General features: G+C 41.5%; 34 protein-coding genes, 1 tRNA gene and 2 pseudogenes. 17 read left to right on the top strand and 20 right to left on the bottom strand.

Annotation, left to right across the window (positions count from 1 at the left end; genetic code table 11):
• The 3 genes from V7K25_RS14335 to V7K25_RS14325 all read left to right on the top strand — a co-directional run.
• A partial coding sequence (locus V7K25_RS14335) for a hybrid sensor histidine kinase/response regulator (protein WP_335158948.1) occupies positions 1-2,728 on the top strand: 2,728 nt, incomplete at its 5' end.
• An 847-nt stretch (positions 2,729-3,575) separates the two neighbouring features.
• The gene (locus tag V7K25_RS14330) at positions 3,576-3,920 is read left to right on the top strand and encodes a DUF1815 family protein (RefSeq protein WP_229468708.1); all 345 of its coding nucleotides are present in this window, start codon (positions 3,576-3,578) and stop codon (positions 3,918-3,920) included.
• Positions 3,921-4,492: 572 nt separating this feature from the next.
• Complete coding sequence (locus V7K25_RS14325; RefSeq protein ID WP_335158946.1) at positions 4,493-4,993, top strand: acyl-CoA thioesterase; 501 nt, start codon at positions 4,493-4,495, stop codon at positions 4,991-4,993.
• Positions 4,994-5,091: 98 nt separating this feature from the next.
• On the opposite strand, the gene V7K25_RS14320 is transcribed toward V7K25_RS14325, so the two are convergent.
• Positions 5,092-5,289, bottom strand: a complete 198-nt coding sequence (locus V7K25_RS14320) for a hypothetical protein (protein ID WP_335158944.1) — start codon at positions 5,287-5,289, stop codon at positions 5,092-5,094.
• A gap of 440 nt (positions 5,290-5,729) precedes the next feature.
• On the opposite strand from V7K25_RS14320, the gene V7K25_RS14315 reads away from it, so the two are divergent.
• Entirely contained in the window at positions 5,730-6,044 is a 315-nt protein-coding gene (locus tag V7K25_RS14315; protein ID WP_335158942.1) for a hypothetical protein, read from the top strand.
• 153 nt (positions 6,045-6,197) lie between these two features.
• Here the strand turns inward: V7K25_RS14315 and dxr are convergent, their stop codons facing one another.
• Positions 6,198-7,394, bottom strand: a complete 1,197-nt coding sequence (gene dxr / locus V7K25_RS14310; protein ID WP_335158940.1) for a 1-deoxy-D-xylulose-5-phosphate reductoisomerase — start codon at positions 7,392-7,394, stop codon at positions 6,198-6,200.
• An 860-nt stretch (positions 7,395-8,254) separates the two neighbouring features.
• Here dxr and leuC point away from each other — a divergent pair.
• From leuC to V7K25_RS14295, 3 genes are all read left to right on the top strand, one after another.
• Complete coding sequence (gene leuC, locus V7K25_RS14305; protein ID WP_335158938.1) at positions 8,255-9,658, top strand: 3-isopropylmalate dehydratase large subunit; 1,404 nt, start codon at positions 8,255-8,257, stop codon at positions 9,656-9,658.
• 143 nt (positions 9,659-9,801) lie between these two features.
• Positions 9,802-10,410, top strand: coding sequence for a 3-isopropylmalate dehydratase small subunit (gene leuD / locus V7K25_RS14300; RefSeq protein WP_229552139.1), 609 nt, complete (start codon positions 9,802-9,804; stop codon positions 10,408-10,410).
• 40 nt (positions 10,411-10,450) lie between these two features.
• Positions 10,451-10,609, top strand: a complete 159-nt coding sequence (locus V7K25_RS14295) for a hypothetical protein (RefSeq protein ID WP_335158936.1) — start codon at positions 10,451-10,453, stop codon at positions 10,607-10,609.
• Between the two features lie 325 nt (positions 10,610-10,934).
• On the opposite strand, the gene V7K25_RS14290 is transcribed toward V7K25_RS14295, so the two are convergent.
• Together V7K25_RS14290 and V7K25_RS14285 are read right to left on the bottom strand one after the other, a co-directional pair.
• Entirely contained in the window at positions 10,935-11,360 is a 426-nt protein-coding gene (locus tag V7K25_RS14290; RefSeq protein WP_335158934.1) for a tetratricopeptide repeat protein, read from the bottom strand.
• Between the two features lie 765 nt (positions 11,361-12,125).
• On the bottom strand, positions 12,126-12,269 hold the full coding sequence (locus V7K25_RS14285; protein WP_335158932.1) for a hypothetical protein: 144 nt from the start codon (positions 12,267-12,269) through the stop codon (positions 12,126-12,128).
• Between the two features lie 101 nt (positions 12,270-12,370).
• Between V7K25_RS14285 and V7K25_RS14280 the strand changes: the two genes are divergently transcribed.
• Together V7K25_RS14280 and V7K25_RS14275 are read left to right on the top strand one after the other, a co-directional pair.
• On the top strand, positions 12,371-12,583 hold the full coding sequence (locus V7K25_RS14280; protein ID WP_335158930.1) for a hypothetical protein: 213 nt from the start codon (positions 12,371-12,373) through the stop codon (positions 12,581-12,583).
• 259 nt (positions 12,584-12,842) lie between these two features.
• A pseudogene (locus V7K25_RS14275) lies at positions 12,843-14,036 on the top strand (sulfate ABC transporter substrate-binding protein).
• A gap of 8 nt (positions 14,037-14,044) precedes the next feature.
• Here V7K25_RS14275 and V7K25_RS14270 read toward each other — a convergent pair.
• The 3 genes from V7K25_RS14270 to V7K25_RS14260 all read right to left on the bottom strand — a co-directional run bounded on the left by V7K25_RS14270 (position 14,045) and on the right by V7K25_RS14260 (position 16,642).
• Positions 14,045-15,451, bottom strand: coding sequence for a lysophospholipid acyltransferase family protein (locus V7K25_RS14270; RefSeq protein ID WP_335158928.1), 1,407 nt, complete (start codon positions 15,449-15,451; stop codon positions 14,045-14,047).
• A gap of 439 nt (positions 15,452-15,890) precedes the next feature.
• Positions 15,891-16,337, bottom strand: a complete 447-nt coding sequence (locus V7K25_RS14265; protein ID WP_335158926.1) for a DUF2127 domain-containing protein — start codon at positions 16,335-16,337, stop codon at positions 15,891-15,893.
• 232 nt (positions 16,338-16,569) lie between these two features.
• Positions 16,570-16,642: transfer RNA gene (locus V7K25_RS14260), tRNA-Ala, on the bottom strand.
• Positions 16,643-16,712: 70 nt separating this feature from the next.
• Between V7K25_RS14260 and trhO the strand changes: the two genes are divergently transcribed.
• Positions 16,713-17,630, top strand: a complete 918-nt coding sequence (trhO, locus tag V7K25_RS14255) for an oxygen-dependent tRNA uridine(34) hydroxylase TrhO (RefSeq protein ID WP_335158924.1) — start codon at positions 16,713-16,715, stop codon at positions 17,628-17,630.
• Between the two features lie 8 nt (positions 17,631-17,638).
• Here trhO and V7K25_RS14250 read toward each other — a convergent pair whose 3' ends face one another.
• The 4 genes from V7K25_RS14250 to V7K25_RS14235 all read right to left on the bottom strand — a co-directional run bounded on the left by V7K25_RS14250 (position 17,639) and on the right by V7K25_RS14235 (position 24,954).
• Complete coding sequence (locus V7K25_RS14250; protein ID WP_335158922.1) at positions 17,639-19,162, bottom strand: hybrid sensor histidine kinase/response regulator; 1,524 nt, start codon at positions 19,160-19,162, stop codon at positions 17,639-17,641.
• Positions 19,163-19,169: 7 nt separating this feature from the next.
• Positions 19,170-21,968, bottom strand: coding sequence for a PAS domain S-box protein (locus V7K25_RS14245; protein ID WP_335158920.1), 2,799 nt, complete (start codon positions 21,966-21,968; stop codon positions 19,170-19,172).
• Positions 21,969-22,340: 372 nt separating this feature from the next.
• Positions 22,341-23,873, bottom strand: coding sequence for a SagB/ThcOx family dehydrogenase (locus V7K25_RS14240; RefSeq protein ID WP_335158952.1), 1,533 nt, complete (start codon positions 23,871-23,873; stop codon positions 22,341-22,343).
• A 232-nt stretch (positions 23,874-24,105) separates the two neighbouring features.
• Complete coding sequence (locus V7K25_RS14235) at positions 24,106-24,954, bottom strand: M28 family peptidase (protein ID WP_335158918.1); 849 nt, start codon at positions 24,952-24,954, stop codon at positions 24,106-24,108.
• A 312-nt stretch (positions 24,955-25,266) separates the two neighbouring features.
• Between V7K25_RS14235 and dnaK the strand changes: the two genes are divergently transcribed.
• Both dnaK and V7K25_RS14225 read left to right on the top strand, forming a co-directional pair.
• Positions 25,267-27,363: a molecular chaperone DnaK gene (dnaK, locus tag V7K25_RS14230; protein WP_335158916.1), complete on the top strand. Its 2,097-nt coding sequence runs from the start codon at positions 25,267-25,269 to the stop codon at positions 27,361-27,363.
• Positions 27,364-27,512: 149 nt separating this feature from the next.
• Complete coding sequence (locus tag V7K25_RS14225; protein ID WP_335158914.1) at positions 27,513-28,508, top strand: J domain-containing protein; 996 nt, start codon at positions 27,513-27,515, stop codon at positions 28,506-28,508.
• A 160-nt stretch (positions 28,509-28,668) separates the two neighbouring features.
• Here V7K25_RS14225 and V7K25_RS14220 read toward each other — a convergent pair.
• Both V7K25_RS14220 and V7K25_RS14215 read right to left on the bottom strand, forming a co-directional pair.
• A pseudogene (locus tag V7K25_RS14220) lies at positions 28,669-28,967 on the bottom strand (type II toxin-antitoxin system RelE/ParE family toxin).
• Positions 28,964-29,323, bottom strand: a complete 360-nt coding sequence (locus V7K25_RS14215; protein ID WP_335158912.1) for a type II toxin-antitoxin system Phd/YefM family antitoxin — start codon at positions 29,321-29,323, stop codon at positions 28,964-28,966. Before V7K25_RS14215 ends, V7K25_RS14220 begins: the two are co-directional and overlap by 4 nt.
• 147 nt (positions 29,324-29,470) lie before the next feature.
• On the opposite strand from V7K25_RS14215, the gene V7K25_RS14210 reads away from it, so the two are divergent.
• The 3 genes from V7K25_RS14210 (at position 29,471) to V7K25_RS14200 (ending at position 30,860) form a co-directional block, all read left to right on the top strand.
• A complete protein-coding gene (locus V7K25_RS14210; RefSeq protein WP_335158950.1) occupies positions 29,471-29,992 on the top strand; it encodes a J domain-containing protein in 522 nt (173 codons plus the stop codon).
• A 38-nt stretch (positions 29,993-30,030) separates the two neighbouring features.
• Complete coding sequence (locus tag V7K25_RS14205) at positions 30,031-30,303, top strand: DUF3143 domain-containing protein (RefSeq protein WP_100898769.1); 273 nt, start codon at positions 30,031-30,033, stop codon at positions 30,301-30,303.
• Positions 30,304-30,614: 311 nt separating this feature from the next.
• A complete protein-coding gene (locus tag V7K25_RS14200; RefSeq protein ID WP_229492248.1) occupies positions 30,615-30,860 on the top strand; it encodes a DUF2283 domain-containing protein in 246 nt (81 codons plus the stop codon).
• Between the two features lie 28 nt (positions 30,861-30,888).
• On the opposite strand, the gene V7K25_RS14195 is transcribed toward V7K25_RS14200, so the two are convergent.
• The 5 genes from V7K25_RS14195 to lysA all read right to left on the bottom strand — a co-directional run bounded on the left by V7K25_RS14195 (position 30,889) and on the right by lysA (position 34,917).
• Positions 30,889-31,167, bottom strand: a complete 279-nt coding sequence (locus V7K25_RS14195; RefSeq protein ID WP_335158909.1) for a DUF2442 domain-containing protein — start codon at positions 31,165-31,167, stop codon at positions 30,889-30,891.
• Between the two features lie 162 nt (positions 31,168-31,329).
• On the bottom strand, positions 31,330-31,479 hold the full coding sequence (locus tag V7K25_RS14190; protein ID WP_335158907.1) for a hypothetical protein: 150 nt from the start codon (positions 31,477-31,479) through the stop codon (positions 31,330-31,332).
• 79 nt (positions 31,480-31,558) lie between these two features.
• The gene (locus V7K25_RS14185) at positions 31,559-32,308 is read right to left on the bottom strand and encodes an isoprenyl transferase (RefSeq protein WP_335158905.1); all 750 of its coding nucleotides are present in this window, start codon (positions 32,306-32,308) and stop codon (positions 31,559-31,561) included.
• The gene (gene cdaA, locus V7K25_RS14180; RefSeq protein WP_335158903.1) at positions 32,305-33,228 is read right to left on the bottom strand and encodes a diadenylate cyclase CdaA; all 924 of its coding nucleotides are present in this window, start codon (positions 33,226-33,228) and stop codon (positions 32,305-32,307) included. The genes V7K25_RS14185 and cdaA overlap by 4 nt, the downstream gene beginning before the upstream one ends.
• A gap of 285 nt (positions 33,229-33,513) precedes the next feature.
• A complete protein-coding gene (gene lysA / locus V7K25_RS14175) occupies positions 33,514-34,917 on the bottom strand; it encodes a diaminopimelate decarboxylase (RefSeq protein ID WP_335158901.1) in 1,404 nt (467 codons plus the stop codon).
• Positions 34,918-35,009: 92 nt separating this feature from the next.
• Between lysA and rimI the strand changes: the two genes are divergently transcribed.
• Both rimI and V7K25_RS14165 read left to right on the top strand, forming a co-directional pair.
• Positions 35,010-35,561 (top strand): ribosomal protein S18-alanine N-acetyltransferase, encoded by a 552-nt coding sequence (rimI, locus tag V7K25_RS14170; RefSeq protein WP_335158899.1) that lies wholly within the window; start codon positions 35,010-35,012, stop codon positions 35,559-35,561.
• 542 nt (positions 35,562-36,103) lie between these two features.
• Complete coding sequence (locus V7K25_RS14165) at positions 36,104-38,572, top strand: ATP-dependent Clp protease ATP-binding subunit (RefSeq protein ID WP_335158897.1); 2,469 nt, start codon at positions 36,104-36,106, stop codon at positions 38,570-38,572.
• Positions 38,573-38,676: 104 nt separating this feature from the next.
• Here V7K25_RS14165 and V7K25_RS14160 read toward each other — a convergent pair whose 3' ends face one another.
• Entirely contained in the window at positions 38,677-39,585 is a 909-nt protein-coding gene (locus V7K25_RS14160) for a hypothetical protein (protein ID WP_335158895.1), read from the bottom strand.
• Between the two features lie 30 nt (positions 39,586-39,615).
• Positions 39,616-40,680 (bottom strand): reverse transcriptase domain-containing protein, encoded by a 1,065-nt coding sequence (locus tag V7K25_RS14155; protein WP_335158893.1) that lies wholly within the window; start codon positions 40,678-40,680, stop codon positions 39,616-39,618.
• Positions 40,681-41,058: the final 378 nt, after the last annotated feature.

Below are 41,058 nucleotides of genomic sequence, written 5' to 3'. Positions count from 1 at the left end.
GCTGTTTGAGAATGTCGCTACATCCACCTATATTCAGATAGAAACCATAGATAATACTGTGGATGAACTATCGGCTATAGAAAATATCAGTTTTGAAGAAAGTTCAGAAGATTTAGAATTACTTTCAGCACAGCCAGATGATTTGTTCGGCTCTTTCGATGAAAATCCGCAATTGCTGTTTGAGAATGTCGCTACATCCACCTATATTCAGATAGAAACCATAGATAATACTGTGGATGAACTATCGGCTATAGAAAATATCAGTTTTGCAGAAAGTTCAGAAGATTTAGAATTACTTTCAGCACAGCCAATTGATACGCAAACGGTTATTCAGGAAGGTGTAGAAACCGATTTGTGGAATCTAGCAGAGACATCTGAATCTGTACCAGTGTCAGAGGGCAAAAACGCTATTGTTACCTCAATCGAAAAATTGGTAACGACAGAAAACGTTGAAGTAGTTACTCCAGAAGATGATTTTGCCGACTTGGAAGCATTACTAGCAGAGGAAGTACCACTTAACCCCAAAGCTAGGGAGATACCAGAAGTAGATTTTGCAGCGCTGGAAGAATTGCTAGGTACAGATAACGCCAGCGATGTTAATGATGGGTTACGCCAACGCCAGCCCTTCAACACTCAACCAGTCTTAGCAAAAAATGTCATTCCATTACCATCTATAGATGAATTTGGTGACTTGGAGAAGTTGCTGGCAGAAGCGGATCAAACAATATCCCATTCACCATCAGTAAAATCTAACACTAACAAAACTACCCGTCCCTCTACTCGTCGGGCTGCGAGATTTGAAGAAACGATGAAGGTTCCAGTTAAGCAACTGGACGATATGAGTAATTTAGTTGGGGAGTTGGTCGTAAATCGTAATACCTTAGAGCAGGATCATGAACGACTACGACAGTCATTAGATAACTTGCTGATTCAGGTACAACAACTCTCGGATGTGGGCGCAAGAATGCAGGAGTTGTACGAGCGATCGCTACTAGAAGCTTCTCTATTAGCTGGACGCAAAAAGAAAGACTCCGGCTTACAAGCGTCTGATTCCAATACCGATAGGGGTTTTAGCGAGTTAGAAATGGATCGTTTTACTCCCTTCCATACACTCTCACAGCAGATGATTGAGCGCATTGTGCGAGTGCGTGAGTCGGCAAGTGACATTGATTTCGTTACCGAAGAAACCGAGCGCGTAGCAAGGCAGTTCCGCCAAGTAACCACCCAGCTACAAGAGGGATTAACAAGAGCGCGAATGGTTCCTTTCGCCCAAACTATCGATCGCTGGCGGCGAGGAGTGCGCGACAATGCCATCAAGTGTGGCAAACAAGTGGAGTTGGTAATTGAAGGTGGCGATACCTTAATTGACAAGATGATTTTGGATCATCTCACCGATCCGTTAACTCACATGCTGAATAATGCGATCGCTCACGGTATTGAAACGCCAGATGAAAGGCAAGCTGCTGGAAAACCACCCATAGGAATTATTACTATCCGCGCCTTCCATCAAGGCAACCAAACAATCATTTCTGTAGGTGATGATGGTGCAGGCATCGATTCAGCAAGGGTTAAGGCTAAGGCAGTGAAGATTGGCATGATTACAGAAGCGCAGGCAAAAGCCATGTCTCGCCTAGAAGTCTACGATCTGCTGTTCCAGTCTGGTTTTACAATCAAAGACCAAGCAGATGAAATTTCTGGTCGTGGTGTGGGTATGGACGTAGTACGCTCCGAGATTAGCGAAATTCGGGGGACAGTGAACACTGATTCTGCGATCGGTAAGGGAACCACCTTTACTATTCGTCTGCCACTGACTCTGAGTATTTGTAAAGCTCTCTGCTGCGTCTCCGATCGAGCCAGAATCGCTTTCCCGATGGACGGTGTAGAAGATACGCTAGATATACCAGTCAAAAATATCCAGCACGATGCCAATGGAGAATCATTTATTTCCTGGCGCGATACGGTGCTGCCATTCCGACCCCTGAAGGAACTTTTAACCTTCAATCGCCAAATCAGTCGTGGTAATGTTTATGGCGGCACTAGAGATGATGATATGGTTTCTGTGGTCGTGGTGCGATCGGCAAATACCTTAATTGCTCTGCAAATTGACCTAGTGTTGAGCGAACAAGAAATTGTAATTAAGCAATTTGAGGGGCCAGCGCCTAAACCCATTGGCGTAGCTGGTGCTACAGTCCTGGGTGATGGTCGGATTATGCCCATTGCTGACGTACTAGAAATAATTGACATCTTCCAAGGACGGATTTCTACACAAATTGGTGGCAATTCTTGGCAACAGAAAGGAATTCCTGTAGACACCTCTCCTGCGAAGATTGACCCGACAGTGCTAATCGTCGATGACTCGATTACAGTCCGAGAGTTGCTCTCCCTAACCTTTAATAAGGCAGGTTATCGTGTAGAACAGGCGCGTGATGGCCAAGAAGCTTGGGATAAACTCCGCTCTGGTCTGCCTTGCGATATCGTATTTTGCGACATCGAAATGCCCCGTTGCGACGGTCTGGAGTTACTCTCTCGCATTCAGAAAGACTCTAACCTCAACCACTTACCGATCGCCATGCTCACCTCACGAGGTGCAGACAAGCACAGACAAATTGCAGCTCAACTCGGTGCTAGTGGCTATTTTACCAAGCCTTATCTCGAAGAAGCTCTACTTGAAGCTGCGACACGGATGTTGAAAGGGGAGAAACTTGTTAGCACTACAGGTAATGTTTAGTAAGTAATAAAAGACCTTGGCAGTAAACCTGTCAAGGTCTTTTACTTAAACGAGATAAAAATATTGCAACCGCCACAGCACTTAGACAATAGTACACTGTGGCGGAAGTTTGCCTTTTCCAAATTGCTGTGCTTTGGTTCGTATAACTTTTTGAAGATAATCCCAAAATAGCTGAAAATATTGCCTAAATGGCAACATTGCTCTGCTGAGTTTAGGTATTGTCAGTGTTAAGTTTATCCATTCTGGATTCTCTACTCAGACTTATCTATTAATTACGGAAATTTTGTATAAAGAACCACAGCTAATCTGGTTTTAGTACTGGATAGCAAATTTGCACTATTATCTGCTCAAATTTATATATACAGGAGGAGCAAATTTGGTATACTAAATTCCTTGTATATACCAAAATCTACGTTGCAAGGAGAACAGAGTAAACATCTAAGCAAAAGAGAGTATAACGATGTAAAACTACGTTATGACCTCTAATAACACTTATTTAGGCTGTAACTCGCCTTCTACAGCGAAATATGTAGTTTTTCTGTAGTTGACTAGTGCAAGATTTAAGTTACTCTTAAAGCGGATCGCTTCTTGTAAGAATCTACCCTGACAGAAGTGTATAAAGATATAGTTAAATTTAGAAATTCTGTCCGAGATTTTTAATTTACAAACTGAATAGTTTGATACGGCGCTCAAAAACCTGATCCACTACCCTAAACAAGGTAGTCAATTAACGACTCAATATCATCTGTCTGGTAATTGTATTGAATAGTTTACAATACCAGTGGATGAGAAAATCTAAAGAAAATATAAAAGAAACTCAAATTACTGTGGTGTCTGGAGGACAAAAGTGTTTCTGAGACTAGCACATCAACATCGACAATTCGTCCAAGACTTGGTAATGAACCTGCAAGCTTTGGCGGTTGTATTAGAGCGGCGCGGGTATCTTGCATCCTGCTATACCTGTGGCGATCAAATGAATAGTGCATCCTTTATGGTTAGCCTGGGTGATAATCACCTGATTCGGTTTTTGGTGTCCGATTACGGCATTACTTGGACAGAAATGCGAGATGACCGCGAATTAATGAAGCTAGAAGGTGCAGAGGCGATTAGCCAATTAGACGATCTGGCTGATCTTGTCAAGCAATCTATGCAAACCGATACAGGCTCTAAAACTCTCGCCAAGAAGTATTAAGGTTCCAAAGGTCGATGGCAAATTAGAAATTGATTATCGGTAATTGGTAATGGTGGCTTAGTTAGCGATCGCTCTTAACCTATTCTCCATTACCATTAAGTGATTGGCCCGTGGCTAGCCCATCGCATATTTTTTTGTATCTGCCAAAACCTCACGAGCCGGATTCTGAGCCTTTAGATAGAAAGTTGGTAAAACGCACAAGATAATTAGTAGTTACTAATTCATAATTCATAATTAAAAGCCAGGTTCAAAAAACCTGCAACTATCAAGCAAGCAACTCCGTTTTGCTTGGATTTAAATCTACTTATATAACGCAATTATGAATTATCAATTATGAATTATGAATTTTTAATGAATTTTCTCGCTGACACATCAGCCAATGCCATCCCAAAACCTAACAAACTAAGTATAGTCAAAGTAACAACGCCTATATACCGAAGATTAGGCTGCATAACAAAACACTCCCTATACTCGGAAGGTAAATATTAAATCAATAAGTCCGGCAGTGCAATTAATTTTTATGCTATTCAATAATTTGGAAAATTTATTTATAGGTGCTGAGGAATTTGAAGATGTCAGAAGAAAAACTTAGCCAACCAAAACTACCACCAACCAGCGCCCTTGACAATCCATCAAGTCCTGAATTTGAGAATTGGTTTGAATATCCTGTCAGAGTGCAACCTCACCAAACTGATTATGCCGGTGTTGTCTGGCACGGTTCCTATATAGCTTGGATGGAAGAAGCACGGATTGAATGCTTGCGATCTATAGGGATTGAATTTGCTGATTTAGTCGCTATAGGTTGCGATTTACCAGTAGTAGAACTGTCGGTGCGCTATCACCGTTCAATTAAATTGGGTATGGCAGTGTTAGTAAAAACGCGCATGGCTGAGGTGACTGGTGTGCGAATCAATTGGGATTATGCCATTGTCTCAACTGATGGGCAACAATTGTACGCCAGTGCTAAGGTGACTTTAGTAGCTTTAGATAGCGAAAGAGGTAAAATTATGCGTCAGTTGCCGGCGAGTGTTAAGGATGCACTGGCTAAGATTTCAGCATTAAATAAAAATTGACCAACAAAAGTTGCAGACACGATTTGCTTCAATTTTGAAACTTTTATCTATTCCTTTTTTGTAATTCATCTTTGTTAAGAAAGGTGAATTATTAATTTTTACTTGCCGTTTTGAAACTGTGATAAAGTTTGCGTAAACTGCATTATATGATGCCAAATATCTTGTGGGGTAATGCCAAAACTAATGTTTAATAAAATCAAGATTGCGGCAATAGTTAATGCACTACTCACGGTTGCTTTCAACAACTTCCACAATATTATGAAGATAATCCAAGCTACAATTAACGTAGCAATCATAATGTAGAAATTCCTTAAGAATAGCCCTTATCTGAGAAGGTGTTTATTCAGAAAGGGGAAGTTTTTATCTGAAGTAAAAATTATTAGTACTAAAGCTATTAGACCTAATTTGGAATAGATACTAAAGCTAATATTTTTTAACTGTACTAATGATATATTACCTGAAAATGAGACAATGATTCAGATAATAAGCAATTGATTTGGCAATTTGGCAGAATTCCTAAAAAGATGTTTTTATGAAAAAATGTATCAATAATGACAATATACAGAAGTTATATTTTTGTAAGGATATATGAGTAATCCTATTGATTAGTGAGAATAAAAAGTCCTAAAGTAGAATGTATGGTAACAAGGTTTATACCAAAATTGGAAAGTTATACAGCATAGCATATTTAGGGTTGGTTGTCCTAGGTTGTACAGCTACTGCAATAATTTGGGTTATGATAGCTCGAAGTAATACTGCTGGTAGTGAGATATCTTTGACAGCAATATTTTTTCTAGCGATCGCTGTTTTAGCGGCAGTTTCCACAATAGTTGGAATATGTCAAGAAAAGATGTGGGCAAAATGGATTACAATTGCGATCTATAGTTGGTATATTTTTGGTATTATTCGGGTAATTATCAACGCATATTTTTCACAAGATATTGTAATAAATATAACATTGTTTAAAGTGATACATTTAATCGCTTTAATTCTTCCGGTTTTAGGAATTATTTTGTTATTACAAAAGCCAAAGACAAATGTCTCTAGTTAATCAATAGCTCTTTCAGAGAAAGAAGCTAACAACGCATAGCCAAAAATGGACAAAAATGAATTTAGCCGTTAGCCTTCAGCCCAATGCTGAAGGCTAAACAAGAATTAATCAAGAGCCAGAAAATCTGCCTTTTGGGTCTCTGGGTAAAGGTTTTTATCTCAGAGAAATTATCCGTGAGTGAGTTTCTAACTTTTCAGTTGCTGTTAAAACTTCTTGTCTTGCCCATTTATCTGCTGTCAAAATGTCATCTAAAGAGGGATTAGAACGGTTATCATTTTGATGGCGATCGCACACCCATTCGATACACCGAGGAATATCTAAAAAGCGAATTTTTTCATCTAAAAATAAAGCTACAGCTTGCTCATTGGCGGCATTCAACACAGCTGGCATCGAACCACCAGCTTTACCCACAGCATAAGCTAACTGCATACAAGGATACTTTTGGTGATCTGGTTCACGGAAGGTTAAGTTTCCAGCTTTGACTAAATCTAGTCGTTCCCAGTTGGTGTAAATGCGATCGGGCCAAGATAGCGCATACAGCAAAGGTAAGCGCATATCCGGCCAACCGAGTTGGGCTAAAACTGAAGTATCTTGCAGTTCAATCAGCGAGTGAATAATGCTCTGGGGATGAATGACAATTTCGATATTGTCATAATCCAACCCAAACAGGAAGTGAGCCTCAATTACTTCCAGTCCTTTATTCATCAAAGTAGCAGAGTCTACAGTGATTTTACGCCCCATTGACCAATTAGGATGCTTGAGAGCGTCAGCAACGGTTACATCTGCTAACTTTTCTACATCCCAGTCTCGGAAAGCCCCACCAGATGCAGTCAGCAAAATTTTCCGCAAGCCTGCTTTTGGCACACCTTGGAGGCATTGAAAGATTGCGGAATGTTCGGAATCGGCAGGGAGTAATTTTACACCATGTTTTTCGACTAGGGGTAGAACCACAGGTGCGCCAGCAATCAGGGTTTCTTTGTTCGCTAAGGCAATATCTTTACCAGCTTCAATAGCTGCGATTGTGGGTAGCAAACCAGCACAACCAACGATCCCAGTGACAACGGTTTGAGCATCGCCGTAGCGAGCTACTTCTATCACTCCCGCCTCACCAGCCAGTAAAATCGGTTGGGGATCGAGGTCAATGATAGCTTCTTTGAGCGCTGGTAATTTATCTTCTGAGCAAATGGCTGCTATTTCCGGTCGAAACTGCCGAATTTGAGCAGCCAACATCTCTACATTGTTCCCAGCTGCCAATCCCACAATCCGAAACTGATCTGGGTACTGAGTGACAATATCTAAAGTCTGAGTACCAATAGAACCAGTGGAACCAACAAGAGTAATCGCTTTCACAATTGCTTAAGGATTTACAGACAACTCCCACTATAAATTGCCGGGGACTCTTTAATAACAGGAATCACTATAATCGATACACTGATGACGATGCGGGAAGAGAAAGAAGGAAAATTTCCCCATGTCTCCTTGTCTTCGTGCCTGCGCCAGCCCAAATTCGTTAATTTAAAGATTTTCTAACAGATAAATCTAAAAAAATGGATGAATATTTGCCATGACAAATAAACAAGAAGATATGATGAACCTCCTAACTCAAATATCCGAAGATTAACTCTACTTTAGTCCGCTAAATTACTTTAATTAATCTATCAATGAATTAAGAAAATATGCGAGCATTCCAATGTTACCAAAGGTATAGGACTGACACAATAACCCTGTACAAAGCTCTTCCTTGGCGCTCTTGGCGTCCTTCTCTAACGAGACGCTGCGCGTTCGCGTAGCGTTCCGTTGGCGCAGCCTCTCGAAGAGAAGGAAAGGCGGTTCGTTATTTTATTATTGTTCTAAGCTAAAATTCCGTATAAAAATAAACTTGCACATTTGTGATGCTCCCGAAAATATGACCTTGCAGAAATATTAGCTTACCAAGCTAAATTTCCTTCTCAAAAAGATGTCAAATGGGTTCTATGGGAAAATTTCGCTCTCTGCGATCTATGCGTCTCTGCGATTGGTTAAGAAAGAATAAAACCACAGAGGCGCAGATAAGCCACTGCGTTGCAGGGGTTCCCCCCGTTGTAGCAACTGGCTGGCGCGGCACAGAGAAATAAGAGTGCAAAGATGTAAGTAATATTTAAGTGAGCTGCAAAAACCTAGACTTTTTTTGATACTATTTAAGACCAGACTCTTGAAATATTAATTGACGTATGAGCAAAGGTACCCTGTTTGATAAAGTTTGGGACTTACACACCGTTGGTACACTTCCCTCAGGACTGACGCAACTATTTATCGGGCTTCACCTAATTCATGAAGTCACTAGTCCCCAAGCCTTTGCTATGTTACGCGAGAGGGGTCTAAAAGTACTGTTTCCAGAACGGACTGTTGCCACAGTCGATCATATTGTGCCTACAGAAAACCAGGCGCGTCCCTTTGCCGATAACTTGGCAGAGGAAATGATCCAGGCGCTCGAAAATAACTGTCAAGAAAATAACATAACTTTTTACAACATCGGTTCTGGTAGCCAAGGTATAGTTCACGTAATCGCTCCAGAACTTGGGCTGACCCAACCAGGAATGACGATCGCTTGTGGAGATAGTCACACTTCGAGTCATGGAGCATTTGGTGCGATCGCATTTGGTATTGGAACTAGTCAAGTCCGGGATGTTCTCGCTTCCCAAACCCTTGCTCTTTCCAAACTGAAAGTCCGCAAAATCGAAGTTAACGGCACTCTCAACCCTGGAGTTTACGCCAAAGATGTCATCCTGCATATCATTCGCACCCTTGGTGTTAAAGGTGGCGTAGGCTATGCTTACGAATTTGCCGGTACGACATTTGAACAAATGAATATGGAAGAGAGGATGACTGTCTGCAATATGGCGATCGAAGGCGGTGCTAGATGCGGCTACGTTAATCCCGATCAAGTCACTTACGATTACCTCAAAGGCAGAGATTTTGCTCCCATTGATGCAGATTGGGATAAAGCAGTGGCTTGGTGGGATTCCATCAAGAGCGATGCTGATGCCCAGTACGATGATGTAGTCATATTTGACGCTGCGGAAATTTCTCCTACCGTCACCTGGGGTATTACTCCCGGTCAAGGTATCGGTGTCAACCAGTCAGTGCCTCAACCGGAAGAACTGCTAGAAGAAGACCGATTTATTGCCGAAGAAGCTTACCGCTACATGGATTTATATCCTGGTCAACCGATCAAGGGCACTAAAATAGATGTCTGCTTTATTGGTAGTTGCACCAATGGCAGAATTACTGATTTGCGAGAAGCGGCAAAAATCGCCAAAGGTCGCCATGTTGCAGAGGGAATCAAAGCCTTTGTTGTCCCAGGTTCTGAAAGGGTGAAGGAAGAGGCGGAAACTGAAGGACTGGATAAAATCTTTCAGGAAGCCGGATTTGAATGGCGTGAACCAGGATGTTCTATGTGTCTGGCCATGAATCCCGATAAGCTACAAGGAAGACAAATCAGTGCTTCTTCCTCCAACCGCAACTTTAAAGGAAGACAGGGTTCCTCTTCCGGTCGGACATTGTTAATGAGTCCGGCGATGGTCGCCACAGCTGCGATTAAAGGTGAAGTCTCTGATGTACGCGAGTTGCTGTAATTTTGGGGACTGGGGACTAGGGACTGAGAATTGGGGATTAGTAATTGAAAGTTTACTTATTCCCGACTCCTTCATCTTCCCTAGTTCCTAGTCCTCAGTCCCTTTTTCAACAGGCTGTCATTGAAAGAATAGATATAACAATTATGGTGAGTGAAGTTAAAACAGTTTCAGGGCGCGGTATACCTTTAGTGGGTAATGATATAGATACCGATCGCATCATTCCCGCGCGATATTTGAAAGCCGTTACCTTTGATGGGTTAGGCGAAGGCGCGTTTATTGATGACCGGACAGCACTTAAAGGTGAACATCCCTTTGACCAACCCCAGTATCAAGGGGCGAATATTTTAATAGTCAACCGTAACTTTGGCTGTGGTTCATCACGGGAACATGCACCCCAAGCGATCGCAAAATGGGGAATCCAAGCTTTAATCGGTGAAAGCTTTGCCGAAATCTTTTTCGGTAACTGTGTGGCAATGGGCATACCTTGTCTGACAGCCGATGCTGTTACTGTTAAACAAGTACAAGATTTAGTCGCTGCTAATCCCCAAGCCACCGTGACAGTGAATCTGGAAACTTTGCAAGTACAAATTGGTGATTACACTGCCCCAGTTGCGATCGGTGAAGGGACAAGAAGCACATTTATTTCTGGAACTTGGGACGCTTGCGGTCAGTTGGTAGCCAATGCTGACCAAGTTCGGGTAACGGCAGCAAAATTACCTTACGTAGGTTGGGGCAATTTTGCTGCAAGTTAGGATTTCCTTATTCTCTGGTTCTCAGCCAGGGAATAAGAAAATGCCTTACAGTCTTGGAACTGGTAATTTGTTCTTCAACCAAAACTTGAGTTCATCAGGCTTTGGGACAGGTGGGCTGTTTGCCAACATTGATAACGATAACAATCCATTCACAACATCACCAGTCTTGGCAGCTACGAATTTTGAAATTGTTGGCTAATTACACAGAATCTAAACATGTCTGCAAGCTTGGAGCTAGATTCTAATAACCGCAATCATCAGCATTGCTAATTAGGGATCTTTAATCCAATACGCTTGGGTTACGAAGAATAGTAGATTGGGTTGAGCCTAAGCATTACCCAACAAAGCCTTGATAATGTTGGGTTTCCTTCTTCAACCTAACCTACACCAGTTTTAGTTTTTAGCCTTAACCCAAGCGTATTGGTTTTTAACCCTGCTCCATATTTATAGCGATCCTAAATGAGTTGTGAAAATCGAGAGGCTCAGATCCCCGACTTCTTTAATCGTTGTAGACTAGACCAATGTTATTGAGTGTGGTGGCAACACCTGTGCGATCCGCCCACAGTGCGCCTCAGGGGCAGAGCTTGGTTGTAAAAATCGAGTGCTTTTTGCTTTTCTCCTAAATCGTCGTAGACCTTACCGATATTATTGAGTGTGGTAGCAACACCTGCCTTGTCGCCCACAGTGCGTCTCAGGAGCAGAGCTTGGTTGTAAAAATCGAGTGCTTTTTGCTTCTCTCCTAAACGGTCGTAGTTAAACCCAAGCCCAAGCAGTGCGGTTGCTTCACGTTTTTGATCTTTGAGTTCTCGTGCAATGGTTAAAGCTTGCTCCAATATTTGTATTGCCTGTTGGTGTTCCTGTTGCTGTGTCAGCATTATCGCTTGCTGAAGCAGTCTTTGTACTTCTTGCGATCGCAAATTTTGAGTCTGTCCCCAGGTGGGTTGAGCCATCAGCATTCACTGTTAAAGGCGTTAGATAAAAGCCCACAGCTAAAAGACTGGTAAGAATTTTTTTCATAGAGTAGCGCAGAGGTAGCTGTTTTCAATTGGGTGTTAGCAGAAGCTCTTGTTACAAACTCACGATTTTTTACTATAAACTTACGCGATGTGCAACTTATCCTTAGAACCCCGCTTCCATTCCTCTCCCCCACAGGGCTACGGTGTACACACAAGTTACCGAATCACTACCAGTCCTCGAATTACCCCACCCTAACCCTCCCCTTATAAAGGGGAGGGAACAAGATTTTCCGGTTTCCCCCCTTGTAAAGGGGGGATTAAGGGGGGTAATTCTACTTGTGTGTACACAGTAGCCCCCACAGGGAGAGAAGCTTTGATTCTTGCTCCCCAACGCTAGTAGGGAAGGGGTTGGGGGTTAGGTCTGAGAGAAAGTTGCACACAGCGTTAAACTCACGATTTTTTGTTACAAACTCACGATTTTTTGCTATAAACTCACGATTTTCTGTTACAAACTCACGATTTTTTGCTATAAACTCACGATTTTCGTTACAAACTCACGATTTTCTGTTACAAACTCACGATTTTCTGTTACAAACTCATGATTTTCGTTACAAACTCACGATTTTTTGTTACAAACTCACGATTTTCCGTTACAAACTCACGATTTTCCGTTACAAACTCATGATTTTCGTTAGTAATGTCGAAATAAGTACGGGCGTACAGCTAGTTGTGCGTCCCTACATCTGAAATAATTAATGATTAATAAGGTTTTGCCAAAATAGTGATTGTTCTTTGTTGCGAATTGAACTGGATTTCATCTACAACATATTGCCGATTTCTCGCCACTGACTGAATTCCCTGCAACTGTGCTGTAGAAACTACAGGTGGTTTAAGTTTCACCACCGCTTGACCTTGAGTAGAATTTTTTACGCTAAAAGTATTTAGGGGTATATTACTCCAAGTTACAGACTTACCTGTGGGGCGATCGCGGTCTATTCGATGACTTGCGAGGCAGAGAAGATAATGACATCAGCAATCCAAAAGAGCCGAGAGTCTGGCGCTTACTCCTAGAACGTGGCGGCTGGATTTATTTGTTTCGAGCATTGCCCCCAAATGCAAAACTTGATGAGTTACTGTCAGTGCTGGCTATTCAAGAAAGTGATAAGGGACATATCATCATTCGCAGTCCAGAAGTTTCTAAAACTACTTCTCCTTGATATATTAGACCTCTTGCATAAGTCGAATAGACCCCCCTTAATCCCCCCTTATAAAGGGGGGAAACTTGAAATCTTGCCCCCTCCCCAACACACCGGGGAGGGTTGGGGAGGGGTGATTCAACGATTTTTGCAAGAGGTCTATTGAATAACTTGTTTAAATTTAGGTTAATAAAAAGTTATTTATCCTTAACCACTGTTTTATAATGCCCCTTAACTACAGCATCTTGCTCAAGTTATCGCAGATTCAGGGGAAAATTTGATGAACCAGGGGCAACGTACTCCTAAAACAAGGAGATATTTGACTGAATTAGTTCAGACTTATATTGTTAAAGCTTTACACACTGCCAGACAGTGGCGCGTGCAACTAATCCGATGGTTGTACAAATATTCTCCGTGGGGTGTTGCGTCTCTATTTTTGGTCGGACTTAGCTTGAGTATTGTGATGGCTGCTTGCTCTCCACGTAATATCGATAATACTGGTAATGCTGGCGCAACTTCCCAGAGTGATGTAAGCCTAACATTTGTTTCCTACTCGGTTACTAGTGCAGCATACCAGCAGATCATTCCTAAATTTATCGAACAGTGGAAGAAAGAACATAACCAAAATGTCACTTTCAAACAAAGCTATGATGGGTCAGGTTCCCAGACTCTTGCCGTGATTGACGGTAAAGAAGCTGATGTGGTACACCTGTCACTTGCCCTTGATATTAACAAACTTGTTGAAGCAGGTTTTATTCAACCGGGATGGGAAAAAGAAGCGCCTAATGATGCAATTGTAACCAAATCTCTAGACGCGTAGGCGTAGCCCGCCGCAGGCATCGCTATCCGTGAAGGTAATCCCAAAAATATCAAGACTTGGGCAGATTTAGCACGAGATGGTGTAAATGTGATGATGCCTGACCCCAGAACCTCTGGCGGCGCTCGTTGGAATTTCCTTGGTCTGTGGGGTTATGTGACAAAAACTGGCAAAAATGAAAATCAAGCAATAGACTTTATCTCCAAAGTTTATAATAATGCACCTGTGTTGCCCAAAACTGCTCGCAATGCCAGCGAACTTTTCTTCAAAGATGGTCAAGGTGATGTTCTGCTCAACTATGAAAATGAGATGGTTTTATCGGCACAAAATGGTGAAAAAGTCCCATTTGTTGTGCCTGATGTAAATATCTCTATCGATAATCCTGTTGCTGTTGTAGATAAAAATGTCGATAAACACCGAACTCGCCCGATTGCTGAAGCGTTTATCAAATTTCTTTACACCCCAGACTCGCAACGAGAGTTTGCCAAATTGGGATTTCGTCCCGTTGACTTAACCATCGCTAAAGAAACAGCAGCCAATTTTCCCAAAATTAAAACTATCTTCAAAGCTCAAGATTTAGGAGGCTGGGACGAGATTCAGAAGAAATTTTTTGATGAAGGTGCAATCTTTGACAAAATTCGAGCTAAGAAGTCTTAGAATTTTCGTTATTTAATCATCTTCTCTAAAGCGATTTGCAAATCTTTTGTCAAATCGCTTACACCTTGTCTAGCCGCCAAGCGATCGCCCTGACAATTTTTCCAGCGATCGGTTACTGAAATTGGCTCCCCTACAGTGATTTGTGTCTCTCGCAAACCTAACCGAGGTCGCCCCGGAAGTGTTGTATCCTGAATTCTAGAAAGCATATCGTATACAAGCAAAGCTGTTTCCGCAAACCGTTCCGCCGTCGGTTGTTCCTGAATATAAGTAGCTGTGACAGCAACAAAACTTTCCACTATCCGCATGTGCCGCATTTGCAAGTCAGCTTCTTGAGCAATCCAGTCTGCCAAACCGCGTTTAAAGGGTGGTAAAGCATTGATATCTGGCAAATCTTCCCGATAAATGTAATTCCAGCCAGCCTCTTCTAAGCGGCGACAGCGATCGATGGGATTTCCCTGTGCTTGAACTCCAAAATATTGTTCGGCAACTTGTAAAGCCTTATCTAGCAAGCGATGGAGTCGAGCAATTAACACCTGATTCGGAGTAGCAGATTCATCAGTTGAGATGGTTTTTGGGATATCTTGATGATAGAAGCGACGATAAAATTCTTCCATCTCGGTAATCAGATATTCAGCCAACCTACAGAGGCGTTGATAGTAAATCTCTTCGCCCTCGCCTTGCTCAATTTCCATTGGCGATAAGCCACTATCAGCTTCTAACTTACTCAACAGCCAATCCAGTTTAGACCAAGGTGGCTCAACGTAGCGATATTGGATGGCGATCGGTACAATTATTACAGTCTCAGTCCGATTGGCTTTTTGCAAGTCTTCTACACACCAGAACCCCATTTGAGCAACACCAGGTTCTAAGGGGCTAACAATACCACTATGACCATTAGTACCGCCTTCCGGTGCTACTGCGATCGGTAGTTCGCCATTAGCAAATAACTCCCGTGCAGTTTGAATAGCTTGGCGATCTAGTCGCCTACCGCGATGAACCGGCACACCTCCTATCCGAGAAAACAACCAACCCAGCCACTTTCCAGCCCAAACCGTCATACCGCGATCGTAGAGAAAATAGCTGTGAACAAGGGATTGCAGTGTAATACCTTTCTGACGAGCAACCTGTGGCACAATGCGGGAAAGCAAATACAGCATACACAGAGGATCTTCCACCTCTGGGTGGCGAAATGCCAGCAAAAAGCGAATTTTTCCAGCCTGGAATTGTTGATAAAGTTCAGCTAATACCTCAACATTCTTGGCTTCAACACGGACAATACCAGCCGTTAGCCAAGGGCGAGTGCGAAACCGTAGTGCGATCGGCAGTAACCACCGAACAATTTGGAGTACCAGCGAGTTCAACCGTTGGGGAATGAATTTTAATGGTGGTTGAGTAGACTGAATCGATCTAGGCAAGTCGCTCTCCAGATTGTATTTCTAGCGATTGTACAACGTGGGATATTGGTTTTGCGTCAACCCGTAGCCATTTGTTGTTAAACAATCCCTCAGTTTTACTTTTCCAACCATAGAACCTAAGCAGGGCTATTTCATTTTCATCTAGTCCGCCTCAGAATGAATTCTGAGTCTAATAGCGAAAGTCGTCTAAAGACGACTGAGACTCATGTTATAGTCCGTTCTAACGGACTTTAGCTAAAAGCCTGTGAACTTCAGTTCTGGGCGGTTTATGTCTAGAACGAAATAGCCCTAGGGAACTCCAAGAAATAAATTATCCAATATTGTGGGGTGGGCATCTTGCCCGCCTAGTCCATAGGGCGGGCGAGACGCCCACCCCACAAGAATTAATTGGATATTTTTTTATTTGGAAGTCCCCTAGAATCTAAGTATCGAATGAAAATTAGTTCGGATGTTTAGGAAAATTTCGGAATAAATAGACTAATACTGCTAAGTTCAACACAAGAATCAATATTTTTACAAGAGAAATCCCCCGAATTAATTCATAAATCTCTGGTGGAATACTGATACCGACAAGTACCAACACCAAGACATGTGCCCAACGCTTTTCGTACCATAAACCAACGGCTTCAATAGTGGTAACAATAGCATAGACTCCTGTTCCAATACCACTAAATGCCAAAGTTCGGGGATTTAAATTGATAACTTTCTTTAAAAGCCAATCAATAATTATCGATTTACCTTCTAAAACATAATTTTCTGAAAACACCTCTAGAGCTTGGTAATTTTTTAATGTCAATAATAAAGCGATCGAAGTAACCATAAGCAGCAAGGCGGCAAATGATTTGTAGAGAACAATTGCCACTAAACCCAATGGACGCTTTTTCAAACAACCTCCTAAATAAATATAGTAATCCGATTTGATTTTTGAACTTCTTTGCGTGGTGCGCGATAGGCAGGGAATAGGTAGTATGAAGTATGGGAATCAGCCTTTTCCAGTTGAGGGTGAGTTTTTCACCCAATCAAATAGGAGTCCTATAGAACCCAAACTTTGATTTACTTGTATGTGCGTAGGCTAGCAAAAACCGCAGCGATCGCAAATTAAGATAAATTATATCCAATGGAGATTAGCGGACTCGAACCGCTGACATCCTGCTTGCAAAGCAGGCGCTCTACCAACTGAGCTAAACCCCCATAAATTAAAATAGTATGTAAGTTTGGTTATCGAAGCTATTGTAACTTATATTGTTCCATTACCAAAGGGATGAAGCCAGAAAATATCCAAGTTGTTGCAGCACTGTATAAATTTGTCAAGCTGCCAGATTTTGCCGAGAAACGAGATCCTCTGCTGTCTTACTGTCAAACGCAAGGTGTGAAGGGGACAATTTTGCTGGCACAAGAAGGCATTAACGGTACAATTGCTGGTTCGCGTCAGGCGATTGATTCTGTTCTGTGGTTTCTGCGTACTGACCCTCGTCTATCAGACCTAGAATATAAAGAGTCCTATACCGAAATCCCGCCTTTTGAGCGAATGAAGGTGCGGTTGAAGCCTGAAATTGTTACTTTGGGATTGCCTGAAATTGACCCAAATGAACAAGTTGGTACTTATGTTAGTCCCCAAGAATGGAATGATTTGATTTGCGATCCAGAAGTAACTGTAATTGACACCCGCAATGATTATGAGGTGAATATCGGTACTTTCCAAGGAGCAGAAAATCCTCAAACTACCTCATTCCGGGAATTCCCCGATTATGTACTACGCCATCTCGACCCAACTAAACACAAAAAGGTTGCTCTGTTTTGTACAGGCGGCATTCGCTGTGAAAAAGCCTCATCCTTCATGCTTGCCCAAGGCTTTGCAGAAGTTTATCATCTCAAGGGCGGCATTCTCAAGTATTTAGAGGAAGTTCCAGCACAGGAAAGTTTATGGGAAGGGGAATGTTTTGTCTTTGACGATCGCGTAGCTGTCAGTCATGGATTGGAGGAAGGAAGTTGTGAGCGATGCTTCTGTTGTGGATATCCGATTTCTGAGTCAGATCAGGTATCTCCAAAGTATGAACAAGGTATCTCCTGTCCCTATTGTTTTGATAGCCTCACCGATGAAAAAAGAGCGCGTCAGCAGGAAAAATGGCGGCATTATCAAACCCAAGTTCTTAATTCCAAAAATCGGGATGTAAGTTAAAGAAGAATTCAGAATTCAGAAGCTTCAGTTAAGGATAATTCAGGATTTAAGGGCAATATTACTGTAAATGTAGTACCGATTCCAATTTGACTTGTGACGCTGATTTGACCTCTGTGAGCATCAACGCACCTTTTAACGATTACTAACCCTAATCCCGTACCCTGAATTGATTGGACATTTGAGGCTCGGTAGAATGACTCAAAAAGTCGCGCTTGGTCTGGTTCGGGAATCCCTATACCTTGATCTTGAATATAAAAAATTGCTACTTTATCAATCGGGTCGCAGATTAAATCAAACTGAATCTTCCCACCTGTTGGAGAATATTTAACCGCGTTTGAGAGGAGATTTTCAAACAGATAATGCAACAGTCCTTCATCCATTACAGCATCGGTGCGATCGCTATGACAAGTAAAAACAATTTCATGCAGGTTACTTTCAACAATAGAAAAATCTTCGATTAACTCTCGACAAAATTGTTCTAAGTTAAGTAGAACAGGGTTATATACGAGTTTTTCTGCTTCCGCTCGACCCATAAATAACACTTCTTCCATGAGCTTTTCTAGAGATTGCACAGCACCTTGAATTCGCTTTAAATAAACGCCTCTTTTGGCATTTGTCAAATTTGCTCCTTGCATTTCTATGAGTTCTACTGCTGTTTGAATAACAGTCAATGGATTACGGAACTCATGAGATACGGTAGAGATAAATAAGGACTTGAGACGATTAAGTTCTTGCTCTTTCTCCAAGGCTTGCTCTAGAAATTTTGTTTGGCGTCGTTCGCTAAGATCCCAGAAAACAATTACTACACCATTTATCTGATCAAGTCGTCGCTTTAGTGGTGAAGCACTATCGCCAATTGGAACTCTTTTTCCATCTCTTGTAATCAGAGATGTGAATTCCCCTAAATAAACAACTTGTTGATCTCGCAGGACTTTTGTTACTGGGTTTTCTAATGTAGCTCCTGTAACTTCATCGACAATATGAAAAATTTTCGTCGCCTCATTTCCTAAAGCATCTTTTTGCTGCCAGCCAGTCAACGCCTCAGCTGCGGGATTCATAAACGTCATTATTCCCTGCTCATCTGTAGCGATTACAGCATCACTCATTGAGTTTAAAAGGGTTGCTAATTGATCTCGATTCTCTCGCAATTCACGCTCTAATTGGTGTTGTATAAGACAGATTTCGATCGCTATTTTTAAATCTTTTATAGTAAAGGGTTTAACGATATATCCGAAAGGTTGGGTAATTTTAGCTCTTTCTAAAGTATGATCGTCACTATAAGCGGTTAAAAAAATTACAGGAACGTCTAACTGTTCACGAATAAGACTGGCAGTAGTAATACCGTCCATCTCACCTTTAAGAATAATATCCATTAGTACTAGTTCTGGTTGAGTTTCCCATGCCCTGGCAATGGCAACTTTTCCCGATGAAGCTGTACCCGTAACAATATATCCTAGTTGTCTGAGTTGGCTGGCAATAGTTCTAGCCACAATCACTTCATCTTCAACTACTAAAATCCTAGCTTGACCCATTTGATATTTACTGATGCAAAGTTAACTGCGTGAATTGGATTTTGAATACTGTTCCATGATTGCGTTCTATAGTAATGTCGCCTTCGAGTTGTTCTGTAACTAAGTCATATACTAACGACAGTCCCAAAGAATCAGTAGTTGTCCAATCTAAATTATCTGGTAAACCAATCCCATTATCTCGGATAGTCATCTCGATACTATTACCAACATTACGTAAAGCAATACTGATTGTGCCTGCTTGTTGGTTGGGAAAAGCATGCTTGAGGGCATTGGAAATTAATTCGTTAATAACTAATCCACAAGCAATAGCTTGGTCAACATTCAAACTCACTGAATCTATATCAGTTTCTAGACCAATTTTACCAGGCCATATTTGGTAAGAAATTAGCAAACTTGCTGCCAAATTCTCGATATACTCACCAACATCAATTTGTCCAATGTTAGCGGAAGTATATAAATTTTTATGAATTAAAGATATTGACTCAATCCGGTTCTGACTTTCTCGAAGAGCTTTGATGGCTTCTGGATCTTTAAGTGTTTGAGACTGGAGTTGTAATAAACTAGAGACAATTTGCAAATTATTTTTAACTCGATGATGAACTTCTTTTAATAGAACTTCTTTTTCAGCCAAGGCATTTTTTAACTTTATTTGAGCTTTTTGTCTTTGAACAAGTTCAGTTTGAGCTTGCTCAAGGATGCTGGATTGTTGAATTGCGATCGCTAATTGGACTGTCAGTTGATCGAGCAAATCTAATTGATTTTCTTCCCACTCGCGCAAACCAGAGCATTGGTGAGCAATCAGTAAACCCCAAAGGTTAGAGCCTGTGTTTTGAGAGCTTACTTCTAGTAAAATGGGCACGACTAAATTTGCTTTGACTTCAAACTGTTCTAACAAGCGAATATGGCAATCACTTAATCCGGCTTCATAAATATTAGCGATCGCTCTTTTACGTCTTTGATAATATTCCCCTCCTGCGCCTGTTTGAAAACATTTATCATGAATCTGAACGTCCAAAGAAACAGTCCATCCAGGTTCCACCGATTCCGCCACAATTGTGCCGATCATCTCTGGATTAAACTGATAAACTACCACTCGATCAACCCCAAGTAAATCTCGCACTTCTTGAACTGTTGCATTCAGAATATCTTGGAGATTCAATGATTGACGAATCCGTTGAGCAACAGTTCGCATCAATTGCTCCCGCTCGGCTTGGGCTTTTAGAGCTAATTCAGTTCGCTTACGTTCTGTGATGTCTTGCCCAATACCGATAATTTGACCATTTGAAAGTTTAACATTAGTCCAAGATGTATCGAGTAAATTACCATTCTGCATCTGAGTCTTAAAGTCGCTCCAATTGCGTTGTGCAGACTGAATAGAATTAATCACATCTTGTCGATATTCAGGATTAGAATATAGCGCTTCCAAGACATCGCCAGTTTGAAAGTCTTGAAATTTCCAGCCTAAAACACTTTCCCATTCTTGGTTCACCCATTGAAGTTTACCATTGGTATCAGTAAGTGAAATCATCAACGGTATACTTTCAAAAACTATCTGCAAAAAATCATTTTGCTCTTGAAGTTTTCTTTCTAAGTTTTTGCGTTTAGTAATATCATAAAAAACCGTTAAAATTGCTACTTCATTATTAAATTTTAAATATTGGAGTGAAGCGATCGCCCAAAAACAAGTTCCATCTGCTCTTTTTAATTGAAGTTCATAGTTATGAACAAAGCCATGTTGATTCAGGGCTTCTAATAATAATTTGAAATCGGTTGATTTATGGTATAAATCTAAAACTTCTCGATCAATGAAATCTTTTACTGAAAATCGAAAAGTTTTAATGAACTCTGGATTAGCATATAATATCAAATTGTCAGACACATGCGAGATAATTAATGGAATTGGAATGGCTTCAAAAATGACTCTAAATCTCGCTTCACTTTCTTGAAGTTTTATTTTGATTCGTTTATGTTCTGTTATATCTTGTATATTAACCAACCAAGCGTTATAACTGGCATAATCTATTTTATGTGTGACAATTTCAACATCAATAATCTCTCCGCATTTTCGCCGATGTTGCCATTGTCCAGAAAAATGTAAGTTAGAGTGCCTTTCTCTTAAATATTCTATAAATATAGGCACATCTTCTGAAGGGCGAATGTCAGTTATTCGCATTTGCAAGAACTCTTCTCGTGAGTAGCCATAGTGGACAACAGCAGCTTCATTTACATCTAAAAATTGCAGATTATTCTGGTTATATACCCACATTGGGTTAGGATTTTTAGAGAAAAGAAGATTAAAACTCCTTTGGCTATCATCAATAACTTTTTGCCGATGTAATTCTAAATATCTGATTACTTGTCTAGCTAACTGTTGTAAGGCTACTTGCTCTTTAACACCCAATCTTCGCGGTGCAAAATCAATTACACAAAGACTACCTAATGCAAAGCCGCTAGAAGTAATTAGGGGAACACCTGCATAAAAGCGGAAATAATGATTTGATGTTACAAGGGGATTTGTCGCAAACCGTTCATCTGATAAAGCGTCGGGGATAATTAATATTTTATTTTGTAAGATAGCATAATTACCAAAGGAAATACTTCGAGGAACTTCCGATATAGTTACCCCAATTTTTGACTTGAACCATTCCCGTTCTACATCAACTAGGCTAATAAGAGCGATTGGTGTTTCACAAAGGTTAGCAGCTAGTTGAGCTAATTCATCAAAAATTTCTTCTGGTGGCGTATCTAAAATTTTATACTGATTAAGTACTTCTAAACGTTGGATTTCATTCTCTGGAAATAGCATTAGTGGTTGTGTAAAAAAAATGATTTGTACTACTAGATTTAATTTGCTGAAATCTAAAAATATAATTAATTTTCTATGAGGTATGCAAATTTTATGATGTATTAAATTCGCTTGCAATTTCAATGTGGAACAACTGATAATTTCTCGATAAAAAACTTAAGAGCAACATCTAAGCTCTTTGATACTTAGGAATAAAAAACAAGGATCTGTATTTAAAAAAATTTATCAAAAAAGTATATATTGGTTTAATCTTCTACGAATCTGGCGCTGGAAAATATGTTTGATAGTTTACACTAAACAAAGATAAATTGTACGTATACGCAAAGAACACAGAAAAAAACTTTCTGCATTCTTTGCGCCTCCAGATTATTTTTATCTTGGGCGTCCCAAAGTCGTGATATATAGAACAGCTTCATCGGCAGGAATACCCAAAACTTCATTTACTTGGTCATCAAAGAAGCCACCAATACCACTAACACCTACATTTAGATTTATGGCTGCTAAATTTAAGCGTTGTCCTAAATGGCCGGCATCCAGATGTAAGTAACGGTAAACGCGATCGCCATATTGTGCGATCGCAGCTTTCAAATCGGCTGTATGGAAAAGCACCGCAGCTGCATCCCGCCCTAATTCTTGCCCCAAACAGAGAAAATGTAACTCTCGCCGAAAGTTTTTAAACCGAATTTGGCGTAATTCTTGGGCTTTGGGTGCGTAATAATAACAACCTGCCTCCAATCCTTTAACTCCGCAAACAGCAATAAATGTTTCTATTAAATTCAAATCAAAGTAATCTGGAGAAATATCTAAACTTTGGTCGATGTAATTTTGCGGTTGGTAAGCGAAATCAAGTAAACTTTTTAATTCATCCAAAGTTAAATCATCACCATTATAAGCACGGGTAGAGCGTCGCTTATACATAGTGGTTTCCAATTCTGACAGCTTTTGTCCCCAGTCTATAGGCGCAGTACTGGTAGGAATTTTCAAACAAAAAGGAAAGTTATATTTATCCTCCAAAGATTTTTCTTGTTTAATAGTTGGTAGATTAAGATTGCCAGTTACACCTGATTGGATCTGGGTGTGTCGATGGAAATATGTCAGCAATTCGCCATCGGGAATTTCTGGATAACTGGTTTCGGTGGTGGAAGGTAAAGCAGTACATCCTAATGGTAAATTTTGATTGACATCTAACAAATCTGCCAGAGGTAAGATAGCGATCGCACCTTCTTGTTGCGGATCTATATAAAGTAGATCGTTTACCGATTCATCCACAAAACCGCCGATTAAGTGGGGGCGATAGTCAGTAATCGCACCAGCTAACTCGATATTGCCTAACAAGTGTCCTGTATCTAGAAAAATCCGCCGATAAGCCCGATCTTCATAGCGCCACGCAGAACGATAGAAAACCGCAGTCACAATAATTGCTAGTTGAGTATTTTCTAGAGAAGGATGCCAGAAACAAGCAGCTTGGAGATTTTGCCAAACATCACTTTCCCAATAATGCATGAGAGAATGAGTCCGACACTGGTAGTTATATAGACCAGGTGGCAATAACGCCGTACCACGAGAAACCACATACACCTCAGCCGGGTACAACCCGCCTGCACTGGGAGCAGCACGTAAATACACCGCGCTACCCATAGAGGGCATTCTCGCCGTTAATCCATAGCTGCGAAACAGCAGGCGTGAAAGTCTTTGCCACCATTGAGCATCTGGGTTATTAGCAAATCCCTCTGTTTTTTCTTGGATATAGGGTTTGAGATCAAAAGTAGAGCCAATTTTGTACTCTTTGAAAGGCACTGGCTGTTTAGCCCAGTCTAACTGCTGACTTTTAGAGGCGAGAGTATCAGGGTTGTATTTAGTCCGTTCGTGGTAATGCTGGGCAATTGATTGGTGTAATTCTGGCATAGTACTTTTAATATCCTTAAGGCATCCTTTTTTTGATCTTGGCATTCTTCAGCCTCATTATTTCGTGTCAATTCGTACAATCCTCATAGTCACAAAGTGGTAATTGGTAACAACTGCATTGGGGAATGGGGAATGGCCATCTGGGCAAAAAGAATGTAGAGACGTAGCACTGCTACCTCTCTGCAAGGGTTCTGAATCATGCATATTTAATTTTTGGACATGTCTAATATTTTCACAACCGCCGAATTGCAGTTTCTAACCCTTGACATACACCGCTAAGAAAATCCAAATTTAAAGTAGCGATCGCATCACTAGCTTTGTGATAATGGGGATTTCGCAAGAATGCCGTATCTGTCACCATCATTGCCGGATAACCCAAATCCCAAAAAGGTGCATGATCGCTAAGTCTGGTTTGGGGAACTATTAAACCTCGATTCGGCACAGGTAGCCATTGACTAGGTACGCCAGCTTTGCGAATATTACGGCTCATGCCAATTAAATCAGGTAATGTTCGCAAATTACCAATTAAAGCAATAAAGTCACCTCTGTCTGGGTAGAAGCGTTCCAGAGGAGGGGGGTAACTTTGGGAACCAGGCGTAGAATCGGTATAACCCAGCATTTCTAAGGAAATCATTAAGCGTAGCTGTTGCTTTTGTTCGTGCAACAGGGCTGCATAATCAGCACTACCCAGTAAGCCGTATTCTTCCATATCGAAAGCAACTAGCCTTAAGGGATATCTTATAGCTTGGGCAGCAAACTTTCTAGCTAATTCCAGCAACACCGCCACACCAGTGGCATTATCATCAGCCGCTACTGTTCCCGGAACGCCATCATAATGAGCGCCAATTAAAATCGGTGGCAAATCCTTTTTTTGTCGTCCCCCTTGGGAAGGTAAATTTAATATCAAGTTCTTACAAGCTTTACCCCTGACTTCAAAGGTGTGGATTTCCACACTCCCCCATTGGGAAAATTGCTGGCGGATGTATTCTTGGACAAAAAAATGTCCAGCCGTTGCCATGTAAGGATCGCGTTCTCGCGCAATCTCAGCCAGGGAAGTTTGTAATCGCTCTGTTAAATTCAAATGTTTAAAATAGTGGCAATATTAAGGTTTTCAGGCACTCAAACAAACAAAGCAAGTATTATTAAGGTGCATTTATAAACTTGCAGAGACAGTACATAGAAAGGATAACAAGAATTGAGGCTGCTTGGACATACCAATCATCGTCAATGCTATCCTAGTCTTGCAACTATCTGCTCTAGCTGAACTTCTTAGCTTATTGCCTTAATGATGACTATTATACCATTGAGGTGTTTTCATCCAATAGCACAAAGCTAGAGGTAGTTCCGCCCAATCATAATAAATATATAAGACACTTTAGGAGAAGAGTAACGCATGGGCAAGGTAGTCGGCATCGACTTGGGTACAACCAACTCAGTAGTCGCCGTTATGGAGGGTGGCAAGCCGGTGGTGATTGCCAATGCAGAAGGAATGCGAACAACCCCCTCCGTAGTTGGCTTTAGCAAAGAAGGCGAAAGGGTGGTTGGGCAAATGGCACGGCGACAAACCGTCCTCAATCCACAAAATACCTTTTTTGCAGTGAAACGCTTCATTGGGCGCAAGTATGCCGAACTTAGTCCAGATTCCAAGCGTGTACCCTACACCATCCGCAAGGACGAAGTAGGCAATATTAAAGTTGCTTGTCCCCGGCTCAATAAGGATTTCGCCCCAGAAGAAATTTCGGCAATGGTGCTGAAGAAATTGGCCGACGATGCTAGCCGCTATTTGGGCGAACCGGTAACAGGGGCAGTGATTACAGTACCCGCTTATTTTAATGATTCTCAACGGCAAGCAACCCGCGATGCTGGCAGAATTGCCGGTTTAGAGGTGCTGCGGATTCTCAATGAACCAACTGCTGCATCTTTGGCTTATGGATTAGATCGGGGTGACACGGAAACTATCCTAGTATTTGACTTGGGTGGTGGTACTTTTGACGTGTCGATTTTAGAAGTAGGCGATGGCATATTTGAAGTTAAAGCTACCAGTGGAGATACCCAACTTGGTGGTAACGATTTTGACAAAGTTATAGTAGATTGGCTAGCAGAACAATTTCTGGAAGCCGAAGGGGTAGATTTAAGACGCGAGAGACAATCTTTACAACGTCTGATGGAAGCGGCGGAAAAAGCCAAAATTGAGCTTTCTGCTGTCAGCGTCACCGAAATTAACTTACCTTTTATTGCTGCCGATCAGGAAGGCCCTAAACATCTGGAAACTCGTCTAACGCGTTCTCAATTTGAAGGCTTGTGTGGTGATTTGGTGGGGCGATTGCGGACACCAGTGAAACGCGCCCTCAAAGATGCCGGACTCTCATCCAGAGACATTGAAGAAGTAGTGTTAGTTGGCGGTTCTACACGAATGCCAATGGTGAAGCAGCTAGTACGGGACTTAATTGGCATAGAACCTAACGAAAACGTCAACCCTGATGAAGTAGTGGGAGTGGGTGCAGCAATTCAAGCCGGAATTCTCGCAGGCGAACTCAAAGATGTGCTGCTTTTGGATGTCACACCCCTTTCTATGGGATTAGAAACCATCGGCGGCGTAATGAAAAAACTTATTCCCCGCAATACTACTATCCCAGTCCGTCGTTCTGACATTTTTTCTACGTCCGAAAATAACCAGAATACTGTGGAAATCCACGTAGTCCAGGGCGAACGAGAAATGGCAGCAAATAATAAGTCTTTAGGACGTTTCAAGCTGTATGGCATTCCACCAGCGCCACGAGGAATTCCCCAAGTTCAGGTGTCATTTGATATTGATGCTAACGGGATTTTACAGGTAACAGCCTTAGATAGAACCACTGGGCGAGAGCAGAGTATCACCATTCAAGGCGCTTCTACCTTGAATGAGTCAGAAGTGAATCGGATGATTCAGGATGCTCAAAAATACGCCGATGTCGATCGCGAACGTAAAGAACGGGTAGAAAAGCGGACTCGTTCTGAGGCGTTGATTTTCCAAGCAGAACGACAGCTTAGAGAAGTAGCACTGGAATTTGGTATGCAGTTTGCCCGAAACCGCCGCCAAAGAATTGATAATATTTGCCGAGATTTAAAAGAGAGTCTTAAGGAAAATAGCGATCGCGGTATTGACCAAGCATACGCCGATTTGCAAGATGCTCTCTATGAGCTAAATCGGGAAGTCAGGGAAACTTATGCTGAAGATGAAGATGACGACTTGTTTGGTACAATCCGTGACATCTTTACTGGTGATAAAGATAAAGAACGCGACTTTCCTAAAGATGCATATCGGGAACGCGACTCATACAGTAAGGACTATGGCAGAGATTACGGTAAAGACTATGGCAGAGACTATGGGCGAGACAATAGTCGAGACAGTCGTTCTTCCTCCTATGAAAGCCAAAGCCGTCCGCCACGCAAATCCCGTCCCAGTTACCAAGATAATTGGGATGATGAAGAAGACAATGATTGGTTGTAATACTCCTAATAAAAGCGAAAAGTGAGGAGTTAGAGTGAGAAGTGAGGAGTTAAAAATTAAATCTTTCAACTCCTGTACAGACGCGATTAATCGCGTCTCTACTCTTAATTAAGCCAAAATCTAAAATCTAAAATTTAAATAACTGAGCTATGCAAAATTTGCCGAATTTCCGCGATTATTACGAAATTTTAGGAGTATCTAAAGATGCCTCTGGTGAGGAAATTAAAAAAGTTTATCGGCGGTTAGCAAGACAATATCACCCCGATCTCAATCCGGGTAACAAAGAATCGGAGGAAAAATTTAAGGATATTGGCGAGGCTTATGAAGTCCTTTCGGACTCAGCCAAGCGATCGCAATACGACCAGTTTAGCCGCTACTGGAAGCAAAAAGGCTTTGCGGCCAACAAACAGACGCCAAAGGCTAAAACCTGGCAGACTGGTGCTAGCGATCGCAACAGTAATCAGGAGGTAGATCCAAGCCAATTCTCTGATTTTGAAAGCTTTATTAATCAAGTTATCGGCGTCAAAAATAAAAATACGGCAAATAACTCCAATAATGGCAATAATACCGATCCGTTTCGTTCCCCCAGAACAAAAGTTGCCTACACAGTTAGCACCCCACCTCGCACTACCCGTCGAGATATAGAAGCCAGATTAACCCTCCCACTAGAAAAAGCTTATCAAGGTGGTAATGAACGCATTCGTTTGGAAGATGGGCGATCGCTAGAAGTTAGTATGCCTCCAGGTATGGTAACAGGTCAAACCATCCGTTTGCGGAACCAAGGCGTTAGTGGTGGCGACTTATACTTAAAAATTACCGTTAATCCCCATCCATTATTTAAGCTAGAAGGTTTAAATATCCTCTGCCAAGTGCCAGTTACTCCCACTGAAGCAGTTTTGGGAGGACAGGTAGAAGCACCAACTCTCGATGGCCCTGTAAAAATGACCATCCCTGAAGGAGTTAGGTCTGGTCAAAAATTCCGGCTAGGGAATAAAGGCTACCCTAGCGATGATGGCAAACGTGGCGATCAATTAGTGGAAATTCAAATAGTTACCCCGAAAAATATTAGTCAAGAAGAACGAGAACTCTACGAAAAGTTACGGCAAATTGAAACCTTTAAACCCCGTGCTGATTTATTGGGCTAGGGATGAGATAGCATATCCAGCTATTGACCAAAATAATTTGTAAGTAATGCTATAAGTCTCTTAATTTATCAGTGGAGAAAAAATATAATCAATATTTTAAGCCCTCTCATTTATTCGTAGAGACTTAACTATAAATTACAAATTACGAATTATTTTGACCTCAACTTTCTTCTTGAAAAATAGTTTCTATATCTTGTGACCCGTGCAATATACGTGCAATTTCTATGCCTTCGTCTATTGGGCGATAAAAAATTAAATAATTTTTTACCGGAAAACTTCGCAAAAAAGGTGCTAGTTCAGTCCGTTCTCTGCCATTTGAGGAAATTTAGCCAGTTTTGGAAAACTTTCTCGCAGAATATCAAAAAGTTTATTAGCAGCTTTTAAATTATTTGGCGCTACATATTTCCAGATATTTTCAATATCTTGCGCTGCTTGAGTAGAAATCCGAAATCGACTCATACAGAATCGCTGTCAGCCAATTTTTCCTGTCCTCGTGCTTTAATATTTGCAAAAAAAGCCGAAAGTGACTCGTCATTATATTCAGTATACTGACCGCTCTCAAGTTGCTTAATCCCAATGTCTATCTGACTGCGTAACGCTTCTAGCTTGAATTTTTGAAGTTCTTCCTCAAGATGAGCGAGTTTATCTATCATCTGCTGAAACGCTTGCGCTTCATGTACCACAACCTCCGCTTTCCCATTTACAGTTAGTACAAGTGGCGACTTTGTAGACTTAATCCGCTCTAGGTAATCCTTGGCATTGCGCTTGAAATCGGTGAGAGTTTGAATATTTTCGAGATTAATTTTGATATCCATCGCATCTAATTCAATGCTTTATAAAATATTTTATCAAATACTTGACCTGCTATGTCTTCTTCCGGCTTCGCCAATCACAAAGGATTTAGAATATAAAAAATATCTTTGAGCAAGGTGACTCAAATAGCCGTGAATCAAAACGGGGCAATGCCACAAAGCAGTAAACCAACTTATTACTCCCTGCTAGGACTGCATCCCTCGGCATCGGTAATCGACATTCGTCGTGCTTATAGGCAACTGAGCAAACGTTATCATCCTGATACTACAGACTTGCCTACTGCGATCGCCACTCTCAAATTTCAGCAAATCAACGAAGCCTACGCTACCCTTAGCCATCCAGAACGGCGGTTAAGCTATGATTCAAAAATTGGCTATTCTCGCTTTGCGGTGATTCAACCACCTCCTGACTTGAACCATCCCGTCTCGCGTCATGACTGGTCAAAATCAGCTTACCTCGATCCTAGCGATCGCCCCCTCTCATCTGGCGAAATTTTTGCTTTATTTATGCTGGTGTTAACATTTGTAGGTTGTCTGATACTAGCAATTGCCATTGGCTTAACTCGTGGTGAGGCTGCGATCCATTCGCCTTTGCTACAGCCAACTCCTTCTGTACAACAGCAAATTAACCATGTATTGCAACTAATTACCCCTATAGTAATTAAAAACTAAAAAATTTCCTAATCCAAAATCTAAAATCCAAAATTCCTATGCCTCTTCTTCCCTCTGATACCCCGTTATATAATCATCCCCTGCCACAAATTGAACAGTGGCTAAAAAACCAAGGCTGTCAACAAGACGACACACAGAGGCATTGCTGGCATATACAGCGCCCTAGTTGGAAAGCTGAACTATGGCTCGATGTTGAGCAAATCGTAGTGCGATATGTCCAATCTGGGGAAAATGGGCAAGATATCCAACGTTCATTCAAGTATTCTCTTAGTCGGGATGATGTAGAACAAGCGGTGTTTTCTGGGCCATAAATATCGCTTTTGAGTGATGACAACAACCGCTAATCATGAATCAATGCCTGAGATTATCTGGACATCCTATCTTCCTTACCGTGCAACCGGAAGAGGCTTTGATCTTGATCTGATTGAAAAGATCCTACGCTTCTTTTGCGAACGATATTATGATGTATAAACCGATCGGGCGATCGCAGTTGGAAAGCATGGTGAACAGCTAGTTTTAATTCCCTATGAACAAAGTGAAAATACAATTACACCGATTACAATTCACGCCACAACTCGACAACAAATTCGATTTCGTCTAAAAACCGGACGGTTAATCACAAATGTCTAACATTAAGCAACAATTGCCACAAATAAACTATTTCAAAGAAGAGGATATTCTTCATCTGCTCATCTCCGAAGAGCCAGAATCAGCAAGTATTGAAATTAGTCCAAATGTGACTGCTGAACTGAATGCAGCCGGAGAGTTGATAGGCGTGGAAATTCTCAATGCCAGTAATTACATCCGAGATTTTATTTTGGAATCTGTTCAGGGTAAGCTGTTGAACTTGGTTCGCAGCAAAGTATAGCCAGCGATCGCCGATCGCACTATGACTGCTAAATGCGATCGCCAGCTTTGTCTTCACTTTGCATCAAGGACGTACCATTCTTCCAAAGCTCATACTCGCTAAGATCAATCTCTTCATTCCACACAATCCCATAACCCCCTGGCTCTACTTTAAAGTTCTTAAAAAAAGCAGGTTGTCGAAGTGGAGAAAACATTGGAGTATCTAAGAGATGACGAACATCGTATTTTTTCACCTCTTGATTGGTAAATTCAATCAGTAAAGTAGTATCATCCATTGCTTTGGCTTGATGGATTCGGGGATACAACATAGCTGCTCCTAACTAAATTTACTCCAAAGGAGGTAGCTTACGAAACTGCGAGCATCTCAATGAGTGTAAAACACACGTTTGGTGAGATTGCTGGCGCACAGCCTTAATTTCAGCCATGATATTATCGTCTGTAATGTCATCAACCGGGAGTTGAGCATAAAGTTATTGAATTAAAGCCCTCAAATCTGAACGTAAATCTACTAAAACCAACGCTCTGGCAACCTCTGCCCGTTCCTCTGGTTGCAACTGTTGCACAGCCGTAATGAGTTGTTCCAGGGTGATAGGAATCGATACCATATCAATAGCCATCATTAAGTTTATTAAATTGTAGTGCGATCGCCAATCTTGTAGCTTCGCTAACGCATCCTACATACTTAATGAATGTAATATCTTATACTTTTCCAAATCGCCGTTCGCGTTGCTGGTAGGCACATAAGGCGCGGTGAAACTCAGCCCGGTCAAAATCGGGCCAAAGAGCATCGGTAATGTAAATTTCTCCATAAGCCATTTGCCAGAGAAGAAAATTTGAGAGGCGCATTTCTCCACTGGTGCGAATTAACAAATCTGGGTCAGTAATTCCGGCTGTGTACAAGTGGCTCTCAAATACCTGTTCATTAATTTCATCTGGTTGTAGCAGACCTTGCTGAACTTGTTTTGCGATCGCCTGACAAGCTTGTAAAATCTCCTGTCGTCCGCCATAATTAGTTGCTACTGAAAACCGGATACCACCATTATCCTTGGTTGCTTCCATTGAACGGTATATTTCTTGTTGGAGCGATCGTGGGAGAGCCTGTAAATTTCCCACAAACTTAATTTGCACATTCTCTTCGACCATTTCTCGCAGTTCTTGGCGCAAAACTCTTTGAAACAGAGTCATTAAAAAATCCACTTCTTCCTGCGGTCTTTTCCAGTTCTCCGTTGAAAAAGCATAAGCCGTCAACGCCTGAATTCCCCAATCCTGACAACAGCGAAGTAAATCCTTGAGAGCATCTACTCCGCGCTTATGGCCCATAATTCGAGGTAAACCCTGACGTTTAGCCCATCGACCATTGCCATCCATAATCACCGCAACGTGCTGCGGCAATAGTTCTCGTTTTAAGTCAGTAGGCAAATCTTGCAGTTTAGTTTGTTGTGCTGTCATTTTTTATCTCGAGAAGCGGTCGATGGTAATCTGAGTAAACGTGAAACCAGTGCTAGTGTCTTCCTACCTATCTGACGAACAAAAGTTAACAGACCAGGAGCTACAGCTTCCCTATCCACGATTGGGGACAAAAGAGCCTCTAATGACTCTTTCAACTTCCTAATCGTCAGGGGTCTATTTAGGGTTCCCCGTTCCGCTAAGGAAATAGAACCCGTTTCTTCAGACACAACGACACAAATGCAATTTTCGACCCGCTCAGTAATTCCCATTGCCGCCCGGTGGCGTGTTCCCAACTGGCGCGAGGCTGTGCGTCCCGAAAGTGGTAAAATTATACCCGATGAGATGATCCGTGAGCCACGAATCAATGTAGCCCCATCGTGTAACAAAGTTTTCGGCTGAAAAATTGTCTGGATTAGTTCTTTAGAAACCTCCGCATTTAGCTTTACTCCTGGCACAGAAAAATCTCGCTCATCAATTGGCCCTGTGGTTTCCACAATTAGTAAAGCTCCAATGCGGTTTTTTGACAATTCTTTAACAGCCTCAACAATTTCATCAATTACACTATCAGATTTGGGGATTGCCAGCCGGTCGGGTTGAAACAGCTGGCGGAATTCGCCACGCCCTAATTGCTCCAAAAACCGCCGAAACTCTGACTGTAGAGCAACTGCCATCGCTACAGCACAACCAATCACCAACTTTTCCAGTACAAAATTTAGCAGAGGTAGTCCTAATTTGCCACTTAGTGCGGAGGCTAGCATTAAAATAATGAATCCCCTCACCATCCACAGTGTTCGGCGCTCACTAATAATAACTAGTATCATGTACGTCAGCGCCAGCACTAACACAATATCCAGAGCCCCAAGTAGCAAGGACTGTGACCATCCCAGGTTTATCAGCCATTGCTTCCACCAATCTCTCATGACATCTGGATTACACTTTTGCCTCTAATTACATTTAGTCATTTGTTATTAAACCGCGTCTACTGTGAAAACCGTAGTTTTTTGTAATGAGGCTAAAGCTCAAAACTCAAGCCACGACAGAATAATATACTCTCTTCAAAAACTCTAGGTTTCAAAATAGACGCGGTTTAGCTCCTAGCTAATGACCAATAACCCTCCGAGTGACGCTCCTGCGTCGCTATCGCTTTGCTAACGCCAGATCACCTGCGGAGGGAAACCCTGCCGCAGTGCTGGACTCACCAAGGACTAATGACTATTTTTCAGCCTTTCTGGTAGGCGATCTTGTCGAATTAAGTCTTGATAAGTTTCACGTTGCAAAATTAAATTTGCTTCGCCATTCGCCACCACAACTGCTGCCGGTCGGGGCAAGCGGTTGTAGTTAGATGCCATACTGTAATTGTACGCACCAGTTCCCATAACTACGAGAATATCTCCTGGTTCAGTCTTTGGGAGTAGGGCATTCTTAATCAGAATATCTCCTGATTCACAATGTTTACCAGCAATTGTGACTGTTTGGGTTAAAGGTGAAGACATTTTATTGGCAACTACTGCCCGATAAACTGATTGGTATGTAATCGGGCGGGGATTATCAGACATTCCCCCATCGATCGCTACGTAGGTACGAATTTCTGGGATAACTTTGGATGAACCAATAGTATAAGCAGTGACGCAAGCTGTGGCAATTAGCGATCGCCCTGGTTCACTCAATAATTTCGGCAAAGGCAGATTTTCGACAGCACAAGCTTCTTGAATTACTTCACAAATCGCCTTCACCCACTCTTCAATACTAGGGGGATCGTCTGATTCTGTGTACTTAATCCCTAAACCGCCCCCAACATTTAACTCTGTAATATTTAAACCATACTTCCCGGCATCCCGGAGCCACTGCACCATAACAGCCGCCAAATCTTGATGCGGTTGGCGCTCAAAAATTTGGGAACCAATATGAGCATGTACTCCTACGCAATTAAGGGCAGGTTGTTGACTTACAAAGGTAAAAACTTCATCTAAATCATTGGGATCAAAGCCGAATTTGCTATCTAAGTGTCCCGTGCGAATATATTCGTGCGTGTGACACTCGATACCGGGAGTAAGCCGTAGCATGATGCGGATTGATTGACCAGGTTGGGCAATTTCCACAAGGGTACGCAACTCATACCAGTTATCCGCCACAACGGTAACACCAGACTCGATCGCTAAAATTAATTCTTCACGAGATTTATTATTTCCGTGAAGGTAAATTTTATTGGGACTAACACCTGCTTGCAAGGCAGTGTAAAGTTCGCCCCCGGAGACTACATCGATACCTAAACCCTCAGATGCTGCGATCGCACAAACTGCTAAACAATTCCAAGCTTTTGAGGCGTACAATACTTGAGATTCGCCCTTGTAATATTGCTTGAAAGCATCTCGGTATTGCTGACAAGCCGAGCGCAGGGTTTCTTCATCTAAAATATATAAAGGTGAACCAAACTGCTCAACTAGGGTTGTGACATCACACCCACCAATTTCTAGGGAGTCATGATTATGGACTCTGGCAGTTAAGGGTAAAAGTTCCTGATTAGGCGATAAATTTGCCTTGGTGTCATGCCTTTGAGGTAAATATTGACTTCCAGAATGTTGAACCCCAGTGGGGTGAGTCGATACCATAACTATAAAAGTTTTCCTTGTTCAAATTACGGGCTTTGAGTTCGTCTCCCGATTCCCAGTGTACAAAGGGTTTGTAACGTTATTCAACAAATGTGATCTCATTAGACTTAGAAATTAAATTACTGACATTAGAAAATCTCAGTGCCATTCTGGAACTCGATCAAGCTTGTTTTGGCGGACTTTGGACAATGGATGGCTACAAACGAGAATTAGATAGTCCCAACAGCGATATACTCGGTTTATTTTCTGCCTCCTCCAGCACAAGTTTGCTAGGAATGGGTTGCTTTTGGTCAATTTTAGACGAAGCCCACATTACAATTTTGGCGGTTCATCCTCAATATCACCGTCAAGGAATGGGTGCGGCTTTATTATATTCACTCATTAAGACAGCTTGCGATCATAAAATGGAGCGAGCTACCCTCGAAGTCCGAGCTTCCAACTTGGCGGCAATATCTTTATATCAAAAATTTGGCTTCAAAACAGCTGGGCGGCGGCGGCGCTACTACCAAGATAATGATGAGGATGCTTTAATCCTTTGGCTCCCAGATTTACAACACCGCAAATTTAAAGCAACTTTAGACCAGTGGTATTCCATTGTCAGCGATCGCCTCGAAAAATCCTCTTGGCACTTGCTTTTTAAGTAAGTCTGCGAGAAGATTTATAACTATGTCATTGCGTTCGGAGCAAAGCAAAGTGAAGCAATTACACGGGTTTTGAAAGTTTTACATTTTGTTATATAGTTAGCTTTATTTGGGCCTACCTGTTTAGTTGGGTATGAGTATTTTTGAATTATTGGGGCTTGCGATCGGCTTCAGCAAAAAAATGTAACTTTGTTGCGCCTATTTTTATTTAAATATTTTATCTAAAAAGCATATTAGATAAATAAATCATATATTAATTATTTTTGCTTGATATTAAAAAGTATATATGTTAAGTATAAAAGTTTGGGATCGAATCAATAAACTCTCAATGTAAGCAGTGAACTGTTTGTAATAAATCCCAAAAAGGCTGGTGAACTAAAGCTCCTCAGTACACTAGCCAGATAAGAGTAGTCAATAGTTAACAATTAGCCCATCAACTAAAGTCATAGCTTCAGGATGTCTATAATCTGTTATACAGGCATCCAAAAGCTTTGCCTGTGCTAAAATCAGCATACCGGCACGACCGCAGATGATGGGATAAAGCCATGTTTGAGCGCTTCACAGAAAAAGCCATTAAGGTAATCATGCTGGCCCAAGAAGAGGCCCGCCGTTTAGGTCACAACTTTGTCGGAACCGAGCAGATCCTCTTGGGTCTGATTGGCGAAGGCACTGGGGTGGCTGCCAAGGTGCTGAAATCAATGGGTGTCAATCTCAAAGATGCCCGAATTGAAGTTGAAAAAATTATCGGACGGGGATCAGGCTTTGTTGCCGTGGAAATTCCGTTTACGCCACGGGCAAAGCGAGTTCTAGAACTCTCCTTGGAAGAAGCACGCCAACTGGGGCATAACTACATTGGCACCGAGCATCTGCTGTTGGGCCTAATCCGCGAAGGGGAAGGCGTCGCAGCCAGGGTGCTAGAAAACCTCGGTGTGGATCTATCTAAGGTAAGAACCCAAGTCATCCGCATGTTGGGAGAAACTGCCGAAGTTTCACCAGGTGGTTCATCCGGGCGCACAAAAACCCCGACTCTGGATGAATTTGGCTCAAACCTGACTCAGATGGCAATGGATAATAAGCTCGATCCAGTGGTGGGACGCGCTAAGGAAATTGAGCGAGTGATCCAGATATTGGGTCGCCGAACTAAAAATAACCCAGTGCTAATTGGGGAACCAGGGGTTGGTAAAACAGCGATCGCTGAAGGTTTAGCTTCACGCATTGCCACGAAAGATATCCCTGACATCCTCGAAGATAAACGCGTCGTCACCTTGGATATTGGTTTGCTCGTAGCAGGAACCAAGTACCGGGGTGAATTTGAAGAACGCTTGAAAAAAATCATGGATGAAATCCGCTCTGCGGGTAATGTCATTCTCGTGATTGATGAGGTACACACCTTAATTGGTGCGGGTGCAGCAGAAGGTGCTATTGACGCAGCAAATATCCTCAAGCCAGCTTTGGCTAGGGGTGAGTTGCAGTGCATCGGTGCTACAACCCTAGATGAATACCGGAAGCACATCGAGCGAGATGCAGCGCTAGAGCGGCGTTTCCAGCCAGTAATGGTTGGCGAACCTACAGTTGATGAAACAATTGAAATTTTATATGGTTTGCGCGAACGCTACGAGCAACACCACAAACTGAAAATCTCCGACGAAGCATTGGTGGCGGCGGCGAAATTGTCAGACCGTTACATTAGCGATCGCTACCTCCCAGATAAAGCCATCGACTTAGTTGATGAAGCTGGTTCTAGAGTGCGCTTGATTAACTCCCAACTGCCACCCGCAGCCAAAGAGTTAGACAAAGAACTGCGTCAGATATTAAAAGAAAAAGATGACGCGGTGCGCTCTCAAGACTTTGACAAAGCTGGGGGATTGCGCGATCGCGAAATGGAAATCAAAGCCGAAATCCGAGCGATCGCTCAAAGCAAGACCAATGCAACAGGTACAGAAGGTGAAGAACCTGTAGTTACAGAAGAAGACATTGCCCACATTGTCGCTTCTTGGACTGGAGTACCGGTGAACAAACTCACCGAATCTGAATCTGAAAAGCTGCTGCACATGGAAGACACCTTGCATCAGCGTTTAATTGGTCAGGATGAAGCTGTGAAGGCAGTCTCACGAGCAATTCGTCGCGCTCGTGTCGGCTTGAAAAATCCCAATCGACCCATAGCTAGCTTTGTCTTCTCTGGGCCTACTGGTGTAGGTAAAACCGAGTTGGCGAAGTCCTTAGCTGCTTACTTCTTCGGTTCCGAAGAAGCGATGATCCGCTTAGATATGTCCGAATACATGGAGCGTCACACCGTCAGCAAGCTGATTGGTTCGCCTCCAGGTTATGTTGGGTATAACGAAGGTGGTCAGCTGACCGAAGCCGTGCGGCGGCGTCCTTACACCGTGGTGTTGTTCGACGAAATCGAAAAAGCACACCCCGATGTATTCAACATGTTGCTGCAAATTTTGGAAGACGGTCGGTTAACTGATGCCAAAGGTCGCACGGTGGACTTCAAGAACACCTTGCTGATTTTAACTTCCAATATTGGTTCTAAGGTAATTGAAAAAGGCGGTAGCGGTATCGGCTTTGAATTCTCCGAAGATGCCAGCGAGTCAACTTACAATCGGATTCGCTCTTTGGTGAACGAAGAACTCAAACAGTACTTCCGTCCAGAGTTCCTCAACCGACTCGATGAAATTATCGTCTTCCGTCAGTTGAACAAGCCGGAAGTGACCCAAATCGCCGAAATTATGCTCAAGGAAGTATTTGGTCGTCTAACTGAAAAGGGTATCACCTTAGAAGTCACAGACCGCTTCAAGGATCGGTTGATCACTGAAGGTTACAGTCCCAGCTACGGCGCGAGGCCATTACGTCGGGCAATTATGCGCCTGTTAGAAGATAGCCTAGCAGAAGAAATTCTGTCTGGTCGCATCAAGGATGGCGATACAGCCCTTGTTGATGTGGATGAAAATGGTATTGTCCAAGTTAGTTCTCAACAGCGTCGGGAATTGTTACCCCAAGGTGTTGAGTAAGATTTAGGGTTTGGGATTTAAGTCTCAAATAGAAAATTAGAAAACGGTAGAGTGTTTATTGCTCTACCGTTTTTTTGACTCTCTGAGGCAAAAAATTATTTAAACTAATTGTTAGATATTTGACAAACTCTTTTGTATATCTCTTGTACAAACCAAGATATTACTTTTTGGATAGTCTCAAAATTTTCGTTTGAATCGTATAATTTCTTTGCATAATAACCCAATTGATTTAGTTGTGAATCTAAATCAGATTTACTGCCATGAGTCTTTAAAGCTCTTAATTTATTCATATTCATTATTGTCAAAAAATTTTCTTTTAGATGCTGCGTTTCCATATAGTTAGGTTTAATAATTTCAAAAAATATCTGAACTGATGCAGGAAGGCTTTGTCTTCGGATTTTTTCTATGTTTTTTCTATCAACGTAGATGCCATCAATGTTTTTTAAATTTTCTGATTTGATGGCAGAATTTGGCACATTTACATATATTTGCGGTAAATCCCAATTACTATTTTTTCGCTTATCATAAGATGATTTAACTCTATTATAAGCTTCTAAAAATGATTTATTATTTTCATTAATATATTTATATTCTTCATCAAAAAGAACTTCGATTGCAGATTCTAAAGTATTACGAGCAGACTCAGAAAAAGTTGTAATCTGCTTTTTATCTCGGCATTCAGCCATATCTTTACTATATTTTTTTAAGTTATCAACCCAAGATGAATAATTTGCATCCGTTATATATGAATAATCAATATAATATTCATCTGGGATCTTTGGCTGTTTCTGAGTTTTTTGGAAATTTTCTTTATCAGTGTTAATTGTGATGTTATCAATTGATTTATTAGTTAATGCTTGTGTTTCAGATAACTTATAAATTTGCTCTGATAGTTGATTTATATTACTAGAAAAATTATCATGTAATCTAATAAATTGACAATTTATTTCATTAGATAATAAATAAATATCACTTTTTAGGTCTTGAATTTCTTGTTTTAATTCTTCATCCATATAATATCCAGCATTGTGCATTTAGACAATTTACTGAGGGTTACTAATTTTAGTATAAAGCTCTAAATATTTTTGATAGATAGAATCATTTCTTCCCTTAACCATACCTATAAACTCTATTTTCCCCCGAAGTACTTGTTTAAAATTTTGTTTCTCCTTGGCGGGTAATCTGCTTTGAGATTCATACTTTTCTTGATACTCTTTTTCCACAGCCTCAAGCCCAAATTTAGCCCAAGCATGAAGCATAGCACGAACCTGACGCACATACCTTCGATCAACATTAGGAAACAGATTAGTCGTTAATCCCGTTACTTCTTGATGATTTCCTTTGACTTGCAGTCGATTTTTATGATTATTTACCTCAAATCCATTATCATTAATAATTGATAATAATCTATTACCAATAAAAATTTTATCTACATCTTCTTCAGGTACTATATATGCTAATTCTTCAGGAAACTTAGGTAAAGTTGTTGAGAAAGTAATATCATCTGCATATCTTGTATAAGTCGCTTTGTACTCTTTTGCTAAACGTTGCAATTGACTATCCATCTTGGCACAAATCATATTAGTTACGATGGGTGAAGTTGGCGCACCTTGAGGTAACTTATTGTCATGACAACAAATCTGTGCTAATACAGTCGCTACATCTGGATGTAAACCATAGGGTGTAGCCATAAACATACCCCGGACTCGACCAAAATTAATCGACGGAAAAAAATCAGTTAAATCAAGATTTAGAACATAGCGTTTTTTAGTATGAGCTTGAGCATTAGTTACAATATTTTTCCCCATCACAAACCCATGCACTGATGGTTTTATCTCATACACTGTTTGCAATACTTGATTAAGTTTTGTCTGAATAATTTTAAGTGCAGTTATCGGAGTTGATATCTGACGAATACCACCAGACTTTTTAGGAATCTCAAAAGTTTTATAGCGTTTGCCAGTTTCAACAAGATATATATGATAAACAAGCCGAGGATAGGAAACCTCTAAAAGGTCAGCTATATCCATTGGTTGTTTAAGAGAGTAAAATTTCTCTCGTAAAGATTCGGGGCTATCTGTGAGAAGCAACTGAGAGTTTTTTTTCACTTTGTCCCCTGAGTTATCCTTAATCAGCTATCTTTTGAGCGATGTAACAGCCATATTTAGATTTAGCATTGACACAGATATCATGCTAATTTCTACGATTGGAAATAAAAAAATATCACTTGCGGATGTATTCTCGCCTATTCGGATAAGGAGCAAGCAGCAATTTAGAAGGCTAAAAAGCTCGTAAAGCTGACCGTGAAATACACCGTCGCAGGATCAACAACGGAAATCAATACCTATTCCCGCAAGTGATCGAAGTGGTTTGTCTAAGGAATCATTGCTTACGGGAGCATCCCATTTTTGCAGAAATACTGATTCATGAGTGTAGTATGGGGAGAACACAATACTTACTTAAACCATAGGCATGACCCCCGAAGA

Source organism: Nostoc sp. (assembly GCF_036919495.1).
Lineage (GTDB): Bacteria > Cyanobacteriota > Cyanobacteriia > Cyanobacteriales > Nostocaceae > Nostoc.
The sequence above is the reverse complement of the archived record's forward strand: the minus strand, read 5'-3'. Positions and strand labels throughout refer to the sequence as shown.

Bases quoted from the DNA above. Each gene is read 5' to 3' on its own strand.
- V7K25_RS14165 (WP_335158897.1), top strand. From the start codon at position 36,104: ATGTTTGAGCGCTTCACAGAAAAAGCCATTAAGGTAATCATGCTGGCC.
- dnaK (WP_335158916.1), top strand. From the start codon at position 25,267: ATGGGCAAGGTAGTCGGCATCGACTTGGGTACAACCAACTCAGTAGTC.
- V7K25_RS14200 (WP_229492248.1), top strand. From the start codon at position 30,615: ATGTCTAACATTAAGCAACAATTGCCACAAATAAACTATTTCAAAGAA.
- V7K25_RS14160 (WP_335158895.1), bottom strand. From the start codon at position 39,585: ATGGATGAAGAATTAAAACAAGAAATTCAAGACCTAAAAAGTGATATT.
- V7K25_RS14325 (WP_335158946.1), top strand. From the start codon at position 4,493: ATGTCAGAAGAAAAACTTAGCCAACCAAAACTACCACCAACCAGCGCC.
- V7K25_RS14215 (WP_335158912.1), bottom strand. From the start codon at position 29,323: ATGGATATCAAAATTAATCTCGAAAATATTCAAACTCTCACCGATTTC.
- V7K25_RS14290 (WP_335158934.1), bottom strand. From the start codon at position 11,360: ATGGCTCAACCCACCTGGGGACAGACTCAAAATTTGCGATCGCAAGAA.
- V7K25_RS14205 (WP_100898769.1), top strand. From the start codon at position 30,031: ATGCCTCTTCTTCCCTCTGATACCCCGTTATATAATCATCCCCTGCCA.
- leuD (WP_229552139.1), top strand. From the start codon at position 9,802: ATGGTGAGTGAAGTTAAAACAGTTTCAGGGCGCGGTATACCTTTAGTG.
- lysA (WP_335158901.1), bottom strand. From the start codon at position 34,917: ATGGTATCGACTCACCCCACTGGGGTTCAACATTCTGGAAGTCAATAT.
- V7K25_RS14295 (WP_335158936.1), top strand. From the start codon at position 10,451: ATGCCTTACAGTCTTGGAACTGGTAATTTGTTCTTCAACCAAAACTTG.
- V7K25_RS14190 (WP_335158907.1), bottom strand. From the start codon at position 31,479: ATGATGGCTATTGATATGGTATCGATTCCTATCACCCTGGAACAACTC.
- V7K25_RS14320 (WP_335158944.1), bottom strand. From the start codon at position 5,289: ATGATTGCTACGTTAATTGTAGCTTGGATTATCTTCATAATATTGTGG.
- V7K25_RS14250 (WP_335158922.1), bottom strand. From the start codon at position 19,162: ATGGGTCAAGCTAGGATTTTAGTAGTTGAAGATGAAGTGATTGTGGCT.
- leuC (WP_335158938.1), top strand. From the start codon at position 8,255: ATGAGCAAAGGTACCCTGTTTGATAAAGTTTGGGACTTACACACCGTT.
- V7K25_RS14210 (WP_335158950.1), top strand. From the start codon at position 29,471: ATGCCACAAAGCAGTAAACCAACTTATTACTCCCTGCTAGGACTGCAT.
- V7K25_RS14185 (WP_335158905.1), bottom strand. From the start codon at position 32,308: ATGACAGCACAACAAACTAAACTGCAAGATTTGCCTACTGACTTAAAA.
- V7K25_RS14225 (WP_335158914.1), top strand. From the start codon at position 27,513: ATGCAAAATTTGCCGAATTTCCGCGATTATTACGAAATTTTAGGAGTA.
- cdaA (WP_335158903.1), bottom strand. From the start codon at position 33,228: ATGAGAGATTGGTGGAAGCAATGGCTGATAAACCTGGGATGGTCACAG.
- V7K25_RS14195 (WP_335158909.1), bottom strand. From the start codon at position 31,167: ATGTTGTATCCCCGAATCCATCAAGCCAAAGCAATGGATGATACTACT.
- V7K25_RS14315 (WP_335158942.1), top strand. From the start codon at position 5,730: ATGATAGCTCGAAGTAATACTGCTGGTAGTGAGATATCTTTGACAGCA.
- trhO (WP_335158924.1), top strand. From the start codon at position 16,713: ATGAAGCCAGAAAATATCCAAGTTGTTGCAGCACTGTATAAATTTGTC.
- V7K25_RS14240 (WP_335158952.1), bottom strand. From the start codon at position 23,873: ATGCCAGAATTACACCAATCAATTGCCCAGCATTACCACGAACGGACT.
- V7K25_RS14245 (WP_335158920.1), bottom strand. From the start codon at position 21,968: ATGCTATTTCCAGAGAATGAAATCCAACGTTTAGAAGTACTTAATCAG.